Source organism: Citrobacter sp. RHBSTW-01013, from assembly GCF_013781985.1.
GTDB lineage: Bacteria > Pseudomonadota > Gammaproteobacteria > Enterobacterales > Enterobacteriaceae > Citrobacter > Citrobacter braakii.
In genome coordinates this window covers 3,626,508-3,684,178 of sequence record NZ_CP056185.1, presented here as the reverse complement: position 1 = coordinate 3,684,178, position 57,671 = coordinate 3,626,508, and the positions used below count along the sequence as shown (strand labels likewise).

At 50.8% G+C, this 57,671-nt stretch carries 45 protein-coding genes, 1 tRNA gene and 4 pseudogenes (2 of these 50 cut by a window edge); 26 read left to right on the top strand and 24 right to left on the bottom strand.

What is annotated here, in order from left to right:
• The 3 genes in view from HV350_RS17780 to sfmF are tightly spaced (at most 49 nt apart) and all read left to right on the top strand, a layout consistent with a single transcriptional unit that may run on beyond the window.
• Positions 1-2,060 carry the 3' portion of a fimbrial biogenesis usher protein gene (locus HV350_RS17780; RefSeq protein ID WP_131405683.1) on the top strand. It extends 562 nt beyond the left edge of the window, so 2,060 of the gene's 2,622 nt are visible here — the last part of the coding sequence; its start codon lies off the left edge, out of view; the stop codon is at positions 2,058-2,060.
• A 49-nt stretch (positions 2,061-2,109) separates the two neighbouring features.
• The gene (gene fimH, locus HV350_RS17775) at positions 2,110-3,072 is read left to right on the top strand and encodes a type 1 fimbria D-mannose specific adhesin FimH (protein ID WP_230330236.1); all 963 of its coding nucleotides are present in this window, start codon (positions 2,110-2,112) and stop codon (positions 3,070-3,072) included.
• Positions 3,065-3,601 (top strand): fimbria assembly protein, encoded by a 537-nt coding sequence (gene sfmF, locus HV350_RS17770; RefSeq protein WP_047358037.1) that lies wholly within the window; start codon positions 3,065-3,067, stop codon positions 3,599-3,601. Before fimH ends, sfmF begins: the two co-directional genes overlap by 8 nt.
• A 49-nt stretch (positions 3,602-3,650) precedes the next feature.
• Here the strand turns inward: sfmF and fimZ are convergent, their stop codons facing one another.
• The 3 genes from fimZ to fimW form a co-directional block, all read right to left on the bottom strand.
• The gene (gene fimZ, locus HV350_RS17765) at positions 3,651-4,283 is read right to left on the bottom strand and encodes a fimbria biosynthesis transcriptional regulator FimZ (RefSeq protein ID WP_016152131.1); all 633 of its coding nucleotides are present in this window, start codon (positions 4,281-4,283) and stop codon (positions 3,651-3,653) included.
• A 587-nt stretch (positions 4,284-4,870) separates the two neighbouring features.
• Complete coding sequence (locus HV350_RS17760) at positions 4,871-5,593, bottom strand: fimbriae Y protein (protein ID WP_181629045.1); 723 nt, start codon at positions 5,591-5,593, stop codon at positions 4,871-4,873.
• A gap of 385 nt (positions 5,594-5,978) precedes the next feature.
• Positions 5,979-6,572, bottom strand: coding sequence for a fimbria biosynthesis transcriptional regulator FimW (gene fimW, locus HV350_RS17755; protein ID WP_016155913.1), 594 nt, complete (start codon positions 6,570-6,572; stop codon positions 5,979-5,981).
• A 36-nt stretch (positions 6,573-6,608) separates the two neighbouring features.
• On the opposite strand from fimW, the gene HV350_RS17750 reads away from it, so the two are divergent.
• Complete coding sequence (locus HV350_RS17750) at positions 6,609-6,788, top strand: hypothetical protein (RefSeq protein WP_016152134.1); 180 nt, start codon at positions 6,609-6,611, stop codon at positions 6,786-6,788.
• Positions 6,789-6,827: 39 nt separating this feature from the next.
• Positions 6,828-6,904, top strand: a tRNA-Arg gene (locus tag HV350_RS17745).
• Positions 6,905-6,912: 8 nt separating this feature from the next.
• Here the strand turns inward: HV350_RS17745 and HV350_RS17740 are convergent.
• Positions 6,913-7,203, bottom strand: a complete 291-nt coding sequence (locus HV350_RS17740) for an Hpt domain-containing protein (RefSeq protein ID WP_225622956.1) — start codon at positions 7,201-7,203, stop codon at positions 6,913-6,915.
• Here HV350_RS17740 and HV350_RS17735 point away from each other — a divergent pair.
• A pseudogene (locus HV350_RS17735) lies at positions 7,181-7,462 on the top strand (molecular chaperone TorD family protein); the annotation flags it as partial. The gene HV350_RS17740 and the pseudogene HV350_RS17735 sit on opposite strands and share 23 nt — an antisense overlap.
• A gap of 240 nt (positions 7,463-7,702) precedes the next feature.
• On the opposite strand, the gene uspF reads toward HV350_RS17735, so the two are convergent.
• Positions 7,703-8,131 (bottom strand): universal stress protein UspF, encoded by a 429-nt coding sequence (gene uspF / locus HV350_RS17730; RefSeq protein WP_016152141.1) that lies wholly within the window; start codon positions 8,129-8,131, stop codon positions 7,703-7,705.
• Positions 8,132-8,659: 528 nt separating this feature from the next.
• On the opposite strand from uspF, the gene HV350_RS17725 reads away from it, so the two are divergent.
• Positions 8,660-9,754 carry a NapC/NirT family cytochrome c gene (locus HV350_RS17725; protein WP_181629043.1) on the top strand — a complete coding sequence of 365 codons (1,095 nt, stop codon included), beginning with the start codon at positions 8,660-8,662 and terminating at the stop codon, positions 9,752-9,754.
• A gap of 20 nt (positions 9,755-9,774) precedes the next feature.
• A complete protein-coding gene (locus tag HV350_RS17720) occupies positions 9,775-12,219 on the top strand; it encodes a trimethylamine-N-oxide reductase 2 (protein WP_181629041.1) in 2,445 nt (814 codons plus the stop codon).
• 69 nt (positions 12,220-12,288) lie between these two features.
• Here HV350_RS17720 and HV350_RS17715 read toward each other — a convergent pair.
• The 8 genes and pseudogenes from HV350_RS17715 to cusR all read right to left on the bottom strand — a co-directional run.
• Positions 12,289-12,558: pseudogene (locus HV350_RS17715) on the bottom strand (MBL fold metallo-hydrolase); the annotation flags it as partial.
• Positions 12,559-12,572: 14 nt separating this feature from the next.
• Positions 12,573-13,846, bottom strand: a pseudogene (locus tag HV350_RS17710) (IS4-like element ISApu2 family transposase).
• Positions 13,847-13,947: 101 nt separating this feature from the next.
• Positions 13,948-14,490, bottom strand: a pseudogene (locus tag HV350_RS17705) (MBL fold metallo-hydrolase); the annotation flags it as partial.
• 80 nt (positions 14,491-14,570) lie between these two features.
• Entirely contained in the window at positions 14,571-14,822 is a 252-nt protein-coding gene (locus tag HV350_RS17700) for a membrane lipoprotein lipid attachment site-containing protein (protein WP_019076216.1), read from the bottom strand.
• 14 nt (positions 14,823-14,836) lie between these two features.
• The gene (locus tag HV350_RS17695) at positions 14,837-15,343 is read right to left on the bottom strand and encodes a hypothetical protein (RefSeq protein ID WP_047358081.1); all 507 of its coding nucleotides are present in this window, start codon (positions 15,341-15,343) and stop codon (positions 14,837-14,839) included.
• A 369-nt stretch (positions 15,344-15,712) separates the two neighbouring features.
• Complete coding sequence (locus HV350_RS17690) at positions 15,713-16,039, bottom strand: copper-binding protein (RefSeq protein ID WP_181630670.1); 327 nt, start codon at positions 16,037-16,039, stop codon at positions 15,713-15,715.
• Positions 16,040-16,287: 248 nt separating this feature from the next.
• A complete protein-coding gene (locus tag HV350_RS17685) occupies positions 16,288-17,739 on the bottom strand; it encodes a Cu(+)/Ag(+) sensor histidine kinase (protein WP_181629039.1) in 1,452 nt (483 codons plus the stop codon).
• Positions 17,729-18,412, bottom strand: a complete 684-nt coding sequence (cusR, locus tag HV350_RS17680; RefSeq protein ID WP_016152149.1) for a copper response regulator transcription factor CusR — start codon at positions 18,410-18,412, stop codon at positions 17,729-17,731. Before cusR ends, HV350_RS17685 begins: the two co-directional genes overlap by 11 nt.
• 195 nt (positions 18,413-18,607) lie before the next feature.
• On the opposite strand from cusR, the gene HV350_RS17675 reads away from it, so the two are divergent.
• The 4 genes from HV350_RS17675 (at position 18,608) to HV350_RS17660 (ending at position 24,894) form a co-directional block, all read left to right on the top strand.
• Entirely contained in the window at positions 18,608-19,990 is a 1,383-nt protein-coding gene (locus HV350_RS17675; RefSeq protein WP_016155924.1) for an efflux transporter outer membrane subunit, read from the top strand.
• A 32-nt stretch (positions 19,991-20,022) separates the two neighbouring features.
• Complete coding sequence (cusF, locus tag HV350_RS17670; RefSeq protein ID WP_181629038.1) at positions 20,023-20,370, top strand: cation efflux system protein CusF; 348 nt, start codon at positions 20,023-20,025, stop codon at positions 20,368-20,370.
• Between the two features lie 76 nt (positions 20,371-20,446).
• Complete coding sequence (locus HV350_RS17665) at positions 20,447-21,739, top strand: efflux RND transporter periplasmic adaptor subunit (protein WP_181629036.1); 1,293 nt, start codon at positions 20,447-20,449, stop codon at positions 21,737-21,739.
• Between the two features lie 11 nt (positions 21,740-21,750).
• Positions 21,751-24,894, top strand: a complete 3,144-nt coding sequence (locus HV350_RS17660; RefSeq protein WP_047358048.1) for a CusA/CzcA family heavy metal efflux RND transporter — start codon at positions 21,751-21,753, stop codon at positions 24,892-24,894.
• Between the two features lie 51 nt (positions 24,895-24,945).
• On the opposite strand, the gene rclR is transcribed toward HV350_RS17660, so the two are convergent.
• Positions 24,946-25,800, bottom strand: a complete 855-nt coding sequence (rclR, locus tag HV350_RS17655; RefSeq protein WP_181629034.1) for a reactive chlorine-specific transcriptional regulator RclR — start codon at positions 25,798-25,800, stop codon at positions 24,946-24,948.
• A 235-nt stretch (positions 25,801-26,035) separates the two neighbouring features.
• On the opposite strand from rclR, the gene rclA reads away from it, so the two are divergent.
• The 6 genes from rclA to HV350_RS17625 all read left to right on the top strand — a co-directional run bounded on the left by rclA (position 26,036) and on the right by HV350_RS17625 (position 31,080).
• On the top strand, positions 26,036-27,361 hold the full coding sequence (rclA, locus tag HV350_RS17650; RefSeq protein ID WP_181629032.1) for a reactive chlorine resistance oxidoreductase RclA: 1,326 nt from the start codon (positions 26,036-26,038) through the stop codon (positions 27,359-27,361).
• Positions 27,362-27,525: 164 nt separating this feature from the next.
• Complete coding sequence (rclB, locus tag HV350_RS17645) at positions 27,526-27,762, top strand: reactive chlorine resistance periplasmic protein RclB (RefSeq protein WP_049282516.1); 237 nt, start codon at positions 27,526-27,528, stop codon at positions 27,760-27,762.
• An 11-nt stretch (positions 27,763-27,773) separates the two neighbouring features.
• Positions 27,774-28,334 (top strand): reactive chlorine resistance membrane protein RclC, encoded by a 561-nt coding sequence (gene rclC, locus HV350_RS17640; RefSeq protein WP_075846848.1) that lies wholly within the window; start codon positions 27,774-27,776, stop codon positions 28,332-28,334.
• Positions 28,335-28,912: 578 nt separating this feature from the next.
• Positions 28,913-29,599, top strand: a complete 687-nt coding sequence (locus tag HV350_RS17635) for a pilus assembly protein PilZ (protein ID WP_181629031.1) — start codon at positions 28,913-28,915, stop codon at positions 29,597-29,599.
• Between the two features lie 24 nt (positions 29,600-29,623).
• On the top strand, positions 29,624-30,211 hold the full coding sequence (locus HV350_RS17630) for a helix-turn-helix transcriptional regulator (protein ID WP_019076223.1): 588 nt from the start codon (positions 29,624-29,626) through the stop codon (positions 30,209-30,211).
• 101 nt (positions 30,212-30,312) lie between these two features.
• On the top strand, positions 30,313-31,080 hold the full coding sequence (locus HV350_RS17625; RefSeq protein WP_016152160.1) for an EAL domain-containing protein: 768 nt from the start codon (positions 30,313-30,315) through the stop codon (positions 31,078-31,080).
• A 188-nt stretch (positions 31,081-31,268) separates the two neighbouring features.
• Here HV350_RS17625 and HV350_RS17620 read toward each other — a convergent pair whose 3' ends face one another.
• The 3 genes from HV350_RS17620 to HV350_RS17610 form a co-directional block, all read right to left on the bottom strand.
• Complete coding sequence (locus HV350_RS17620; RefSeq protein ID WP_181629029.1) at positions 31,269-40,601, bottom strand: autotransporter outer membrane beta-barrel domain-containing protein; 9,333 nt, start codon at positions 40,599-40,601, stop codon at positions 31,269-31,271.
• A gap of 196 nt (positions 40,602-40,797) precedes the next feature.
• Entirely contained in the window at positions 40,798-41,319 is a 522-nt protein-coding gene (locus HV350_RS26695) for a LuxR C-terminal-related transcriptional regulator (protein WP_306459933.1), read from the bottom strand.
• 674 nt (positions 41,320-41,993) lie between these two features.
• A complete protein-coding gene (locus tag HV350_RS17610) occupies positions 41,994-43,169 on the bottom strand; it encodes a DnaJ family molecular chaperone (protein WP_016152164.1) in 1,176 nt (391 codons plus the stop codon).
• A gap of 246 nt (positions 43,170-43,415) precedes the next feature.
• On the opposite strand from HV350_RS17610, the gene pheP reads away from it, so the two are divergent.
• The 5 genes from pheP to HV350_RS17585 all read left to right on the top strand — a co-directional run bounded on the left by pheP (position 43,416) and on the right by HV350_RS17585 (position 49,467).
• Positions 43,416-44,810 (top strand): phenylalanine transporter, encoded by a 1,395-nt coding sequence (pheP, locus tag HV350_RS17605; protein WP_032931079.1) that lies wholly within the window; start codon positions 43,416-43,418, stop codon positions 44,808-44,810.
• Positions 44,811-44,975: 165 nt separating this feature from the next.
• A complete protein-coding gene (locus HV350_RS17600) occupies positions 44,976-46,217 on the top strand; it encodes an MFS transporter (protein WP_016155933.1) in 1,242 nt (413 codons plus the stop codon).
• A gap of 15 nt (positions 46,218-46,232) precedes the next feature.
• Positions 46,233-47,261 carry a sugar phosphate isomerase/epimerase family protein gene (locus HV350_RS17595; RefSeq protein ID WP_181629027.1) on the top strand — a complete coding sequence of 343 codons (1,029 nt, stop codon included), beginning with the start codon at positions 46,233-46,235 and terminating at the stop codon, positions 47,259-47,261.
• Positions 47,258-48,409, top strand: a complete 1,152-nt coding sequence (locus HV350_RS17590) for a Gfo/Idh/MocA family oxidoreductase (RefSeq protein WP_181629025.1) — start codon at positions 47,258-47,260, stop codon at positions 48,407-48,409. Before HV350_RS17595 ends, HV350_RS17590 begins: the two co-directional genes overlap by 4 nt.
• Before the next feature lie 77 nt (positions 48,410-48,486).
• Positions 48,487-49,467 (top strand): LacI family DNA-binding transcriptional regulator, encoded by a 981-nt coding sequence (locus tag HV350_RS17585; protein ID WP_016155936.1) that lies wholly within the window; start codon positions 48,487-48,489, stop codon positions 49,465-49,467.
• 3 nt (positions 49,468-49,470) lie between these two features.
• On the opposite strand, the gene HV350_RS17580 is transcribed toward HV350_RS17585, so the two are convergent.
• The 4 genes from HV350_RS17580 to HV350_RS17565 form a co-directional block, all read right to left on the bottom strand.
• Entirely contained in the window at positions 49,471-50,715 is a 1,245-nt protein-coding gene (locus tag HV350_RS17580; RefSeq protein ID WP_016152170.1) for a mechanosensitive ion channel family protein, read from the bottom strand.
• A gap of 64 nt (positions 50,716-50,779) precedes the next feature.
• Positions 50,780-51,433 carry an oxygen-insensitive NAD(P)H nitroreductase gene (gene nfsB / locus HV350_RS17575; protein WP_016152171.1) on the bottom strand — a complete coding sequence of 218 codons (654 nt, stop codon included), beginning with the start codon at positions 51,431-51,433 and terminating at the stop codon, positions 50,780-50,782.
• A gap of 119 nt (positions 51,434-51,552) precedes the next feature.
• Positions 51,553-51,921: an MmcQ/YjbR family DNA-binding protein gene (locus HV350_RS17570; RefSeq protein WP_016152172.1), complete on the bottom strand. Its 369-nt coding sequence runs from the start codon at positions 51,919-51,921 to the stop codon at positions 51,553-51,555.
• On the bottom strand, positions 51,921-52,502 hold the full coding sequence (locus HV350_RS17565) for a TetR/AcrR family transcriptional regulator (RefSeq protein WP_016152173.1): 582 nt from the start codon (positions 52,500-52,502) through the stop codon (positions 51,921-51,923). Before HV350_RS17565 ends, HV350_RS17570 begins: the two co-directional genes overlap by 1 nt.
• Before the next feature lie 189 nt (positions 52,503-52,691).
• Here HV350_RS17565 and HV350_RS17560 point away from each other — a divergent pair, with 189 nt between their 5' ends.
• Positions 52,692-53,804: an MBL fold metallo-hydrolase gene (locus HV350_RS17560; protein ID WP_016152174.1), complete on the top strand. Its 1,113-nt coding sequence runs from the start codon at positions 52,692-52,694 to the stop codon at positions 53,802-53,804.
• Between the two features lie 17 nt (positions 53,805-53,821).
• Positions 53,822-54,163: a RamA family antibiotic efflux transcriptional regulator gene (locus HV350_RS17555; RefSeq protein WP_003021996.1), complete on the top strand. Its 342-nt coding sequence runs from the start codon at positions 53,822-53,824 to the stop codon at positions 54,161-54,163.
• A 21-nt stretch (positions 54,164-54,184) separates the two neighbouring features.
• Here the strand turns inward: HV350_RS17555 and HV350_RS17550 are convergent, their stop codons facing one another.
• Both HV350_RS17550 and HV350_RS17545 read right to left on the bottom strand, forming a co-directional pair.
• On the bottom strand, positions 54,185-54,433 hold the full coding sequence (locus tag HV350_RS17550) for a DUF1158 domain-containing protein (protein WP_016152175.1): 249 nt from the start codon (positions 54,431-54,433) through the stop codon (positions 54,185-54,187).
• A gap of 66 nt (positions 54,434-54,499) precedes the next feature.
• The gene (locus HV350_RS17545; RefSeq protein WP_181629024.1) at positions 54,500-55,618 is read right to left on the bottom strand and encodes a YbdK family carboxylate-amine ligase; all 1,119 of its coding nucleotides are present in this window, start codon (positions 55,616-55,618) and stop codon (positions 54,500-54,502) included.
• A gap of 169 nt (positions 55,619-55,787) precedes the next feature.
• Between HV350_RS17545 and HV350_RS17540 the strand changes: the two genes are divergently transcribed.
• Complete coding sequence (locus HV350_RS17540) at positions 55,788-56,492, top strand: GNAT family protein (protein ID WP_115190848.1); 705 nt, start codon at positions 55,788-55,790, stop codon at positions 56,490-56,492.
• 75 nt (positions 56,493-56,567) lie between these two features.
• On the opposite strand, the gene HV350_RS17535 is transcribed toward HV350_RS17540, so the two are convergent.
• Positions 56,568-57,671 carry the 3' portion of an FGGY-family carbohydrate kinase gene (locus HV350_RS17535; protein WP_181629022.1) on the bottom strand. 405 nt of this gene lie beyond the right edge of the window, so the window shows 1,104 of its 1,509 coding nt (coding positions 406-1,509); its start codon lies off the right edge, out of view — the gene reads right to left on this strand; it ends in the stop codon at positions 56,568-56,570.

The following is a 57,671-nucleotide window of genomic DNA, read 5'->3' as shown; positions in this document are numbered from 1 at the left end:
CCGGCAGCCGCGGCAGTGATACTGACAGTTATTTCCTCAGTATGCTCAGTGGTCTGAACTATGGCCCCTGGCGGCTGAGAAACAACGGTGCGTGGAGCTACTCCAGGGGCGACGGATACCACTCACAAAGTTGGAAAAACATCGGTACATGGCTTCAGCGCGCAATTGTCCCGCTGAAGGGCGAACTGGTGATGGGCGACAGCAACACTGGCAATGACGTTTTTGACAGCGTCGGGTTTCGCGGTGCGCGGCTCTATTCCTCAGACAGTATGTATCCCGACAGCTTACAGGGCTACGCGCCTACCGTGCGCGGCATTGCGCGTACCGCAGCAAAACTGACCATTCGTCAGAATGGCTATGTGATTTATCAAAGCTATGTTTCACCCGGCGCTTTCTCGATAACCGATCTCAACCCAACGTCATCCAGCGGTGATCTTGAGGTCACGGTGGATGAGAAGGACGGCAGCCAGCAACGCTATACAGTGCCGTACTCCACCGTTCCCTTATTACAACGAGAAGGGCGTTTTAAATATGACGTTGTCGCCGGGGATTTTCGCAGCGGCAATAGCCAGCAATCTTCACCGTTCTTTTTTCAGGGAACATTAATTGCCGGGTTACCAGAGGGCTATACCGCATACGGTGGTACGCAGTTGGCCTCTCGTTACACCGCGGTGGTTTTAGGCACCGGTCGAAACCTGGGGGACTGGGGGGCGGTTTCTGTCGATCTCACCCATGCGCGCAGCCAACTGGCGGATGACAGTACGCACCAGGGGCAGTCGCTACGTTTCTTGTATGCGAAATCGCTGAACAATTTTGGCACTAACTTCCAGCTGTTGGGGTATCGCTACTCAACGCGTGGCTTCTATACCCTCGACGATGTGGCGTATCGCAGTATGGAAGGCTATGAGTACGAATACGACAGTGAGGGCAATCGCCACGACGTGCCCAATGTGACGAGTTACCACAACCTGAGCTACAGCAAAAAGGGCCGTTTCCAGATCAACATTTCGCAGAATCTGGGGGATTACGGATCGCTGTATATCTCGGGTAGTCAGCAGACGTACTGGAATACTTCAGACACCAATACCTGGTATCAACTGGGCTATGCCAGCGGCTGGCAGGGGATTAGCTATTCACTCTCCTGGTCGTGGAATGAATCGGTTGGCATCTCCGACACCGACCGTATTCTGGCGTTCAATATGTCTGTACCGTTCAGCCTGCTGAGCGGACGGCGTTACTCGCGTGATAACGCCCTCGATCGCACCTACGCCACGTTTAATGCCAACCGTAATAGCAACGGACAGAACAGCTGGCAGAGCGGGATCGGCGGTACGTTGCTGGATGGGCGCAACCTGAGCTACAGCGTGAATCAGGGGCACAGCAGCACCAATGGCTATAGCGGAAACGCCAGCGCCAACTGGCAGGCGGCCTATGGCACGCTGGGCGTGGGTTACAACTACGACCGTGACCAGCATGACTACAACTGGCAGCTCTCCGGCGGCGTGGTGGGGCATGCGGACGGCATTACGCTCAGTCAGCCTCTGGGCGATACCAACGTGCTGATTAAAGCGCCGGGCGCGCAGGGTGTACGGATAGAGAACCAGACCGGCGTTCAAACCGACTGGCGCGGATACGCGGTGATGCCATATGCCACCGTCTATCGCTATAACCGCGTCGCGTTAGACACCAATTCCATGAACAACAATACCGATGTGGAGAATAACGTCAGTAGCGTAGTGCCAACGCAAGGGGCGCTGGTGCGGGCGGCGTTTGATACACGAATCGGTGTGCGGGCGCTGATTACCGCCAAACATGCCGGTAAACCAGTGCCGTTTGGCTCCGTCGTGCGTGAAAACACCAGCGGCGTGACCAGCATGGTGGGTGAAGACGGGCAAATCTACCTGAGCGGCTTGCCGCTAAAAGGCGAGTTGTTGATCCAATGGGGGGAAGGCGCAAACGCGCGCTGCGTGGCGCGCTATGCCTTGCCAGAGGAGAGCCTGAAACAAGCGGTAACGCTCACGAACGTGACGTGCGAATCTCCGTCAGCACGACAGGAATAATACGATGAAACGACAAACGGGTTTGTTACTGGGAAGCGCTTTACTGCTGATGGCCCATTCGTCCTGGGCGACGGTCTGCCAAAACTCGAATGGCACGCCAACGGATGTTTTTTACGATCTGTCGAATGTCTTCAACAGTAGTAACAACCAGCCGGGACAGGTGGTGACGTTACCGGAAAAATCTGGCTGGGTTGGCGTGAATGCCACCTGTCCGGCCGGGACAACGGTAAATTACACCTATCGAAGCTATGTCACTGAACTTCCGGTTCAAAGTACCGAAGGCGGCTTCCAGTATCTGAAGCTCAATGACTACCTGCTGGGGGCCATGAGCATAACCGATAGTTATGCCGGGTTATTTTATCCCCCGCGTAATTACATTCGTATGGGGACTCACCCAAACGTACCTAAGCAGCAGCCTTTTGGCGTGATGGATTCAAAGCTGGTGTTTAAGCTCAAAGTGATCCGCCCGTTTATTAACATGGTGCCGATTCCGCGGCAGACGATGTTCAGCGTCTATGTCACGACCAGTACCGGAGATGCGCTAAGCGTACCGGTTTATACCATCAGCTACAGCGGCAAGGTGGAGGTTCCACAAAACTGCGAAGTAAACGCCGGGCAGATTGTCGAGTTTGATTTTGGTGATATTGGCGCATCGCTGTTTAGCAAGGCAGGAGCGGGAAACCGGCCTGAAGGCATCAATCCGCAGACCAAAACGGTAGCGATAAAATGCACCAACGTCGCTGCACAGGCCTACTTAACCATGCGTGTAGAGGCCGAGAAAGCCACCGGGCAAATGATGGTATCTGACAATCCCGATTTAGGTTTTATTGTCGCCGATAGCAGCGGTAAACCGCTGACGCCCAATAATCTGTCCAGCACTATCCCGTTTCAACTGGATGATAACGCCGCGGCGAGCGTGGGTATTCGAACATGGCCGGTTAGCGTAACGGGCAATAAGCCTACCGAAGGACCTTTTACAGCGCGTGGCTATCTGCGAGTGGATTATGACTAACAAACAAACGCCAGCCGCAGGGACACTTCTGGCAATGGTGTGCCTGCTGACATTCAGCTCGTTGTGCCATGCCGCTTCGTCGCTGGGGGAAATCAATATTGAACTGCGCGGTAACGTGGTGGACTTTACCTGCGCGGTAATTGCCAGCGACAGCAATAAGTCCGTGGAGCTAGGCACCTGGCCGACCAAGCAGCTTCAGACCAGCGGAGATACCACTCAACCGGTCGCGTTTACGCTGAAGCTAGAAGGCTGCCCGCCGGGTTCCGCTTCGATAACGTTTTCCGGAACTCCGGCCCCGGGCACGACGTTGCTGGCGCTTGATGACGCGGTGATGGCGCAAAAGGTGGCGATCGAACTGCACGACAGCGACCGTACGCGATTGCCGCTCGAGCAGGCCAGTCAGACGGTGGGGATTGATGAGAACGGCAATGCCACGCTGACCTTTTTCGCAAACTATATCGCGTTAGCTGCTGGGGTTCAGCCTGGCATTGCCAGGGCTGATGCCACGTTCATGATTAACTATAACTAATCCATGCGCTAACAAAACACTCCCGAACGAAATCTCGCCGGGAGTGTTATTACATTAATTCATGCATTTTTGCGTAATCGATCAGCTCAACGATGGTGTGCAACCCGAGCTTGGAGTAGATATTAGCCTTGTGAGCGCTAATCGTTTTATTGCTGAGTAACAACTGCTCAGCAATTTCCTTATTGGATAGCCCGTTTGCCAGATAACGCAAAACGGTAACTTCACGGTTAGAGAGCGGCATGTCATGTAAGACGCCTTTTTGTGCATTTATATTGTTAATGAAATTAAGGGTATCCGAAGGAAAAAAGGAATATCCCGATAAAATCATTTTTACCGCATTGTAGATATCATTGAGATCCTTTCGTTTACTGACAAACCCATTTGCACCGGCCCGGATAGCACGCCCGGCATAAAACGACTCGGATTTTGAGGACAGAAACAGTACCCGAGTTTTCTCCTGCAATGACTTTATTCTTTTGAGTAATGTAAACCCATCAGAACCAGGCAGTTCAATATCCAGGATGACAAGATCGACAGGGTACGTGCGCAGGTGTTCTATTGCCGTACGGCTGTCATCGGTTTTCAACACTACCTGAATATTACTGTTTTTCTCGAGTAGTACTTCTATCGACATTCTGACAATAGGGTGTTCGTCCATAATGATAACGGATGCTGGTTTCATTGTTGTATGCCTCAAACTGTTTGCGTATCTTGCGAATTTGATAAAACATCAGGCGTTATAATATTGTCAAATAGCCAAGAATTGTTCTGAGGGAGAGCCGAATAAATATTATTTCATCCTTGTTTATTCGGTTGTTCTTCTGCAGAACAATGAATTTGTGGAAAATCCATTTCACACCGGGAAAACTAACAATTAATCAGGAAACTGTGGGGATTATACCTGCTCTGCTCATTCGGAAAAGACTTACAACATCCTGGTTGTTAATGTCAGTTAGGATATTCTGAAAGATCCAGATGTGTTAATGACTATTGGTATTATTTATCTGTGGTTCGAATTATGGCAGATTGAAAATTTTTTTTAAACAGTAAAAACGACACAATAAACCAATTGTTTAGGTTTTGTTAAGACTGCAATAGGACTATTTTTTATTGAAATGCACAGGATCAGTAAGGTTAAGTGTGAGAGTGGCTCCAGGCATAATACCAGGAATAGTTGTAAATATTAAATATTTGTAAAAATTAGATCTTTTTTCTTATTCAAGAATAAGTAATTTCCTAAAAAATCTTATGACACAATGAGTTATGTTGTTAAATTAAATGGGGAGAGGTAACGTTGAGGCGGTGTATCAGATGCAAAAAACGCTGCCTGCTGGATAATCCAAGGCGCGTAATCAACTGGTTCAGGCGATAGATGATGCGGTGGTAGGGTTGTGCCTGTAACAATGCAATCTTTTTTAAGGAGTTACCCTGCAATAGTAAGGTAATCAGCTCCCAGTCGAGCTGATTTATACGCCTGGAATGAATATAGTTAAGAACCGGAGATAATAAGGCATGGCGCATCTCGGGGAGGCGCAAATTGCGTGGCAAGATATAAAATGGACCGGACAGTGAAATAAATGTAGTGAGGTCTTCATCGCGACTGGAAAGCATTATGAAGATTTGGATGTCATTATGCTTCTTAATTAGCTGGCGCAGGCTTTCAAGTATATCGAAATAAGGGATTGTTAAGCTTTCAATGTCAATCACTAACTGGCTAATTACCGGCTCTTGCATGCTGAGCAAAGTCGATTCAACGCTCTGGAAGATCGCCGTGCGAGTACCTGAGAATAAATGTCGACTCAGCGCATAGGCCAGATAGTAGTCTGTCGTAATTATCGCCTGAGATATAGTGCCGTCCGGTAAGGTGTATTCGAGTTTTTGCGCCAGATACTCGATCCGGTCAAATACCTGTGAGGTACAGTGGGGAAATTGCCAGCTACAGTTAGCGTTTCGTATACGGCGATAGCGGTCCCGGCGTTTTGCACTGTGCATCCTTTTCCATTCCATTTCTGTTGCGGCAGGTCTGGATAAATTGCTGACTACAGGCATCCCTGAACCAAACTTTTGTCAGCGCAAAGGTGAGTTGACTTGTGCCGTTGGGTTTCAGTGCTTCAACAATCATCAGACTGGCAATTGCGTACTCCATCAGAATAATCTGCCGGAAGTTTTCTGATGTCTTACTCAATGCCCAAAAGATCGTTTTATCCAGTTCAACCTCTCTCTGAGATTAGATAAAATATTACCGGGTGTGTCTTTCTGTTACCCCGGAAATAGTATGGCCGGATTATTCTCGCAGCCTGAAGCCAGGTACAGTAGGAGCCGATGCTTAATCCATGATGAGATATTTCTCAATAAAAATTAGGCAGAGATACCCCGTCTAATTTTGCAGAAAGTTCAGATGTGCGCGGATGTATCTTAAGAATTGCTGATCGTTTTTCACATGCAGCTTTTTCATAATGCTGCGGCGGGTCGCTTTGGCCTGGATATCACTGACTGAGAGCAGATGAGCCGTTTCGGCTAACGTATACCCGCTGGCGAGAAACATTAAGAACTGGCGTTCTTCGATAGAAAAGTTGCGGGTGGTGCAGTAATGGCAGATAGTCGCGGGCACGCTAGTGCGCAGTGCGCGTTTTTGCAGGATGAGGACCAGTTTTTTGGTTATCTCGTCGACGTCATCTTCCCGATAAATCAGTGGCAACATGTACAGGCAGGGGCGGAACATTAGCTTATCTTTGTCGTTTTTGCTACAGATGACCACCCGGTGTTGGCGCCTGGTGTGGACAGGAACCATGTAACAATCGGCGCTGAGCCAATCTTCATCCAGTGAGATAAACGCGATTTCAGCGCGATCGATATCTTCGACAGGTAAAAAGCTAATCTCCTGATGCCACTGATTTGCCAGATGGGAGATGATGATTTTCAGTCCATGTTCGAAGTGACTGTTTTCTTCCTTGATGGCGATACTTAACATTAAAGAGTTCCTGACCACTGGAGAGGGGATAAGGGAATGTTAAGCAAAATCATAAATATTCTAAATACATGTATCCCTAAATCTGACGTTTTGCGGGCTGAGTTGTTACCAGGTGATTTCCTGGATACCTTTGAACGAGCAGAAAAAATCAACATTCGTACACTTCGCCAGCAACCGAAACAAAAGGCATTGACTCAGCAAGCGCTGACCGTATAATTCACGCGTTTCGTCTGCATGAAGTAATCACTTCGCAATGCGCCCTTAGCTCAGTTGGATAGAGCAACGGCCTTCTAAGCCGTAGGTCGTAGGTTCGAATCCTACAGGGCGTACCATTTCAACGTCACTTCTGATGTTCAGCTTCTGCTAATCGCGACAAATTTTCTTTTGCCAACCACATTTCCACTTCTGTAAGACTTAGTTGTACTTCCTCTCTGAGTGAAAAATCAGCTAGCGGCTGCTGTTCAAGCGCTGCGCACATCCTGCTGGCAGAACGCATCCCCATGCTGGCGCAGCTGCTTTTTAGCTGATGTGCCAGACGTTTTATCTTCTCGTACTCATATGCTGCGCGCGCTGCGTCAATCTCATCTAATACAGGAAGGGTGTGTTGCAGATTGTTAGCCGATGCTGGCATGCAGGTAAGCGAAACGTTTAGCGAGTCAGCCGATCATCTGGCAATTTTTATCGAACTGCTGAGTCATCTGCATTTTTCTCTGGGAGAGTCCGGGCTTAGCCGCCAGCGTATTGATGCGCTGCGCAGAGAAACGCTGGCGGGGCTGTTACGCTGGTTACCGGAATTCACCGCCAAATGCCGCCGCTATGATGACTTTGGTTTCTATGGCGCGCTGAGTCAGCTGTTGCTGGCACTGGTCAGGCTGGATATTCAGAACTGAGTGATGGCCTAAGCCACAGAACACCGGGAATACATTCGCTCTAATGCTTGCCATTTTAACGAAAATGAAAGGGCGTAATGAGTAACTGAGAGTGGGACATCCGGAGGCAATGAATCTGTTGCCTCCGGTATATTGCTACATTTACCGCTGAGGTGAACGGAACCCTGAGCAAGAATCACATGTTCTCAAGAATGCTTAACTTATAAACGTTAGTGCAAATTCGCCCCCATTTTGACCCTATCACCGCACAACCAGCACGGGACATTTTGCATGGCGTACTACGGCAGCCGCCGTTGAACCCAGCAGATAAGTGCTAAAACCAGGCTTATGTGAGGCAATAACAATAAGCTCAGCGTCTACCGCCTCCGCCAGTTTGAGGATCTGATCCTTCGGCGGGCCGTAAACGACGTGAGTCTGACTCCTGCCTGCAGGAATATTGAACTGCTTAATAATCTCTTCGAGTTTTTCGCTGGCCTTGGCCTGCAGACCGCTTCTGTCCGGGAATTCTGTTGAGTAGGCCAGCCCCAGCGAGGCATAGAACGGAACGGTAGGAATAACGGCTAAAAAGTGGACCTTAGCGGTTTTGGCATGCGCCAGGACCTGTGGAACAACATGGCGGGTTAAATCGGTTTCAGAGATATCAATGGGCACCAGAATTGAGCGATACATATTCACTACCTCCTGTTTGTTTACCTCTACCCAGAGTGTAGCGAAAATCGAATCTGTATAATAAGTGACCAGATCAAGGTTGCATGCATAAATGCGCGTCAATGATAGGTGTGTGTCACAAGTCTTGTCGTGAATGTATATCTGAGCACAACCACAAGAGGGGTATCTTCATTAATACGTGTTATCTCGTAATAGAAAAGGGTTCGTTTTTATGTTTTTTCATTATATATTTTATTATATAGCGGCTATTGCCAAGGGCATAATTTTAATGCCATTCAGCACTCATCAAACTTTTATTCTGACGTTTCCATAATTAATGGTTAATTAAACCTTGGATTTGGTTTAATTATCTGAATTTAAAAAAGTATTTTATATTTAATTTCGTTCGTATTAATTATGCGAGCGCCTTCAAACTTACCCACATGCTGATTCTCATTTCCCTCTGCGTTTGATGAATATCAATAAGTAGCCGCGTTAGGGTAATTATTGTCTACCCATTAAAGGGTATTCATCTTGTGGGAATAAAAGATGAGAAAAATAAATAAAACCATCCTCGGGACGATGCTGCTGTGCATTGTTCTTGGTGCTGTTATCGTTTTGGCAGGGCAATGGACGTTGCACAAAACCTCAAGCACGGAATTCTGTTTATCGTGTCATACGATGCAGGCACCGTATGAGGAATATACCGGTTCGGTTCACTTTCAGAATCAGAAAGGTATTCGTGCAGAGTGTGCTGATTGTCATATCCCCCAGGGCGTCCTAGATTATCTGGTGGCTAAACTGCGGGCCTCAAAAGATGTTTATCATCAGTTCATAACCAAAAAAATCGATACCCCAGAAAAATTTGAAGAACACCGTCTGGAGATGGCGCAAACCGTTTGGGCACAGCTAAAAGCGAGCGATTCTGCGACCTGCCGTAGCTGTCACAGCATGGACGCGATGGATCTTGCCGCACAAAGCGCGGAGGCCCAGAAAATGCACAAAATGGGCATTGAGGAAAAGCAAACCTGTATTGATTGCCACAAAGGCGTCGCCCATTTCCCACCTGAAATAAAAATGGATGACAGCGCGCTCAAAGGGCTTGAAGCGCAGTCCGCCTCCACCCCTGCTTCGGCAACAGAGCTTTATGCCGTAAGCAACACCGCGCTGGGCGATTTGGGAACCGTTTACCCGGCAACAAAAATGCAGGTTCTGAAAACAACGGACAATACGCGACAGGTCGAGATTCGCGGTAGCCAGATGCAGGGAAATGAACAGGTCATTTACTACGCGGCAGGACAGCGTTTGATTCTTGCCAGCCTGAGTGAAAAAGGTCAGCAATCGCTGAAGATCCTCTCCGACTGGAAAAAAGATGATTACGGCAATGTGTGGCGAGATGTCGTGCTGCAGGGTGAATGGAGCGGTTCCGCTCTCGCCAGCCGTGAACCGATGTGGGATTACGCACGCAAACTCGACAATGTGTACTGCGCGGGCTGCCATGCGCCAATTCCGGCGAATCATTTCACGCTCAACGCCTGGCCTTCAGTAGCAAAAGGGATGGGCGCTCGCACCAATATCAGTGAAAACGAACTGGATATCCTGAGCCGTTACTTCCAGTACAACGCTAAAGACATGAACAAATAAGCGATAAATCAGGAGAAATCATGAAACTCACAAGACGTGACTTTATTAAGACGGCTGGCGCGGCAACCGGGACAATGGCGATTTCTTCGGTGATCCCAATGCCGGCCTGGGCCGAAGGCCAAAATGGCGGAGCGATTCTGACGGCAGCGCGTTGGGGCGCGGTATACGTGGAAGTAAAAGATGGCAAAGTGGTTTCCTCAAAAGGCGCGTTGCCTAAAACGGTGCCGAACTCGTTACAGCAAACCGCGCCGGATCAGGTCCATACCAATATCCGCGTAAAATATCCGATGGTGCGCAAAAGCTATCTGGAAAACCCAGGTAATGCGGATGGTAAACGTGGAAGCGATCCTTTCGTGCGGGTTAGCTGGGAGCAGGCCCTGAAACTGATACACGAGCAGCATAGCCGGATCCGTAGCAGCTATGGCCCAGCGTCGATATTTGCTGGTTCTTATGGCTGGCGCTCCAGCGGCGTTCTGCATAAAGCGCAAACCTTACTGCAACGCTATATGAGCATGGCCGGTGGTTACGCAGGTCATACCGGAGATTATTCAACCGGTGCCGCGCAGGTGATCATGCCTTACGTTGTGGGATCGGTTGAAGTCTATGAGCAGCAAACCACCTGGCCGATGGTGCTTGAGCACAGTCAGGTCGTGGTGCTGTGGGGTATGAACCCGCTCAATACCCTCAAGATTGCCTGGAGCAGCACGGATGAACAGGGGATTGAATACTTTAATCTGCTGAAGAAATCAGGGAAAAGCGTCATCGCCATCGATCCGATGCGTTCCGAAACCATTGAGTTCTTTGGTGATAATGCAACCTGGATTGCGCCACATATGGGGACCGATGTGGCGATGATGTTAGGGATCGCCCATACGCTGGTGAAGAAAAATCTCCATGACAAAGCCTTCCTGGAAAAATACACCACTGGATATCCGCAGTTTGAAGAGTATTTGCTCGGCAAGAGCGACAAAATAGAGAAAACCGCCGAGTGGGCTTCCGGCGTGTGCGGCGTGCCTGCTGAGCAACTGGAGAAGCTGGCGGAAATTTTCTCCAGCAATCAAACCATGCTCATGGCGGGTTGGGGGATTCAGCGCCAGCAATACGGTGAGCAAAAACACTGGATGCTGGTGACTCTGGCGGCGATGCTGGGGCAAATTGGTACCGAAGGCGGTGGTTTCGGGTTCTCTTATCACTATTCCAACGGCGGTAACCCAACGCGTACCGGGGGAGTATTGCCAGCCATCTCCGCCCAAATTGAGGGTGGGTCATCTGCGGGTAACGACTGGGCGGTTTCCGATGCGGTGATCAGCCTGCCGGTAGCGCGAATTGTCGAAGCGCTGGAAAATCCAGGCGGCAAATATCAGCATAACGGTAAAGAGCAAACCTTCCCGGATATCAAAATGATCTGGTGGGCGGGCGGCGCTAACTTTACCCATCATCAGGTTACTAACCGTTTAATCAAAGCCTGGCAGAAGCCTGAACTGGTTGTCATCTCAGAGTGCTACTGGACCGCAGCGGCCAAACATGCCGATATAGTCCTGCCGATCACCACGTCGTTTGAGCGCAACGATCTGACCATGACCGGTGATTACAGTAACCAACATCTGGTGCCGATGAAGCAGGTCATTGAGCCGCAGTTTGAAGCACGCAGTGATTTTGACGTATTTGCCGATCTGGCGGAGATGCTCAAGCCTGGCGGTAAGGCGGTCTACACCGAGGGCAAAGATGAAATGGCGTGGCTGAAGCAGTTCTATGATGCCGCACAAAAAGCCGCCCGCGCCCAGCGTATCGCCATGCCTCAGTTCAACGCGTTTTGGCAGCAAAACAAACTGATCGAAATGCGTGAGAATGAAAAGAATAACAAATATGTACGCTACGCGGATTTCCGCAGCGATCCGGTGATGAATGCGCTTGGAACGCCGAGCGGTAAGATAGAAATCTACTCAAAAACGATTGAAGGCTATCAATACAAAGATTGTCCGCCGCATGCGTCATGGATTGAACCCGATGAATGGAAAGGAACTGCGGATAAAGATCAACTGCAGCTACTGACGGCGCACCCGGCACATCGTCTGCATAGTCAGTTGAATTACGCTTCGCTGCGCAAAGAGTACGCGATTGCCAATCGTGAGCCGGTAACGATTCACCCGGATGATGCGAAAGCCAGAGGTATTGCCGAGGGCGATCTGGTACGCGTATGGAACGCGCGTGGACAGGTGCTGGTGGGGGCACACATCAGTGACGGTATCAAACCGGGAATCATCTGTATCCATGAAGGCGCATGGCCAGATATTGAGAACGGTATCTGCAAAAATGGCGGCGCGAACGTGCTGACGGCGGATATCCCAACCTCAAGGCTGGCGAATGGCTGCGTGGGGAATACCAGCCTGGTATACGCAGAAAAATTCACCGGCGAAGCGCCAAAACTCACCGTCTTTGATGAGCCAGCAATCGTCACTCTGTAATGATGGTTGAAAAGCGGGGGCCGTAAGGCTCCCGCTTTTTATTGCTGGTTTGGCAATGTCTTATCGCCGTTACTCTGCCAGCACAATCACATCTCCCGTTGCCGGGGCGTCAGTTCCCGGTAGCCACAATCGACCCCACGAACCGGTGCAATGACAGCCGAGTAGTTTTTCTGGTTGTTGTTGCTTAATAAATTGTCGGGTTCGCCATAGCTTAGCGGGGGAGGCAGTGCGTAAATGGAACCCACCGACGAGGGCGTAAATTTGGTTAACGCCGGTGATGTTTTGGCAATGGCGTACGATATTCTCTATTCCTCGGTGCCCGCATCCGGTAATGATGACTCATGTACAGAACCTTAAGCGGCAAGCGAATTAATAATACCGTCTAACGTGTTGTTTTGCTTGGATTTTCTCTGCCTACTCTTTTTGCCGTTTTTGGATAAATACACCATTGCCCACTCCAACTTCTCTGTTATTTCCTGCCACGCACCATGGATGATGCTCGCCAATATCGGCATTAACCAAAGCGCGCTGTTTTTGGCAATCTTCAGCATCGATAACTCCGCGCTGCCAATCAGCGTCAGCGCCAGCCGACGTTTGACCAGCAAGGCCAGCAAACTAGCCCAGATCAAGCCTTCCGCTATCGCTTTTTGTCGTGTCGCGAACGCCTTCAACCGGTTATGTGATTTCAGCTCTTTGAACAACAGTTCGATCTGCCAACGGCAACGATACAATGCCATCACCTTCTCGGCTGGCCATCGCTCACGCGGAAGATTGGTCATCCATATACAGAACCGTTTTTCCTCTGCAAACCAACGTCTTATGAGTCGATATTTATACTTTCCCGAACTCACATCCAGATCCAGAACCTCGGCTCTGCAGCTTCTCCGATCGATATCCTTGAGCTTTTTCCGAGTAACTTGGGCATTTCCCTGCCGTCCTGTCGGTAAGCTGCCTGTACTTTGGGATTGAGATTTTGACTCCCTCTGACCAGATAGCTTCCTTTGGCTTTGGTCACATCAGCAAAGTACTCGCGGCTGATGTAACCGGCATCCGCCAATAACAGTTTGTTATTTAACGAATTTGCGGCCGGAAGATGCTTGCGCTCCGATTCGGTATCCGCCGTGATACTCATCGATATCGGCGACTGGTCCAGCAAGGACATGGTCATATGACACTCTACCGCAGCGGGGCTGTGCTTATTGAATCGGCCCGGGAAATGTTCTGCCAATTGCGGATGTAACGCGAATGACGACCCGTCCTGCAGCAGTACCTGCTCAAAGCCTGCCAGTCCGTGGGCGTCCGGTAGACACTCCTTGAGGCGTAAGGCGATGGCTCGTTCAACCAGTGCGCGCATGAACAAGGGAAAACCCTGCTTGCGTAACTGGTTGTGAAAGGGTTTATACGCTATTTGGTCAGTATCATGGAGCTGCAACGCATTGAAATGGCGATGCAAACCAGCAATACCATCCACCTTGTCGCAACCAAGCCCTGAGAGCAGAGCCGGGAGTAGTCTCGCAGGCTGGATATCCCGGAGTCGCTGACAAAAACCGGTAAATTTACCGATCCGGTTGAGTTCAGAAGAGCTAAGAAGTTGCTTGAGGTACTGGGTTGCATTGATAATAGTCATGGCTTCGGGCGTGTCGGTTTTTTTTTGCGATTAAATCAGATCACAAACGAAGCCTTTTTTCTATCTATTTCAATTGGTTGTAGCTAAAGATCCTGTACATGAATGATGACTAACCCGCGATCAGATTTATAGATCAATACGCCTTCGTCGCTGATGTAATCCGGTTGAGGTGTTTTCTCGCTAATAACGCCATAGGCCTGTGGAGTGGCGACACTAATTTCCCCGGACCACAAAAATCGATCGCTGATCGCCAACGGTTCACGGGTGTATTCCATGATTAGTCGAGAGTAGTCGTTATCACGCGAGAGTTTTTTTATTTTTCTTGGCGTTCCCGCCAGGGTTATTGAGGCATACCGTTCGCAGGCTATTTGGGGATGGCAAATGATACGACTGTTATCCGCCAGCCACGGCACGCCGCCACAGTGATCGTAATGGCCGTGCGAAAGAACCACGGCGGTCAATTGCGTCAGGTCTACGCCCATTTGCGCGGCGTTAAGTATGAAGCTGTCGTCCGGGCCGGTATCAAATAGTATGGTGGTGGTTTCATCCTGAACTAACAGACTTAGTCCAGGCTTTGCCCGTAAGGATTTATCTGCGCTCGCAGCGCGCCTGTTTTCAAGCAATACCGTGAGGGTTAATGCCATGCCTGACTCCAGTATTAAAACGGCATACTGTAATACATGACCGTTGAGAGCGCTGTGATCGCAGCGCTCTTTGTGCTGACTTAGCGGTGATAGTAATGGCCGTCATCATCGGAGTGATGGTGACTATGCCGCCACGCATGCTGGTTCTCCCTTTGCTCACGCTCCTGGCGTTCATGCTCTTTATCACGGTTGGCTTCACGGTTTTTGTGATTAGCGATCGCCGTGGCAACTGCTGCGGCCCCAATACCAGCAGCGGCTGCAGAAAGGTAAGGATGTTCGGCACAGCCCGACAGACTAGCCATAATAACCAACGTGGAAATCAGTTTTTTCATTGTGGCGGTATCCGTTACTCGCGCACAATTTTGCCAGCATTCCCGGCATCGCTGTCATTCCAGCTACCGCGACCATTCGTTTTAATGGTGTAAGTGGCATAGCCGACACGGAAGGTCATCGTATCCTGATAGGTATTTACGTCACGCACTTCATTACCATTGACGTACACGCTGGAACCCTCGACGTGAATATCAACGCTGCGTTGACCATTGGCAAATTTGGCTACGTAATTTCCGCTGAATTTGCCGTAAATATCGGCATTATCGTGGTTATCCCGGTCAGCGGTATTTTGCTGCTCTTCACCATGACGATGATGACGGCTCTGCTGGCTGTTGCCGTTCTCAATAAAGCCATGATCGCGGTTCCACTGATAGGATTTATTGATATCGCAGCCATTGAGTTCACTCATTTGTGTACAACCTGAATGTTCATACTTTTTCTGCATTGCCGGGGTAATTGCGCATGCTGTTGTGGCCGTTGTCAGGCCGAGGACAAAGAGGGTCAGCAGACGTTTTTTCATTTTTTTGCTCACTATCATCATTAAGTTTATTTATAGGAATACGAACTGTTCGAATGTCATGTTTACGACGACGGCAGTCTCCCATTAAATATTAATGACGCATACCAGGGGGAATCCTAATTTATATTAATGGTGAGGGTGTGGGGGCTGTAATATGCAACATTACAGGCAGGTGAATTACGTATTTTACACAAGTAAGATAAAACGCTTAATTATATTTACTTTTTAATGAAGTGTTTAAAGAAATATTAATATTGACATTAACGGCAGGAACGCAGGCTTGTAAATGTACAGGCCTGCGTGGCACATTTTGTCCGCAATATTCATACATAGTGTATTGATGGACATTTTATTCAACACAGGACAACGTTACCCTTGCGCGGGGATCTGTGCACGGTGCTGCCTGGCCTGAACCTCATGGGCATATGAATGACCGTTATTCACTGACTGATGAACGACCATCGCTTTTTCATGTTTATTCATTTGTGAAAAGGGGCGTGCCTGGGATGGCGTTGGCGTTGAATTATTCGTCTGTGCGACGTGTTCTTGCGCCATTTGTTGATGTGCAGGGGCACTGCTGTTATTCATCATTTCATGGGCTGCTGCGGCCTGCTGATGCATTTTGGGTGTGTCGGCCGCATTAACGCCAGCTGAAATAAAAAACGCGATAGCGAAAAAAGAGGATATCTTATTCATCATATTTCTCCTGTTTGGGTTTACGGAAGAAATTATAATTGGTGAGGGCTGTCAGCGGCGTGACAGGACTATGACGGTTATGTCAGAGAATCGGTGATGATATATATACCGGTCATACTTCAAGCTGCATATGCACTGGCTGCACTCGTTCACCCCAGTCATTTACTTAAGTAAGTGACCGGGGATTCCCTCTCTTGCCGCCTTCCTGCAACTCGAATTGTTTAAGGTATCAACGCCATTATCATAAATTACATCGCATGCTTGGGCAGCGTCAGAATAAAACGGGTGGCAAGCTGATCGGATGTCACCGAGACTTTCCCCTGATGGGCGATAACAATCGATTTCACAATCGCCAGGCCAATACCGCTGCCTTCGCCTTTACGCTGTCGCGAAGGGTCAACTCGATAAAAACGATCAAATAGCCGCGATAGATGCTGTGGGGGAATGGGGGGGCCGGGATTTTCCACGACTATCTGGACCAGGCCATCCGCCTCTTTCACCCGCACGGTTACCGACTCGCCTTTTGGCGTGTAGCGCATGGCATTTGAAAGCAGATTACTCATTGCCCGGCGTAGCATTAACGGATCGCCTGAAACCCAGCATGCGCGTCCTTCAAAACGTAAGCCAACCTCGCGCTCTTCTGCCCAGGCTTCGAAAAAGTCGAACACTTTACCAACCTCATCGGCCAGATTAAGCGCTGTCTTTTCCGGGATAAGCTGATTGTTGTCTGCCTGCGCCAGAAACAGCATGTCGCTTACCATTTTCGACATACGACTAAACTCTTCAAGATTGGAATACAGCACGTCTTCCAGCTCTTTTTGGCTACGGGTTTGGCTGAGCGCAATTTCCGTTTGCGTGACCAGGTTGGTTATTGGCGTGCGGATCTCATGGGCAATATCCGCCGAGAAGTTCGACTGACGTTTAAATACATCCTCAATGCGTTCGATCATGTGATTAAACGAACTTACCAGCTGTTCCAGTTCAATAGGGACCGCTTGCGGATCGAGGCGCACATCAAGATCTTTTGAGGTGATATTTTGGATGCGCCGACTGACATTACGGATCGGTTCATGGCCTTTATACACAGCGAACAGCACGATAAATACAATCATCATGCTAATCAGCGATGCCGTCATAATCAGTTTTTTTTTCAGGTCGTTAATATAGTGCAGATGAAAATCGATCGATAACGCCAGATACAGCGTATACGCCGCTTTTCCATCAGTCAGCTTTCCTACCGGTAGGCGAATCATTCGCCAGTTAGACGACGTTTTTTGTCCGTGAATATGTTTGGCCGTTTGCAGTGTTGGGCCGGATATAATAAAAACATCGCTGGCATGGGCATTTTTATCCGGTCTTGCGCTAGCGATAAATTGCCGGAGATCCGGCGCATTTGGCGAATGAAAAATGGCTTTCTGCTTACTGTCTTCCAGAGAAATAATGACGTTCGAGTAGCCCTCTACCACGTTTTTCAGCGTTTCCAGGCGGCGTGATTCTGGCTCGTTGGGTTGGTTAATAATCCGCTCCAGCGTGGCGCTGATCTCTTGTAAATCATTGATGTCCTGCTCGGCGAAATGGACCTTCACGGAGTGGATCATTATCCATGCAAAGGCGAAAAATGAAGCGATCGTCGCCAGACTGATAAAAAAGGTCAGTCGTGTCGCCAGCGAAAAAGGGCGCCGCCATCGTTTACTGGGCATCAGGAACCTCAAGCATATATCCCACGCCGCGTACGGTCTGAATCAGTTTCGGCTCAAAATCGTTATCAATTTTGGCGCGCAGACGCTTAACGGCGACGTCGATGGCATTGGTATCGCTGTCAAAATTCATATCCCAGACCTGGGAAGCGATCAGCGAGCGGGGTAAAACTTCCCCTTGATGACGCAGGAAAAACTCAAGCAGGGTAAACTCTTTGCTGGTCAGGGTAATACGCGTCCCGCTGCGGGTGACTTTTCTGCTGACCAGATCGACCATTAAATCCGCGACCTGAAACTGGCTTTCGACAATCACCGCCGCACCCCGGCGCAGCAGCGTTCTGACCCGCGCCAGCAGTTCGGCGAAAGCGAACGGTTTGACCAGATAATCATCAGCGCCTAATTCCAGACCCTTAACCCGATGTTCAATGGTACCCAGCGCGGTGAGGAGAAGAATGGGCATCCCTTTGTTAGCGGAACGCAGCATCCGTACGATATCCCAGCCGTTTACATCCGGCAGCATGATGTCGAGTATGAGCAGGTCGTAATCGCCGGTCATCGCCAGGTGGTACCCGTTCAGGCCGTTATCCGCTAAATCCACGACAAAACCCGCTTCCGTCAGGCCTTTCGTCAGGTATTCACCGGTTTTTTTCTCATCTTCGACTATCAACACCTTCATCGCATTCTCCTTCTCACACGGGTTGTGCGGACTTTCAATTCTAGGGAAGCGGGATCGGATAGCAATCGGTTATTGGGAAAATGACAGTTTTGTCATTTTCCTGTCACCGCTTAAACAGAGTCACTTCGTTAAAGTACAACACTATAAATTCCTACATTTTTTAGGGCCATCAGTCCGGTCAGGACGAGAAGAACTATGAGCAAATTTAAGCTTCTTACCCTCAGCGCTGTATTCGTTCTCGCCGGTTGTTCATTGGCGCCGGACTATCAGCGTCCGACATTGCCTGTGCCGCAGCAATTCTCCTTAAGCCAGAATGCCCTGGTTTCTGCACCGGTGGGATATCAGGACACGGGCTGGCGGAGCTTCTTCGTTGACTCCCAGGTAAAGGCGCTGATTGGCGAGGCGCTGGTCAATAACCGCGATTTACGTATGGCAGTGCTAAAAGTTCAGGAAGCGAGAGCGCAATATGGCGTCACGGATGCTGACCGCTATCCGCAAATCACGGCAGGTTCCAGCGGTACTTACAGCGGCAAATTAAAAGGCGATAGCAGCACCGATCGTGAATTCGAAGCTGGACTCAATCTCAGTTTCGATCTGGACTTCTTTGGTCGGCTGAAAAATATGAGTGAAGCTGAGCGACAGAACTTCTTTGCCAGCGAAGAGGCGCGTCGGGCGGTACACATCTCATTAATCTCCAACGTATCGCAAAGTTATTTCAATCAGCGTCTGGCTTATGCACAACTGCAAATTGCCGAAGAAACGCTGCAAAACTATCAGCGTTCTTACGCTTTTGTTGAGAAGCAGTTGCTGACCGGAAGCACCAACGTACTGGCGCTGGAACAGGCGCGGGGCGTGATTGAAAGCACGCGCAGCGAAATCGCGAAGCGTAAAGGTGAACTGGCGCAGGCCAACAACGCGCTGCAACTGTTGCTGGGTACGTACGGGAAATTACCCAACGACCAGATGCGCAGCAGCGGGGATATTAAACCAGTAACGCTGCCGCCATCGCTCTCGTCGCAAATCCTGTTGCAGCGCCCGGATATTTTGGAAGCTGAACACGGATTAATGGCGGCGAATGCCAATATCGGCGCCGCACGAGCAGCGTTTTTCCCGTCGATTACCTTGACCAGTTCAGTTTCCAGCAGCAGCAGCGATCTCTCCAGCTTATTTAATGCGACCAGCGGCATGTGGAATTTTGTCCCCAAAATAGATATTCCCATTTTTAACGCCGGACGTAATCAGTCCAATCTCGACCTCGCTGAAATTCGCCAACAGCAGTCGGTGGTGAATTACGAACAAAAAATTCAGAACGCGTTTAAAGAGGTGGCGGATGCGCTGGTGTTGCGCCAAAGCATTGCCGATCAAATTAGTGGTCAGCAGCGCTACCTGACGTCATTGCAAATCACCTTACAACGCGCCAGAGCGCTTTATCAAAATGGTGCGGTTAGCTACATCGAAGTACTGGACGCCGAACGTTCTTTATTCGCTACGCAGCAATCGCTGCTCGATCTTAATTACGCCCAACAGGTTAATGAAATTAAGCTGTTTGCTGCCTTAGGCGGCGGTTGGGTGGAGTAATCCTTAATATTAACTTTTCAGGAGCATCAAGTATGAATACTACCGCCAAAGCCGTGTTGTTTAGCTTTTTCTCTGTGGTCATGTTTAACGCTCAGGCCAATGAGCATCAGCATGGCGAGATGATGAACATGCCGCCAGCGGCCCAACAGGAAGACGTCATTAGCGCCACCGGGGTGATTGAAGCTATTGATAAAGAAAGTAAAAAAATCACGATCAAGCATGATCCCATTCCCGCGGTGAACTGGCCTGCCATGACGATGCGTTTTACGCGGGTTGCCGACACCAAGGCTGACGATATTAAACCCGGCGATAAGGTTGCGTTTACGTTTGTTCAGCAGGGAAATATCTCTGTGTTACGCGATATTCACATCAGTAAATAACGTTCTCGCTGGTCTCTTTTATTCTTGCCCGGATTCTTCGAAATGCGGGTGAGACTATCGCGCAATGGAAATCACTATGGCGTCTTTAAATATTAAAAATACCGCGCTTATTCTCGCTGGCATGCTTGCCGGTGGGGTTATTTCTGTCGGTATTTATACTTATTATTCATCAGCAAACGTAACGGCTGAAACCGGGCAGGCTTCGCAAAAAGAAGCCAGAAAAGTGTTGTTCTGGTATGACCCCATGTACCCGAACACGCGCTTTGATAAGCCGGGTAAATCACCGTTTATGGATATGGATCTGATCCCCAAATATGCCGATGAAGAGACCGCGAGCGCGTCAGCGCCTGGCGTGCGTATCGATCCTACTCAGACCCAAAATTTGGGTCTGAAAACAGAACCTGTGCGCCGTGGCCCGCTGCACTATGCGCAAACTTTCCCGGCTAACGTTAGCTATAACGAATACCAGTTTGTTATTGTCCAGGCTCGCTCCGCAGGCTTTATCGAGAAGGTTTACCCGCTAACCGTGGGCGACAAAATTAAGCAAGGTGCGCCGCTTATCGATCTGACGATTCCCGACTGGGTTGAGGCGCAGAGCGAATATTTGTTACTGCGGGAGACCGGCGGCAGCGCGACACAGGTGGAAGGGATTCTGGAGAGATTACGTCTGGCCGGTATGCCGGAAGCGGATATTCAGCGCTTAAAATCGACGCGTAAAATTCAGACCCGCTTTACCCTGAAAGCCCCTATTGATGGGGTGATTACCGCATTCGATTTGCGTACCGGCATGAACATTTCCAAAGACAATGTGGTCGCGAAAATTCAGGGGATGGACCCGGTATGGGTCAGCGCGTCGGTCCCGGAATCTATCGCCTGGCTGATCAAAGACGCCTCGCAATTTACCATCACCGTGCCCGCCTGGCCGGATAAGCCTTTCACCATTAGCAAGTGGAATATCTTGCCAAGTGTCGATGCCACCACGCGTACGCTGCAGATCCGTTTGCAGGTCAATAACCCTGATGAGGCGCTCAAGCCGGGGATGAATGCTTACCTGCAACTGAAAACGCAAAGTGAACCGATGCTGCTGATCCCCTCAAAGGCGTTGATTGATACAGGCACCGAGCAACGGGTGATCACCGTCGATAACGAAGGTCGATTTGTACCGAAGCAGGTTGCGGTATTCCATGAATCTCAAGGGCTGACGGCTATCCGCTCAGGCCTGACTGAAGGTGAAAAAGTGGTGTCCAGTGGTCTGTTCCTGATTGATTCCGAGGCGAATATCTCTGGCGCACTGGACCGTATGCGCGCGCAGAACAGTGGTGCGCAAGACGCATCCGCAAAGCCAGCCCAGGCGACCCATTCACACTGAGGACATGATAAATGATTGAATGGATTATCCGCCGTTCGGTGGCAAACCGTTTTCTGGTGATGATGGGGGCGCTGTTTCTCAGTATCTGGGGAACCTGGACCATCATCAATACCCCGGTTGATGCGTTGCCCGATCTCTCTGATGTTCAGGTGATCGTCAAAACCAGCTATCCAGGGCAGGCACCGCAAATCGTCGAAAATCAGGTGACTTACCCGCTGACCACCACCATGCTGTCGGTACCGGGCGCGAAGACCGTGCGTGGTTTCTCGCAGTTTGGTGATTCCTATGTGTACGTCATTTTCGAAGATGGCACCGATCCTTACTGGGCGCGCTCGCGCGTACTGGAGTATCTCAACCAGGTTCAGGGGAAATTACCGGCAGGGGTCAGCGCGGAGATGGGACCGGACGCCACGGGCGTCGGCTGGATCTTTGAATATGCGCTGGTCGATCGCAGCGGTAAACACGATCTGGCAGAGTTACGTACTCTTCAGGACTGGTTTTTAAAGTATGAGTTAAAAACGATTCCGAACGTGGCAGAGGTGGCCTCGGTAGGCGGCGTGGTTAAACAGTACCAGGTTGTTATCGACCCGATGAAGCTGACGCAATATGGCATCAGCCTGGCGGAGGTGAAATCTGCACTGGATACGTCGAATCAGGAGGCGGGCGGCTCGTCTGTAGAGATGGCTGAAGCGGAATATATGGTCCGTGCCAGTGGGTATCTACAAACGCTTGATGACTTTAATAATATCGTCCTGAAAACAGGGGCCGACGGTGTACCTGTTTACCTGCGCGATGTCGCGCGTGTGCAAATTGGGCCGGAAATGCGCCGTGGGATCGCCGAACTGAATGGTGAAGGCGAAGTGGCGGGCGGGGTGGTAATTCTGCGTTCCGGTAAAAATGCGCGTGAAGTGATCTCCGCCGTTAAAGCCAAACTCGACACGCTGAAAAGCAGCCTGCCGGAAGGCGTTGAGATAGTTACAACATACGATCGCAGTCAGCTCATCGATCGCGCTATTGATAACCTGAGCTATAAGCTGCTGGAAGAGTTTATCGTTGTTGCGCTGGTATGCGCGCTGTTCCTGTGGCATCTGCGTTCGGCGCTGGTGGCGATTATTTCCCTGCCGCTGGGACTGTGTATCGCGTTTATCGTGATGCATTTCCAGGGGCTGAACGCCAATATCATGTCGCTTGGGGGCATTGCCATTGCCGTCGGGGCGATGGTCGATGCCGCGATCGTGATGATTGAAAACGCCCATAAGCGGCTCGAAGAGTGGGGACATCAGCATCCGGATGAAAAACTGGATAACGCAACGCGCTGGAAGGTCATTACCGATGCCTCGGTAGAGGTCGGCCCGGCATTGTTCATCAGCTTGCTGATTATCACCCTGTCGTTTATTCCTATTTTCACGCTCGAGGGGCAAGAGGGGCGACTGTTCGGCCCGCTGGCGTTCACCAAAACGTATGCCATGGCAGGCGCGGCGTTTCTGGCTATTGTCGTCATTCCGATCCTGATGGGGTTCTGGATCCGTGGCAAAATACCGGCGGAAAGCAGTAACCCGCTTAACCGTTTCCTGATCCGTATTTATCATCCGCTGTTGTTGAAGGTGCTGCATTGGCCTAAAACCACCCTGCTGGTGGCGGTTCTTTCCATACTGACGGTTATCTACCCGCTGAATAAAGTCGGTGGTGAATTCCTGCCGCAGATTAACGAAGGCGATCTACTGTATATGCCGTCAACCCTGCCGGGGATTTCGGCGGCGCAGGCGGCGGATATGCTGCAAAAAACCGACAAGCTGATCATGACCGTTCCGGAAGTGGCGCGTGTGTTTGGTAAAACCGGTAAGGCGGAAACCGCAACGGATTCCGCGCCGCTGGAAATGGTCGAAACAACGATCCAACTGAAGCCGCAGGATCAGTGGCGTCCGGGGATGACGATGGACAAAATCATCGCCGAACTCGACAAAACCGTGCGCTTGCCAGGGCTGGCGAATCTGTGGGTTCCGCCTATTCGTAACCGTATCGACATGCTTTCTACCGGTATCAAAAGCCCGATTGGGATAAAGGTGTCAGGTAATGTTCTGGCTGATATCGACGCCACGGCGGAACAAATCGAAGAGGTAGCCAGAACCGTGCCGGGCGTCGCTTCGGCGCTGGCTGAGCGGCTGGTGGGCGGGCGCTATATTAATGTGGACATTAATCGGGAGAAAGCAGCCCGCTACGGTATGACCGTTGGCGCGGTACAGTTGTTTGTCACCTCCGCGGTCGGAGGCGCGATGGTGGGCGAAACGGTGGAAGGGATTGCACGTTATCCGATTAACCTTCGCTATGCGCAGAGCTATCGTGATAGCCCGGAAGCGCTGCGTAATCTGCCCATTCTGACGCCCATGAAGCAGCAAATCACGCTGGCTGATGTTGCAGATGTGACAGTGGTTTCTGGTCCGTCGATGTTGAAAACCGAAGATGCGCGACCCACCAGTTGGATTTATATCGACGCCCGCGACCGTGACATGGTTTCGGTGGTGAACGATCTGAAAAAAGCGATCGCTGAAAACGTACAGTTAAAGCCGGGGACCAGCGTGGCGTTTTCCGGGCAGTTCGAGCTGCTTGAACGCGCCAGCCATAAGCTCAAACTGATGGTGCCGATGACGCTGATGATTATCTTCGTCCTGCTTTATCTGGCTTTCCGTCGTTTTGGTGAAGCGCTGCTGATTATCACCAGCGTGCCCTTTGCGCTGGTAGGGGGGATCTGGTTCCTCTACTGGATGGGGTTCCATATGTCGGTTGCGACCGGAACCGGGTTTATCGCCCTGGCCGGCGTTGCCGCGGAGTTTGGCGTAGTGATGCTGATGTACTTGCGCCATGCTATTGAAGCCGAGCCTGCACTGGAAAATCCGCAAACCTTTACGGCGGATAAGCTGGATGAAGCGTTGTATCACGGCGCGGTGCTGCGCGTGCGTCCGAAAGCGATGACCGTGGCGGTGATTATCGCGGGCCTGTTGCCAATCTTGTGGGGGACAGGGGCGGGCTCAGAAGTGATGAGCCGCATTGCCGCGCCGATGATTGGCGGCATGATTACCGCGCCATTGCTGTCGCTGTTTATTATTCCGGCAGCTTATAAGCTGATGTGGCTGCACAGGCATCGCAGCCAAAAGTAATGCCTTGAAGCGCTCGCCTGCGTCGGTTTTGTTGCCGAAGCAGGCGGTGCGTTATGCCGCCAACGCTTTCACGCGTTTGCGGTACTCGCCCGGCGTGCAGCCAAATCCCCGTAAAAAGACTTTGTGAAACGATGATTCGCTGGCGTAACCCACCGACTCGGCAATAACGATCAACGGCTGCGATCCGCGTGACAGCATCTGGGCGGCGAATTGCAGGCGTAGCTCGGTTAACACCGCCAGCGGCGTGGAGTTTGATACTTCACGGAATAGCTGCGCAAAGCTGGCCCGCGACATATGGGCACGCTTTGCCAGTTCTTCGACAGTCCAGGGAAAAGCCGGTGACTCCAGCATCGTGAAGACAACGGCCCCAAGCCTTGGGTGCAGCAGTAAATTCAGCACATTTTTAGCGGGTGTCGGCTGGGCTAGCCACTCGCGAACGGCTAACGCGAACAGCGTAGCGCATTGCTGGCTGCAAACGATGTTGGAGCCAGGCAGATCGTTGATGTATTCCTGCTGCATCAGCGCAATCATGGCCTTCAGCCAGTGGCTAATGGGACTGTTATCTTCTGGTGCCAGTATTAATATTTCCGGAAGGGCGGTTAAAAAATAGCGTGAAGATGCCTGCAATCGCAGGCTTCCGCAGACAATATGCGTTTGTTCTTCCCCTGTCTGGCACAGCCGATGCGCGGAGTTTTGAGGCAGAATGACTATTGTTCCTGGGCGTAACGTAGAAGACGTTCCGTCTGGCATATCCAGTTGAGCAAATCCCTGGGTTACCGTATGCCAGCGGATAACGGACAGCTCACCCGCCGCGTGCGGCAGTTGCCAGTCCCTGCTCAGCAGGCAGTTTTGATCAATCGAGCCCTGCGGGTCGTTAAGCATAAGTAATCGGCTAAGTGCATCCATAAAGACTCCTGAGCAGTTCTTGTTGATGCTTGTCGAGATGAAGTAACGCTGTTACTCATTATTTATTAAATAAATTTATGGTCTTAGTTTGTTTCCTCGATGGATTGAGTGGAAGAGAAATAGTAGTGATTTAGACGATTTGACAGTAATTTGCGCGATATGGATACATTGTTCATGCATCGTTAAACCTATACTTCAGTTCAACAAACGAACAGTGACATGGCGGAGAGACAGCATGAATCAGTATCAGGCGATTATTATCGGATTTGGCAAAGCGGGTAAAACGCTGGCGGCTACCCTGGCGAAAACGGGCTGGCGAGTGGCGATTATTGAACAGTCAAACACCATGTATGGCGGGACATGTATCAATATCGGCTGCATTCCCACCAAAACCCTGGTACACGATGCTGAACTTCATCATGACTTTGCTGCGGCGATGCAGCGCAAGGCCTCCGTTGTCAGCTTTCTGCGTGATAAAAACTTCCATAATCTTGCCGATCTGGAAAATGTAGATGTGATTGAGGGTCGTGCTGAATTCATTGATAACCATACGGTGCGGGTCGTGCTGCCAACAGGCGCGATTGAACTAAGCGGCGAAAAGATCTTTATTAATACCGGCGCACAGGCAACGATGCCAAACGTGGCAGGGTTAATGACTACACCGGGCGTGTTTGACAGTACCGGGTTGTTAAATTTGACGCAACGTCCGGAACGTTTGGGGATTTTGGGCGGCGGTTATATTGGTGTTGAATTCGCATCAATGTTTGCCAACTTTGGCAGTAAGGTCACCATTTATGAAGCCGCCCCACTGTTTTTAGCCCGCGAAGATCGGGATATTGCCGACGCTTTCGCCAACATTTTACGCGACAAAGGGGTTGAGATTATCCTTAATGCCAGGGTGCAGGCGGTTTCGTCCCATGACGGCGCGGTGCAGGTGCAAATGCCGGAAGGCGTCCAGACTGTGGATGCGCTACTGGTGGCATCGGGTCGCAAACCGGCAACTGAAAATCTGCAGTTGCAGAATGCGGGTGTGGATGTCAACGAGCGCGGTGCCATTGTGGTGAATAAATATCTGCGTACTTCGGCAGACAATATCTGGGCCATGGGCGATGTGACGGGGGGGTTACAATTTACCTATATCTCGCTGGATGACTTCCGTATTGTGCGCGACAACCTGTTAGGCGAGGGATTACGTAACACCGGTGATCGCCAAAACGTACCGTATTCTGTCTTTATGACGCCGCCGCTTTCCCGTGTGGGGATGACAGAAGAACAAGCTCGCGCCAGCGGCGCGGCGGTCCAGGTTGTCACCCTGCCTGTCGCGGCTATCCCGCGTGCACGGGTGATGAATGACACGCGTGGCGTACTTAAAGCGGTGGTAAATCGCGAAACGAAACAGATATTAGGCGTATCGCTGCTGTGCGTGGATTCTCATGAGATGATTAATATCATTAAAACCGTTATGGATGCTGGTTTACCTTACACGACATTGCGCGATCAAATATTTACTCATCCGAGCATGAGCGAATCACTGAACGATCTCTTCTCTCTAATAAAATAATAATATAGTTTGCATGATTGCCCCACCTGTGTGGGGCTTTTTTTTATCATATATAAAGAAATACTCATGAACAGTTATTCTGGCGTTATGGAGGAAATAAGATAAGCAATAATGTTTTATTCTATTACGAGTGAAATCACTTGTTAATGGAAATAGAAATGAACATGCTTAAAACTTCATTATTGTTGACTGCTTTACTGACCGCGCCGGTGACATTTTCTGCACTGGCACAGCAGCCAGTCGAAGTAGCCCGCGTCAGCGTGTCGGCAATTGCCGCCGCACCTTCTGTTGTTGAACATGCAATCGCCAGACTGGCGCAGGAAAATAAGGCAACTTCCTGGAAAATCACCTCAATGCGCATTGATAGCAGCACTCACGCAACCGCAATTTTGTACAAGTGAGGAGAGTCTGAATGGAAAAGTATCTGCGTTTACTCAGCAAGGGCGATAGAATTGGATTAACATTGATTCGCCTGAGTATTGCCATTATTTTTATCTGGATTGGCTTATTGAAATTTGTACCTTACGAAGCCGATAGTATTACGCCATTTGTTGCCAATAGTCCGGTAATGTCATTTTTTTATGAACATCCAGAAGAATATAAGCAGCATTTAACCCACGAAGGTGAGTTTAAACCGCAGGAGCGGGAATGGCAGAAGGCGAATAACACCTATACGTTCTCCAATGGTCTGGGCGTAGTCGAAGTGCTGATCGCATTGCTGGTGCTGGCTAATCCTGTTAGCCGTTGGTTGGGATTAATTGGTGGCGTACTGGCATTTGCTACTCCGATTGTGACGTTATCATTTTTAATTACCACACCGGAAGCATGGGTGATGCCACTGGGCGATTTGCACCACGGTTTTCCGTACTTGTCCGGAGCCGGGCGTCTGGTGTTGAAAGACACATTAATGCTGGCGGGAGCGGTGATGATCATCGCAGATTCATCGCGATCAATTATTAAGCAAAAGTATTGAATTTTTAACGTTGTACCCTCTGTAAGACAGTAAGCCTCTATAGTTCGATTCGGTAATTACCGGGCCAGCAGGATGCTGGCCTTTTTTCTGCCCTAAGGTAAATTTATTTTACAGGTGAAATATAATTATTCACTTTTTCACAATAACTAGTCGGAGCTATATTCCTGGTTAATGATATAGTGCAGTAAGCATTTTCTCTTCTTCTTGCGATAGCACGCCAGTCCGCATACTGCGTGGTCCTTCCATCAAAACCCATTCATTTCCCTCTATTTTTTTCTGTGTAGTTCTTGCTATTTGTTATCTCAAAATGACATCTCAAAAAAATTTATTATTCTCTTTTGTTATAGTTAGCCAACAACTTCATGTGGTTTTAGGCATGGCTTCAGCTAGAATTAACTTTGATTAAATGTTTTTACGTATCAATAAATGGCTAAAGATAGTTAAAAACTTAATTTTTAACCAACTGTTCGACATGGAATCCACTATGGTAATTAAGCACCAGGGGTGGATGCTGATCTCGCGTTTTGTGAGCAACCAAAAGCGAGACATATCTTAAATATGGAAATAAGGGTTTTAGAATGAGCTTTGGATTAGCAAAGGACAACAAGTTTGAAATCATCGCTACCCTTCGTGAAGAGTTGCACAAGAAAACGAAACTTGAAGTTTTATGTGAAAACCATAGTGTTATCACGCAGTTAGAGAATATTGATTTCGAGCGGTTTGTCATCTCCGGACACGAAGACATTGTTCCTGAAAAGGTCCAGTACTTTATCCTGCACAGTGAGAGTGGGATTGTAAAATTTAGTGCCAGATTCGAACAAACCTTATCAGCAGGTGCACAAGCAGGATTATCCTACTTCATCCCGGATATGATTTTCTTTGCCCAGCAGCGACAAAATCAGCGTTTTTCCTTCCTGAAGGGTTACGACTTTTTCTGTTTTGGTCGTTACAAAAACGGAGAAAACTACTCTCTGAAGATTAAAAACATCTCGCAGGGCGGTTGTGCATTAATTGTTAAAGATGTGAACTCCCGTTTTCTCTATAAAGATGCGGTGATTAAAAATGCCGCGCTGGATTTTGATACGTTTGGCAGTTTACAGCTGGATTTGAAAGTGATCGATGTCGTCATGATCAATGAATTTGATGAGGATAATCAATTGTATGCCTGTCATCAGATCTCATGTGAGTTCGATTTTAAAAATCGTCGTGAAGAGGCTGAGGTCGAAAAGATTATTATTAAATTTTTAATGAGTAACAAGATTTGATGCTGATAAGGAGCGATGAACAGGATGTTGATGTGTGGCAGTGATAATTTTGTGGGCAACGGTTTGTTCGCCTACCTGACAAGCAAACATGTACCGATACAAACATTCCAGTTTGAGGATATGTTGCATCAGTCATCATTATGCCAGCATCAAACCATGGTTTTTAATATCATTGATAACGAACAACCATGTTCAACTATCGTGCAGTTTTTGAATAAAAACCGCTTCAAGTTTTATAATAATGTCGTGGTAATTATTGCTGATAGTTTGGTGGCGAAATTATGTGTAGAGTTATTATATGTTGAAAAAACGATAGTTTTGACGGAGAAATCTTCACTGCGCGATTTCGGTCAACTGGCGTCGTTAACGGCCGGGAAATGGAATCCCCGGCTGTATCGTTCACAGAAAAGATTAACCGAGAGAGAGCAGCAGATTCTGAATTTATTGGTAAACGGATATACCGCCAGAGAAATTTCAGAGTTAGTCAGCCTGAATTATAAAACTATCCAGGCGCATAAAATGAGGGTCGTCACCAAGCTGGGACTGACCAATACCTCGGAATTAAATAAATTAATTGTCAGATTTACCCATCGTATGTCTTTTTTACCCTAACCTGGCCATTCTATTCTGATGTAACACACTTAATAGTAGATACAATTCGGGAGTGATATTGACTGGTTTTTAATTTTTATGATTTGTTGAGGGAGAGAGGAATGTTTAATTCTAGTGAGGTGTTAACCGCGCTTGAAAAGGCATTGAATACCAGTCAGCTTTATATGGTTTATCAACCAATTTTTAATTTGCGTAATCAGCGTATTAGCGGGTTTGAAGCATTAATGCGTTGGAATAGCCCCCAGATGGGGATGATCTCTCCCGATGTTTTTATTACCTTGCTGGAAGACAGCGGCAATATCATGTCAATTGAAGATATGGTTACCCACACTCCCTGGGATGTGGCAACCCGTTGGCCAGAGCCCCTTGTATTGTCCGTCAATATTTCCGCGCTTGAGTTCTGCGATCCGCTGTTACCCCAACGCGTCAGAAAAAATCTTACTGTATGTGGTCTCCCGCCCCATCGATGCCAGATAGAGGTCACGGAAACGTCGCCGCTGTGCGACAGTCAGGTCGCGGCTAAAAATATGACGGAGCTGAAGGCGATAGGGGTCAAAATTGCCCTTGATGATTTTGGAACTGGCCACGCCAATCTTAACTATCTGTTGAAATATCCTTTTGATACCTTAAAAATTGATAAGGAATTTATCGCCGGCATTGAACCCGATACCCGCTCAACAAAGATTGTCGAGGGTATCATTTCACTGGCGCACAATTTTGGTATTGAAGTTCTTGCTGAAGGGGTGGAAACCCAGTCCGAACTGGACCGGCTGATGCAGATTGGTTGTGACAAAATTCAAGGCTTTTTCATTTCTCCCCCGGTGTTGGCAGAAGAGATCCCGTTACTCCTGACGCAGTATAATCCTTAATCTTCTCCCTCTCTGTTGTTCCCCTGAACCTCGATTGTTTCGCGTTGCCAGAGGGCTGCTCCCGCGCTTTTCCTGCCTATAAAATAAGTCCGTAGGCCTGATACGTTAAGCGCATCAGGTTGCTTTGTATCCGTGACAGGCAAAAAAAAGCCCCCTGTTAAACAGAGGGCTAGCGAGTTTATGTCAGCTTAGAACGATTTCTTAAAGCCAATTGATGCATTAACCGGCGCTTCAACCTGCGACTTACTGCCACCGTTGCTAAATTGCGTACCCAGTTCTCCGTAAACCTGCAGGTTTCTGTCGATAGACCATGACAGACCGGCAGCAACTTCAGTGCTGGAGTACTGTTGTGAAGACTCAAGCGTGGTGGTGGCTACCGCATTGCTAAAGTGCGTTTTGTCTTTTGAGCCCAGACCCTGCCAGACGTTGACCCTGCCGTAAGGCTGGAATTTGCCATGGTTGGTGTCATAGTCAGCGACCAGACGCACGCCCAGACGGGCGGTAAAGGAATCCGCGGTATCCATTTTCACTTTCGTTTGGGTTACACCATCAAGCCGCCCGTTATCAAAGTCGCTGTATTGATAGATCAACTGAGCCTGAGGTTCCAGACTCCATGCGCTGGCGCCTAAACGGAACGATTTACCCACTTCTGTTGACGCCGTCAGCGTGTTGCCTCTGACGGTATACGAGCCGTTGTTACCGGTCGCCGCCAGGCGGGATTTATGGTTACCGTATTGCAGGACGTTATCAACATACATCCCGTCGCCCGAGAACCAGGTGGCGTAGCCGCCGACATAAAACGCGTTGTCGTCGATGTTGCCGCCTTTGCCGTCGCTGCCTGTCTTCGTGCCTTTCACGTTGCTGTCGATATCAAGAATGCTGGTATACATCCCGGCTTTCCAGCTTTCGTTGGCATACATATCGACGCCAACCTGAATCCCCATGGTATGGGAACTGGTTTGCGTTCCAGCCGCATCATCCAGTTTGGTTTTACCGGAGTAGCCAATCATTCTTGCCCAGGCGCGATTGTCTTCATCAATACCCGGTTTAACCTCGTCCCCCATACGCTGGTGCATGTTGCCTAACAGGCTGATGTCGCCCTGACGAACGACGCTGGCGAGACCAGAATACAGCATGGTTTCTGGACGATATTCGCTTCTCAGATACCAGTTTTCACCCTGACCCTGAGCGTTACCCGCATGCAGTTGATACTCAAATGCGCCTGCTGCCATACGATCGGCGGCAAGATGGAAGGCGTCTCGTGACGTTTGTGCTGTAGTGGTTGCGCCATTGAGCGCGGTTACCACTTCGATACCATCACCAATAGTTGGTGCGCCGAGACCAGAACCATCGACATCCAATAGCGTACTACCGCTGGCTTTACCGCCATCGATAATCAGACGGTCGGCAATGCCTGCGCCGCTGCCATTTTGTGTGGCCGCCATGTTGATAGTCCCTTTTTCGCCGGTGTAATCCCCTTTGACGGTTAACGTTGTGCCAGTTTGCTGGCCGATGAGTGAAACATCGCCGCCGTTGCTCAGTCCCGCTACCGTCTGGTTGTAACCTTGCGTGTTGAGGGTGGTGTCAGCGACAACGTAGTGGTGTGATGCGCTACTCAGAGTGTTGGTATTACCCGCCTGCAGTACACCGTTGGCAATCAGCGTTGCGCCGCTGTAGCTGTTTTCACCATGCAACTCCGTAACACCGCTGCCGGTTTGATGCAGTTGGCCTTCACCGCTGATATTACCGGTCAGCGCCAGGGTATCGCCACGATTGACGTTGAGTACGCCGTTATCAACGATATCCCCCTGAATGCTGCCGATATCACCGCCGTTACCCAGCTGTAAAACGCCTTGCTCGATGGTGGTGCCACCGGTGTAGGTGTTATCCAGCGTCAGGGTGAGGGAGCCTTTACCAGTTTTGGTCAACTGACCGTTACCTTCGACTTCCGTCAGCAGAGAAACGTTATGTCCGTTGGTGTCGAATGTCCCGCCGCCGGATTCCAGAGTCACCTGACGAGCGGTATCAAACGCTTCACCATATTTCAGCGTACCACCATTAAAGGTAATTCCCGTCTCTGGTGCGCCAAGGTTGGTATCACCCGCCACCTGCAGCGTACCTGAGGTGATGGTGGTTCCACCGCTGTAGGTGTTGTCACCAGTGAGGATGAGCGTACCGAGGTCGCCTTTATTCAGGCCGCCGGTACCGCGGATCACGCTGTCGATAGTCGCGGTGTAGTTAGCGCCGTCTACTGTGCCATCGCCGACGCGAATCAGCGTATTAGCCGTATCGGTGGTAATGGCTTCACCGCCCACGCGATAACCATCGGTGGCGAACTGTGCGCCACTGATGATGACGTCGCCTTTGCTGTTATCGACGGTTACGTTGCCCGCTTCACCCTGGAAGACGGCGAACGCAGCATCGGTAAACGGTGCATTCAGCGCGCCTTCTGGCGTTGATTCATCCGTTGTCCAGTTGTCATTACCCTGGCTGGATTGCCAGATACCGTCGCCGCCGTTGATGACGCCGTTGTTTTTCAGCTCGCCATTCTCACCGCCGGTGCCGTCCCAGAAACGTAGCGTCAGCCCGGCATGGTTGACCAGGTTAACCTGGTTTTTAACCGAGGTTTGTACGTACAGGCTGTCCGCAGCTTCCGGCGCGTCGGCAATGTCCATCACATTGTTGGTTAATGTGCCGGTGTAGTTGATGACGCGGTAAACACCAACGTCAAAGCTTCCGCCTGGAGAGGTCTGGATATTGAGCTTACCATCGAGCGTCAGATCGCCATTCACATCTATCAGGTCATTGAAGGCTCCGCCTGGGGTATAGGCCTGACCAAACTGGTAATCAAGCTGTGCGTTATCGCTGAGCGTCAGTGAACCGGTAGTCAGTTTACCCACGCTATTGATGGCCGCACCCGCGGTAATATGGCCGTCATCCAGTACATCAACCGCGCCGCCGATAATACCGTTCCCGCCGAGCGTTGCCCCAGATTTCACCGTCACCTGACCGGTCGCGGCAGACTGATTACCGTTGACCAGCAGTACGCCTTCATTGACGTCCGTGGTGCCGGTCCAGGTGTTATCGCCGGTGAGCGTTAACGTGCCGTCACCGATTTTCACCAGGCTGCCGTCGTTGCCGCTGATAATGCCGCTGATGGTGTCATCAAGGTGCAGATTACCCAGCGACAATTCTTTATTGCCCAGTTCGACATTCCCCGCGCCTGACAACGAGCCGATAGATGTTGCGCTGTCGACTGCGCTGATATCGACCTTGCCGCCCGCCAGGTTTTTAACGACGGTATTCTCTGCTAACGCCTGGTCCGCAAAGGTCATCAGTCCGCTGTTATTCACGCTAGCAGTACCACCGCTGGCATTTTCTTCCAGCGCCAACGTACTGTCTTTTGACACGTTAACCGTCGCCTCGCCCGCGGTGGCGTTATCGGTTAACAGCGCTTTCGCTGTGCCCGTCAGGTTCAGTTTTGCGCTCGCGGCGGTGACGTTATCCGCCAGCGTTAACAGGCTGTCGGCGATGTTCATGGTCAGGGATTTCAGGCTGGTCTCTGTTCCGCTGACATTGAGCGTCGCCCCGTTATTGACGTTCACGGTGCTGCTTTCATTGCTACCAAAGGCCCCGGTTTTGCTGACGTTGACCGTCACATTGTTGGCATTTCCGGTACCGGCAATTTCTGTGTCGCCTTTATAGCTGTTCGCGCGATTGAGCGACAGGGTACTGCCCGCATCGCTTGAGCTGCTGGTGACTTTCAGTTTACCGTCGCCGGTAATCTCACCGGTTGGCGTGAAATCATGTGAATTGAGGTCAAACACCGCCGCGTTATCATTCGCGCCCAGCGCAATGGTGCGATTGCTGGTCAGGTCCGCGCCCATCTGCAACGTGGAGCCGTTGTTGATAGCCAGGTCGGTTCCGCTCTGACCGAGGTTGCTGTCGGCGGAAATCTGCAACGTACCGCCATCAATGCGTGTGCCGCCGCGATACGCGTTATCACCGCTGAGGATCAGACGACCAAGGTCGGTTTTCACCAGCGTCAGCTTGTCAGTCGTGCTGGCTTCGCGGATGACGGACTCAATGGTCGCGGTATAGTTTTGCCCCGCGCCACCCGCGCCAACGCGCAGCAGCAGTTCACCGGTTCCCGGCGTCTGGCCGGCGTGGGTCGCGTTTTCCGTGGTGGCATAAGCGTTAAGTGCGTCGCCTTTAACGACATAGCCATCGGCGTCAAACTGTGCCCCGGAGAAGTTAACTTCTCCCGCGGCGTTATCCACGGTAACGGTGCCACCTTTGGTGGTGAAGACGGCAAAGGACTTCTGCGCCCAAGGTGCGTTACCTTCGCCCGTTGCCGTGGTCCAGTTGTTATCACCCTGACTGCCGATCGCCATCCATTTGCCATCGCCACCGTCAATTTTGCTGTCGCCCTCAATGCCCGACGCGCCGTGGCTTTGACTTACCGTCGCTCCGTCCCAGAATTGCAGGGTAACGCTGTTGGCGTTCACCAGGTTGACCTGTTTGTCGATAGAGGTCTGGACAAAAATATTGCTCTTATCCTGACTGTCCGGTATTGCGCCCAGCTCCAGCGTCTGGTTATCCAGCGTACCGCCGTAATTATAGATACGGTACACGCCCGGTCCGAAGTTACCGCCTTGCGACGTGGTAACATCCAGGGTCCCGTCCAGTTGCAGATCGCCTGCCACGTTCACCAGATCGTTTAGCGCACCGCCTGGCGTAAAGGCCTGGCCCAGTTCGAAAGCGGAGGTCGTTTTGCTGCCAAGCTGCAGATTACCGTTAACAGATAGCGTACCCGCACCGCCGTCACCGGCGCTGATGGTTGTGGCATCGTTCATCAGCACGTTACCGCCGATAATGCCCTTACCGCCAAGTGTGGACGTACCGCTGACGGTGGTGACGCCGCGCGCCGCGCTTTGATCGCCATTCACCAGCAGCGTGCCGTTAGTAACGGTGGTGTTACCGGTATAGGTATTGTTGCCGTTCAGACGGGTAATGCCGCCGCCGATTTGCTGTAGCGCACCGATACCGGAGATCACACCGTTGAGCAGCACGGTGTTGGCGCGATTAATCGCCAACACGCCGTTGTCGATGATGTCAGAGACGGCGCTCACTTCGCCTTCATTTCCACCGTCACCTAACTGCAGCGTACCGGTTTGATCAATGGTGGTAGATCCGGTGTAGCTATTGTTGGCGGTAAACACCGTGGTGCCGCCCGCCGCACGTTCAAATTTCCCGTCGCCGCTGATGATCCCGCGATAGATCTGTGCTGCTGAGGTATCCCCCTGAGTATCGAAGATAACCTTGCTGTCTGCGCCCTGGGTGGTGACATTGTAATCGCCAATGCTTGCGGCAGTGCTGGTTGGCTCGACGTGGTCGCCGGTACGCAGCGTGGCGCCATTGTTAACAGCAAGGGTTTCGCTCGCCAGATTCAGGTTTTCAACGATGCGTACATCTGCATTTGACCCGCTGATGGTCAGTGAATCCCAGCCGGTGCCAATGTTGGTACCAGTATTCAGGTTGTCGCTAGCCAGCGTACCAATCTTCGCATCTTTTGTATCAGTGAAGGTGAGAGCGTTGCCCGTTCCCGCTGCGGTAAGGATGTGGCGCGTTTTATCCAGCGTCACATTGCCGATGTTGGCTTTATTGTTACCGCCAGTACCCGCGAAATTCACTTCGCCAGCATAAGAGCCGCTACGCCAGTTGAAGGTATCCGTACCTTCACCGGTGTTGATTACGCCGCTGGTCACACCGCCGCTGATATCGATGGTGTCATTGCCTTTACCAGACTGAACTGCCACGGCCGAGTCGTTGATGGCCTGCAGGGTTCCCGTGTTGGTGATGGCTTTACTGCTGTCGCCGCTGGCGTCTATTACCGGTGAGGTGGTACTGGCAGAGATAATCTTGCCGCTGTTGGTCAATGCGCTAACGTTTTTCGCGATGATTGCAGAACCACCTGCGCTGTCATGCACGTTGATGTCGGCATTGGTGGTGATACGACCGTCCGTATTGGCGCGGATACCGCTGCCTTCGCTGTTGAGTACCTCAATGGTATAGCCTTTGCCGATGGTTAGATTACCCGTCACCGCGTCGCCATTACGTTGTTCAAAGGCGAAGCCGGTACCTTTACCGTTGACGTTGAGGATATTGTCCAGCCCATCGTTCATGGTCAGCGCCACGCTGGTGCGGATCCCTGGGCCATCGTTGGAGTCGATGGTGACATCACGCAGCGTGATATTGGTGTTGTTGGCATCGTTTTGAATACCGGCACCGGTACCCTCAGCGCGGATCATCACGCTTTGCGCGGCCAGAGCGCCAGCGCCTTCGGCCAGGCGAATGCCGTCAGCGGAGCCATCCGTGGTAATGCTGTCGCCAGTCATACCGTTAATCAGCAGGCTTGCCCCTTGGGTCAACAGAACGCCAGCGGTGCCATCATCAACCTGAATTTTGCCCAGCTTATTAATCTGCGCGCTGGAGCCTGAGGCGCGTACGCCGATGCCGTTGCTAACATGCAGGGCGAGGGAGGAGTTATTGGTTAAGCTACCGCCTTTTTGAACATCGACACCGATGCTGTCGACGCTGGCCAGATCGATAATCGATTTGGTATCGAGGATCAGGTTGCCCAGATTCCTCGCCACATAGGCGATTACCTTGTTGCCGCTGGCTTCAGAGGTGATCTTCGCGTTTGAGGTCAGGGTCGTGCTCGTGGCATTGCCCTGCGTATTACCATTCAACTGATGCGCCTGACCATCCACAACCCCGGCAACGGTTCTTTCACCGGTTAAATTGATGGTGGTTTTATCGCTGATGGTCCCTTTCGCGCCGCCTTCGATAACCAGCGCCGCAGAGTCAGTACCCTTAACGGTAAACGTTGCTTCACCGGTATCTACGTTACTGCCTGCGCCGGTGGCGAGTACGCCCACGGAATTGTTACCGCTGAGAGTCAAATCCAGGTTGGAAGTGGACTGATCTTTCGGGTTAGTGGTATTACCGGCCAGCAATGCGCCATTGGCGATACGGAAAATGGTGGTGCGATCCTGACCGTTGTCATTCATCACCGCCTGACCAATATTGGCGGTAGCGCCCTTACCATACAGGTAATAACCAATCTGATCGGTGCTGTTAAATGAGGGGCTACTTAAGCTGTCAACGTTAGCGATGGCGTTATCACGCACGTGGACGCCGATGTTACCGGCTTTATCCAGCGTAATATTAGAGTAGACGTTGACCACTGCCTGACCTTTGTCGCCTCCTTCCGCCCAGATGGCGTAGTTACGGTTACCGACGCCGCCTTCACCGTCCACCACGATAGAGCCTGCAGCGCTGGTGGTGACTTCGGCATTTTTGTTATTGGCGCTAACGTGGATCCCTACGTTGTTGGTGCCATTCACGTTAATCTTGCCGTCGTTACGGATTTCCTGATTATTTTCTGCGCCGCTGTCGTGTACGGAGATGCCGTAGTTCTTACTGCTGCCCCCTTTAGAACCGCCATTGATCACGATATTGCCGGTATTGAGGACGTTGCCCGTGGCATTTCCGACCAAAATCCCCGCGGCGTTACGGACGCCGGTTCCCAGCGTGATAAGGCCGTTGTTAATCACCTCTTTGGCGCTCTTGAACATAATACCGGCGCTCAGGCTGGAACCGCCTGCCATGGTGACATCTTTAGCCGGATCGCTTGCGTCGCGACCAAGATAAATAGAGGCATTCTGAGCATTGGTAAAGGTGGCATTCCCGGCGACTTCTACGCCATAAGCGGTGCCGCTGGCAAAGGATGTACCGCTTTTACGTCCGTCTACGACGTTAATCTCGCCATTGTTGACCCCTTGCGCATCGTCAGACAATTGCATACCAATCGCCAGCGTCAGCGAAGAAGCGGGGACGTCTTTGCTCCAGGGATCGGCTGCCGAAGCGGTACCAAAGTTATCGGTGGTGATCGCCTGGTTGATGATGCCGTTGTTAGCGATCTGGCTGGTGCCTTGACCTTGCATACCAAATGCGCCATAGCTGTTGACGTTTTGGTTGCCGTCTTTGTCGATAAACAGCCCGGAGTTGATCATCCCGTTGTTGGTTGCCGTCGCGTCTTTTGCCAGCATGCCAATCGCCAGGCTCTGCCCGGTAGACGTTCGTAATGCGTTCAGTTCGCCAAAGTTTGTGATAACCCCGCTATCAACGGCTTTCATGACGCCATTAATACTGCCGTCAACGGCAAGAATCGCATCTTTGTTCAGGGTGCCGGAGGTGCCTGCGCCGTTGGCGTAAATAGCATGCAGCTCACCGCGGTCAGCGGTCGCGTTATTGGCATGTGATAAGCCGTCTGTCCAGACGTCGTAATCCCAACTGAGCACGTCAGAGGGCTTGCTGGAATTGATCAGACCATCAATCAGCTCGGCATACTTCGTTTGTGCTGCGGTGACGGTTGTGACTTCATTCGCTTCCAGCCACAGCTGGATTTGGCTGACTTTTTCGCCTTCCGGGTTTTCCGCCGCGTCGCTGCTATTGCCCAACAGCCAGTCGTTAAATTCGGCCAACTCCTGCGTGTTGGTGATGTTAAATGTGCGCTTACCCGTTTCGACGACTTTGCCGTCCGTATCATAGCCGTAGGTCATGAGCGTGACAGCATCGCCAAACACGGAGGTTTGCGCTGAGCCGGCGAAGGTTTTTTCAGGAATAACCGGGGCGGCGTTAAATTTGATAAAGTTATCGGATTGCCAGTAAACCTGGCTACCCGCGTCCTGAGCCTCCAGTAAGGAGGAGTCTTTGGCCAGTAATTCGATGGTATTGGCTTTGGCGCGTACATTGAGCGTGTCGTCGCCCAAATTCAGATCGGCCGTGGAGCCGTTTGTCGCCAGCGCGATGCCAAATTGTTTGTAGATTTTAGACTGCGTCGGATCGTAAGTGTTTAATGCCGAATCGCCAATCTGTGATTCGGTAAGAAAGTTACTTAACGCGTTGGTATCAAAGACTTTAATGGTTGTTTTTTCGCCGGGGAACGCCGGGTCGTTAATCTCAAATTCTGTGCTCTGCGAAGGCGTTGATGATTGGTTATAAGTCAGGTATTCCGCCAGCTCCTCGGCAGTAGTAATCGTTTTTACGCCCTGGTCAGGGCTGGTGGCCTGCAGGGTGATTTTGCCGGTTTGCAGTAGCTCTCTGATGGTCGTTGATTCAACAACGCCACTTTGACCCGGGCTGATGGTTGGGATCGCGCCGCTGATATTGAGCGCCTGACCAGCAGTGATATCTTCATATAAGAATCCGTAGTCGTGGACACCCTCATAATCCCCAACAGAAATACCTGTCTGGTAGTCGGCGAAAATATTATGTTCACCGATGTCGATGATCGGAGTTGCTGAAGCTTGCATTGAAGCAGCGCTTAATGCGCCGGCCGCCAGTACGGCGACAGTTTTACGTGAGCTGTTTTTTTTCTTTCCTTTGGTTAATTCGGAAACGACCACCCAGATACCGAGCACCGCGTTCCAAATAATGCTGTAAACTTTGTTCATATATAACCCTCGTCTACATTCCTGTTATGTGTATTGTTAATACATTGAGTTGTTGGCTATGGTTGGCACGCGGATGTGCTACCCGGTAATAGATTTTTGGAAATAGGATTCCCTTCCGTGCGATGCGGAATTAAAAAGTGAGCCGAAAGGAAATCTTTTAAATAATAACCGTGATAATTGTCCTTAAATAAGTCAGTTACGGCTGGCTATAGTGAGAAATGGTGTACTTGAGTCGGGAGTTATTTTTCCCGAGTTTTCTGGCAATGTTGCTTTTGTACGCCCCGATGGTTTTTTCACTTTTTTGTGATGCCCCAGCGATTTGAGTCAATGACCAACCCCGGGCAAGCATCATCATTACGTTAAATTCGTTTGCTGTGATTTTGTTATTTATTTCTTTGATATTACGTGGTTTTTTGTTTTGTGATATGCACGTCACGGCATGCAGTAACCGATCAAGGCTGGCGTCTTGATCGAGGAACAGCATGTTCCTCCCGCAAACGGTTTGAAAAATAGAAAAAGTAGCTTCATCTGCCAAAACAATAATTTTTGTGGCAGGGCGTAAAGCCATGTTGCGGATAATCCTGGCATATTTTAAAAAATCTGAGTTGTCAGGATTAATAATGATGCAATCCATTTCATAAGGGATTATGTTGACGGCAGAAAGCGTCTGAGAGGAGTAGTACGCGATATCAATATATAATGATGAACCACGTAGGATTTATCGCATGCCTAGCCAGGGATAAATTGATTCACCCAAAAAAATAGCCTTAGACATAACGATCTCCTTGAAATTTTGGTGCAGGCGGTCGCCTCTTTTTTTAGGCTAAAAAAAGAGTTTCTTGCGACGCATGAAATGTTAATTAAATCTCGTATGACGTTCTTTGGTGTGAACGCATCCTTATTTATTGCAGATTCAACAGATATTTCTGTATTAATTTGAATCATTAACTATTCTTAAAGTAGATATTACACTTTGTTAAAATTTAAGATAAATCGTTTATTTCAGCTCTGAGTAAATGATTGATAGATTTCGCTTATGGATCACGCGAATAATGTTTCAGCCATTTCTATAAAGACAGGGTATTCCTATTTAGACTGGAGGGGATTTATATTAAAAACCTTATATTTCAAACAGATAACCATTCTTCTTAATGGGACTATTGGCAGGTAGGAGAATTCTTAATCAAGGCCAGGATAAAGAGAGAGGGAGAGCGGTGGGAGAGAGAAATATTGTCTTATTTGCAGTTATCGACCTAAAACTCGAGTATTTAAGTTGATAACTCTGACTTACCTTAATAACTCAGCATCTTATGCTATTTTTATCATTTGGTGCTTAATCTTCAAATCTCGCTTGAAGATGTTGTATTTTCTGCTTTCTATCGCTGATAGCGCTTAGCCCGCCAACAGCTCCTGCTCAACCTGTTGCACCTGTTGTTCCAGCGTATTGCGGATTTCCGTAAGCGCCCGTTGTTGATCGGAGAAGTAAGCCTCTTTATCCGTCACGGAGGTGGCAAGGCGCCAGGCGTTCTCAGCTTCCAGTTCGGTAATCTCTTTGAGCAGTGCGTTAATTTGTTCTCTGAGCTGCTGTATTTTGCTGCGTAAATGCTGCAGATCGTTCAATCGGTCGCTCGCCATCATCGGTTCGAGGCCGCTTTGCAATTGAGTCAGTAGCGCCCGAACGGCAGCAAGGTCGGCATTCTGGCGCGCCTGGTTAAGCTGCACCATCATCTGATGCGCTTTCTCTTTCAGATCGTCTGCCACCACGTCCGGATGACAAAGACGGCTGGCCTGACGCCACAGGCGTTTTAACTCATTACGCTCTTCAGAAGAAAGTCGTTGGTCCCGGCTAAAACGATGTTGCGCATCCTGCTGTTGCTCCTGATATTCATCATATTCATGGCTGGCTTCTTCCTGTGCCTGACGGGCTGCGCTGTCGTCCTGGCGAGAAAAGTCGTTTTCCAGCTCACGAATCTCCGCCAGCAGGGCGGTAATAAGTTCCGTTTGTTGCTGAATTCGTTGACGTGTTTCCACCGATTCGCGCGAATCTGAATTCTGGTTCATCCAGAGCTGCTTAAGTCTGGCCAGTTGATCAACGGCCTGGGAAATATAGTGCTGGCAGGATTGATAGTCTTGTTCCCGGCGTTTTCGCTCCGCTTCCTGTTTGCGCTGGGCGCTGGCGGCGAGCTGTTTACGCAACTCGAGGATCCGGCTCATCAGAGGCCCAAGGCGAAGATGATACAGATCGTTGAAATCATCGAGGATTTGAATGCGCGTGTTGCGCTTATCGATCAGGTCACGCAGCTGTGTTTCGAGCGCTTTTAGTTCCAGTTTACTGGCGGCAATGGCAGGATCCTGCCACGTTGAGACTGCCCGTTGAGATTGCAGCCAGGCCGTGATTTCACGTAGGGCATCACTAAAGCGCCGTGCTTCGAGCGCCTGAACGATGGCGCCAGGCAAGACTGACATAGGCTCATTTTTCAGATGATCTACCTGCTGGAAAATAATCTCCTCATCTTCCAGTTCAATAGCGCTTTTGACGATTTCCAGTCGTTTGATGATCTTATTCATGACAGTCGTTGCCTGGCCTGGCTCAAAAACGAGTGGCTGAAACACAGCGGGTTCACCCGTTTGATAATGTTAGAAAAACAGTAAAGCGCATTCTGTGGCCTGCAATGCCTTTTCGTCCAGAATAATTCACTGTAATTATGAACAAACGCAATGCCACGGGCACAGCGGGTCCTTATTGTGCCTTGCGACAACCAGGTTGAAATGTTAAAAGAAGCCCCTTCAATAAAAACGACACAGGGGAAGGGCGTGAAAAACGCGTCAACTGCATCTGACACCAGCGTGTCTGATGCCGCGTCAACGAATGAGCCGACGCTTCAGAGGGGGTTGCAAAACCGCCATATTCAATTAATTGCGCTGGGCGGCGCAATTGGTACCGGCCTGTTTTTGGGCATTGGCCCGGCTATTCAGATGGCAGGACCTGCGGTGTTACTGGGTTACGGCGTTGCCGGGATCATCGCTTTTTTGATTATGCGTCAACTGGGCGAAATGGTGGTGGAAGAACCCGTTTCGGGATCGTTTGCCCATTTTGCCTATAAATACTGGGGACCGTTCGCGGGATTTCTGTCCGGCTGGAACTACTGGGTTATGTTTGTGCTGGTTGGCATGGCGGAACTGACCGCGGCTGGGATCTACATGCAGTACTGGCTGCCCGATGTCCCGACCTGGATTTGGGCCGCGGCATTCTTCGTGATCATCAACGCGGTTAACCTGGTCAACGTACGTCTGTATGGCGAAACGGAATTCTGGTTTGCGCTGATTAAAGTGCTGGCCATTATCGGCATGATTGGTTTTGGCGTGTGGATGCTGTTTTCCGGTCACGGCGGGGAACATGCCAGCATTGATAACCTGTGGCGTTACAACGGCTTTTTTGCCACCGGCTGGAACGGGTTGATCCTGTCGCTGGCGGTAATTATGTTCTCCTTTGGCGGACTTGAGCTTATCGGGATTACTGCCGCAGAAGCGCAGGATCCGCAGAAAAGCATTCCAAAGGCGGTAAACCAGGTGGTGTACCGTATTCTGCTGTTTTACATCGGTTCTCTGGTGGTGCTGCTGGCGCTGTACCCGTGGGTGGAAGTGAAATCCAACAGCAGCCCGTTTGTGATGATCTTCCATAATCTTGATAGCAACGTGGTGGCTTCTGCGCTGAACTTTGTCATTCTGGTGGCTTCGCTGTCGGTATATAACAGTGGCGTCTACTCTAACAGCCGTATGCTGTTTGGTCTCTCTGTCCAGGGGAACGCGCCGAAGTTCTTAACCCGCGTCAGCCGTCGCGGCGTACCGGTGAATTCACTGATCCTCTCCGGTGCTATTACGTCTCTGGTCGTACTGATCAACTATGTCCTGCCACAAAAGGCCTTTAGTCTGCTGATGGCGCTGGTTGTGGCGACGCTGCTGTTGAACTGGATTATGATCTGCCTGGCCCATCTGCGATTCAGGGCGGCGATGCGTCGTAAGGGACGTGACACGCAGTTCAAAGCGCTGCTGTACCCGGCAGGGAACTATCTGTGTATTGCTTTCCTTGGCATGATTCTGGTGCTGATGTGTACGATGGACGATATGCGCCTGTCAGCTATCCTCCTGCCGGTGTGGATCCTGTTCCTGTTCGTTGCCTTCAAACTGCTGTGTCGTAAGTCCCGCTAAGTTTCTACCGATCCCATCGTCAGGATGGGATCGGATCTTCTCTCAATGTTTATCGTGACCGCTCTCGCAATTTTGCCTTTGCTGGCAGGAACTTTGTTTTGTAATCGATTACTTTTCTATTGAATCTATTTTGTAATCGATTACTTTTTAAAGGTGAGGCAAAAAATGGTGTCAACAACCGAAAGTAGTGGAAAACAGAACGTACAGTACCGGCTGCTGGTACCCCGGCTGTCGCTAATGATGTTCTTACAGTTCTTTATCTGGGGAAGTTGGTCCGTCACGCTGGGGCTGGTGATGAGCCAGCACAACATGTCGCTGCTGATTGGCGATGCCTTTTCAGCCGGGCCCATTGCCTCTATTCTGTCGCCGTTCGTCTTAGGGATGCTGGTAGACCGCTTCTTTGCCTCGCAAAAGGTGATGGCGGTGATGCACCTTGCAGGCGCGGCGATCCTCTGGTTTGTTCCGCAGGCATTGGTGGCGCAAAACGGTGCGCTGTTGATTGGTCTGCTGTTTGGCTACACATTGTGCTACATGCCAACGCTGGCGCTTACCAACAACATTGCTTTTCATAGCCTGTCGGATAAAGACAAAACTTTCCCGGTGGTGCGGGTGTTTGGCACCATTGGCTGGATTGTCGCGGGGATTTTTATCGGCGTAACCGGAATCTCGGATACTACCGGCATCTTTACGCTGGCGGCGGTTATTTCTGTGATTCTGGCGCTCTACAGCCTGACGTTGCCCAACACGCCCGCACCGGCGAAAGGACTGCCGGTAAAAGTGCGCGATCTGTTTTGTGCGGATGCTTTCGCCTTACTCAAGGTTCGTCACTTTTTTGTCTTCTCGCTCTGCGCGACGCTTATTTCTGTACCGTTGGGAACCTATTACGCATATACCGCGTCGTTTCTGGCTGATGCGGGCGTTGGCGATGTCAGTACGGCGATGTCGTTTGGTCAGATGTCTGAAATTTTCTTCATGCTGGTGATCCCGTTCCTGTTCAGGCGTCTGGGCGTGAAATACATGTTGTTAATCGGGATGTGCGCCTGGTTTGTGCGCTACGCATTCTTTGCCCTCGGCATCAGCGAAGAGGGCCGATTCCTGCTGTATCTCGGCATTCTGCTGCACGGCGTGTGCTACGACTTCTTCTTCGTGGTCGGCTTTATTTACACCGATCGTATTGCCGGGGAGAAAGTAAAAGGCCAGGCGCAAAGCATGATCGTTATGTTTACCTATGGGATCGGTATGCTGCTTGGTTCGCAAATTTCAGGCGCACTTTACAACCGTCTGGTGGCGGGGCAAACGGTGCCTCAGGCATGGACCACATTCTGGTGGATCCCGGCAGTGGCTGCCGCAGTGATTGCCGTGATTTTCCTTTTCTCTTTCAAGTATGACGACAAAGAGCAGGCGTAATTTTCAGGAGGGGTTATGAAAACCATCAAGGGGCCTGGCATTTTTCTGGCGCAATTTATCGGGGATCGTCCCCCATTTAACACCCTGGAAGGCGTGGCAAAATGGGCGGCGGAGCTGGGCTATAAGGCATTACAAATCCCGTGTAATCACAAGTCGTTGTTTGATGTCGAACAAGCAGCCAGAAGTCAGGCCTATTGTGATGATATTAGTGGGATGCTGGCCGGGCATGGGCTGGTGATTAGCGAACTATCTACCCATCTTGAAGGCCAACTGGTTGCCGTCCATCCGGCTTACGATGACGCTTTTGACGGATTTGCTCCGCCATCTGTACGCGCTAATCCGCAGGCCAGGCAGGCGTGGGCCATCGAAATCCTCCACCAGGCCGCTGTGGCTTCGCAAAGGCTGGGGCTGACGGCGCATGCTACGTTTTCTGGTTCGCTCGCTTGGCCCTTCTTTTATCCGTGGCCACCGCATAACCGTCAGCGCTTTGAAGAGGCTTTTCTGGAGCTGGCGCGCCGCTGGAGACCCATTCTCGATCGCTTTGATCATCATGGGGTGGATGTTTGCTTTGAGATCCATCCCGGTGAAGACCTGCACGATGGCGTAACGTTCGAGCGCTTTCTGGCGCTGGTTAATCATCATCCTCGCTGCAACATTCTCTATGACCCGAGCCATCTGTTATTGCAGCAGATGGATTACCTTGGGTTTATCGATGTTTACCACTCGCGCATTAAAGCGTTTCACGTCAAGGACGCTGAGTACCACGCCAGTAGCCGCAGTGGTGTCTATGGCGGTTATCAGCCGTGGCTCGATCGCGCTGGGCGTTTCCGTTCCCTGGGGGACGGTCAGGTCGATTTCAAAACCATCTTCAGCAAGTTCACACAATATGATTTCCCTGGCTGGGCGGTACTGGAATGGGAGTGTTGCCTGAAAGACGCGCAAACCGGGGCGCGTGAGGGGAGCGATTTTATACGCCGCCACATTATTCCGGTTTCTTCACGCGCATTTGATGATTTCGCCGCTGGCGATGAGGTACACAAATGATACAGGTTGGCATTATTGGCAGCGGTTTTATTGGGCCTGCACATATCGAGGCGTTGCGTCGACTCGGCGGTGTGAACGTGGTGGCGCTCTGTGATAGCTCGCTGGCGGTTGCCCAGGAACGTGCAGATGCTCTTCATATTCCTCAGGCGTACGGCAGCGTTGAGGCGCTGCTGGCGCATCCCGGACTGCAGGTGGTGCATAACTGTACGCCGAATCATCTGCATGCCGACATCAATCGGCAGATTCTACGCGCGGGTCTGCATGTGTTTTCAGAAAAGCCGCTGTGTATGACGCCTGATGAGGCTCGTGAACTGGAAACGCTGGCGGAGCAGGGAGGAGTGGTGCACGGCGTGAGCTTTGTCTATCGTCAGTTTGCGATGGTACAACAGGCTGCCAGCATGGTCAGGCGCGGTAGCGTAGGGCGTCTGTTTGCCGTCCAGGGGAGCTATTTGCAGGACTGGATGCTGCTGGAAACTGACTACAACTGGCGGGTTGATGCCAAACAGGGCGGCAACTCACGGGCGGTTGCGGATATCGGTTCCCACTGGTGTGACACGGTGCAATTCGTCACTGGAAAACGTATTGTCGAGGTGATGGCCGATCTGGCTATCGTCTGGCCGGTACGAAAAGCCAGCATCGCCGGTAACGCTACGTTTGGCCAGCAAATGACTGACCTGCAATTTGAGGATAAAGCGGTGACGACGGAAGATTGTGGATCGGTGCTGGTACGTTTTGACGATGGTAGCAAAGGCTGCTTTAGCGTTTCACAGGTGAGTGCCGGGCGCAAGAATCACCTGAGCTTTGAAATTAACGGTAGCCAGAGTTCACTGCACTGGGATCAGGAAACGCCGCAACAGCTTTGGGTCGGGCACCGTCAGCAGGCGAACCAGATCCTGACGGATGACCCAGGATTGATGAATGCGGATGTTGCTGCCAGTGCGCACTTTCCGGGTGGGCATATTGAGGGCTGGCCGGATGCGTTCAAGAATATGATGCAACAGTTCTATCAGGCGGTGCAGGCAGGCAAAATGCCCGCGACGGCTGAGCGTCGATTTGCGTCATTTTCTGATGGTGCGGATGTGATGTATATCATTGATGCGATTATAAAAAGCCATCAGCAGCAGCGCTGGGTATCAGTGCAGCGCTAAACACGCACCCGGTTCGCCGGGCAGTGATTTTATGGTAGCCTCAACGTAAAGCCTAAACCGCAGGACTTGTCGTCGTTATGTCTATTCAAAAAATCGCCCAGCTTGCCGGTGTGTCGGTGGCGACGGTATCGCGTGTGCTGAATCACAGTGATACCGTCAAAGCCAAAAATCGCGAGCGCGTGCTACAGGCTATTAAAGAAAGCAATTATCAGCCCAACCTGCTGGCTCGTCAGCTGCGTACGGCACGCAGTTCGATGATTCTGGTGATGGTTTCCAACATTGCCAACCCTTTTTGTGCAGAGGTTGTTAAAGGCATTGAAGAAGAGGCTGAAAAGAATGGCTATCGCATTTTGCTGTGTAATTCCGGCTCGGATACCGCTCGCTCAAAATCGGCGCTAAAGCTGCTGTCGGGGAAAATCGTTGATGGCATTATCACCATGGATGCATTCTCAAAATTACCGGAACTAACCACGCTGATTGGCGACGCTCCCTGGGTTCAGTGTGCGGAATATGCTGATAAAGGCGCGGTTTCCTGCGTAGGGATTAACGATGTTGACGCTGCGCAGTCGGTAATATCTCACCTGGTGGAAAAGGGCTATCGACGCATTGCGCTAATCAATCATGATCTGAGTTATAAATACGCCCGGTTGCGCGAACGTGGGTATAAAGCGGCGCTGCATGCGCTGTCGCTTGAGTATCAGGCCGTAGAATACGCCAGCGAGTTAAGTTCCAGTGCAGGAATTGCGGCGATGAAAACATTGCTTGCCGCAGAGGTGAAACCCGACGCGGTGTTTGCCGTATCGGACACGCTGGCCGCTGGGGCGATGCGTGCTATTTTCAATGCCGGATTACAGATCCCGCAGGATATCGCCGTCGTGGGCTTCGACGGTACGGAACTGGCAGAAATGGTTTCCCCACAGCTTTCGACCATTGAGCAGCCCTCGCGGGATATAGGCCGCAAAGCGGTAGGATTGCTGCTGAATAAAATAGAAAATCCTGACGCGCAGACGGAAAGGGTGATGATGGACTGGCGCTATATTTCACGCGCCAGTACCTGAGCGTTAGCGTTGAAACGCGCCTGACAGCGCGCGAATATCATTTCCGGTGGGCGACTGATGAATGCGCAAGCCAAATTCTTCGATCACGGCGAATATATGGTCGAAAATATCAGCCTGAATACTTTCATATTCCAGCCAGACCACCGTATTGGTAAAAGCATAAATTTCGATCGGTAAACCGTGATCGTCTGGCGCAAGCTGGCGCACCATTAACGTCATATCTTTGCGAATCCGCGGATGATGACGCAAATATTCGTTCAGATAGGCGCGGAAGGTGCCAATATTCGTCATCCGACGGTGGTTTAATACCGATTCAGGCGCATCTAACTGCTGATTCCACTCGTCAATTTCCTGATGGCGCGTGGTCAAATACGGTTTCAGCAGGTGCGCTTTATGCAGCCGCTGACGCTCATCCTCATCAAGAAAATGAATGCTGGTAGCATCAATGCTGATGCTGCGTTTAATGCGTCGCCCACCGGAAGCCGACATCCCACTCCAGTTTTTAAAAGAGTCCGATACCAGTGACCAGGTTGGGATAGTGGTGATGGTGTTATCCCAGTTGCGCACTTTTACGGTGGTTAAGCCAATATCAATCACCGCGCCATCTGCGCCGTATTTAGGCATTTCCAGCCAGTCACCCAACTTCAACATATCGTTGGCTGAAAGCTGTATTCCGGCCACCAGCCCGAGGATCGGATCTTTAAACACCAGCATTAACACGGCGGCCATGGCACCCAGACCGCTTATCAATATTGCCGGTGACTGACCAATCAGCAGGGAAATCATTAATATTCCGACGACAATAGCGCTGATGAGCTTGATGCCCTGAAATATGCCTTTTAGCGGTAATTGCGATGCGGCAGGGAATTTTTGCGACAGATTGAGAATGACGTCCAGCAGGGAAAACAAGGACAACAGGGCGTACATCATGATCCACAGCTGTGCGCAGGTTACTAATATTTCTGCTGCTTCACTGCCTTTCTGTAACCAGAGTGCGGCCTGTATATTGACAATGATACCCTGCAGGGTGAATGCCAGCCGATGAAATAACTTGTTCTGCGTGATGATTTGTAGCCACAGGCGGGAGCTGGCGTTGGCGCGCTTTTCAAATGCGCGTAATACCACCCAATGCAAAATAACGTGAACAATAATGGCGGTGATAAAAATAATGCCAAAAATCATCACCAGTGAGGTGGTGTGATTTATTTCAATGCCGAGTTCTTCTACCTGAGATATCAATTCCTGCATAACGTCTCCTTAATAAACAGCGGTCTATGATGACCGCTGTGTAGAGCTTATGCAAATGCGGGGATTAAACTTCCGTCAGTGTTGTTTCCAGCGGCAGACGAGATTTTGGCAGCGCGGCGTTGAAATCTTCTACGCTGTGATGACCCACCGGGACCACAACTACGCTGGTGAACCCTTTTTCTTTCAGGCCAAATTCTGCATCCATCACCGCCGCATCGAAACCTTCGATCGGCACCGCATCCAGACCCATCGCCGCCACGCCCAGCAGGAAGTTACCGACGTTCAGGTACACCTGTTTTGCCATCCAGTGGTTGTCATCTTTCAGCTCTTTGCGATGCATGTCGGCAAAGAAGGTACGGCCTTTGTGGTTTGCAGCTTTGGCTTCAGGGGTGGCGAAACGGCCATCGCGCTCTTCTTGATCCACCACGCGCTCCAGCCAGGCATCGTCCATCGCCGTTTTGGCGCAGAACACCACGACGTGGGAAGCATCCAGCATTTTACGTTCGTTGAATACAAAACCGCCGGCTGCGGATTTCGCCACGCGCGCTTTACCTTCGTCAGTGCTGGCAACGATAAAGTGCCACGGCTGAGAGTTGGTGCTGGACGGACTAAACTGCAGCAGCGTTTTTAATTTTTCGGCCTGCTCAGCGGTCAGTTTTTTATTCGGATCGAATGCCTTAGTGGAGTAACGTTTTAAGGCGACAGAAACAATATCCATAACTACTCCTGGTGATTTTTCATACCCTGCGGGTGCGTTTTGTTTCAGCAGGGTACAGGGTTAGCAAGAAAAAGATAAGACAGGAAAATGCAAAAACACTTATCGGAGTTAACGATAAATCAACCTGGACGCAGGCGTTTTTGATCCCGCTTCGCCAGGCCGTCTACGACGCGATGCCATGAATCATTTACCAACTCCGTCAGTAATGACTCGGTAATGTCGTCGCCTGGGTAGACCGATATCCAGTGCTTTTTATTCATGTGATAGCCGGGTTCAATGCTGGGGTAGATCTGCTGATTTAACAGTGACTTTTGCGGATCGGCTTTCAGGTTAACCAGCGGGCGTCCGCGAAGCTCTGAGACCAGCATAAAAATTTTGCCGCCGACTTTGAAGACATCGTATTCCGGGCCGAATGGCCAGCAGTGCTCGGTAAAAGGCAGTTCGAGCGCAAGGCGCTTTGCACAGGCATGTAAGGTCTGGCCGTCCATTATTTTTCCTCACGGGTGAGTGCGCGCCACATCGCCTCAAATCCCATCGAAATATATTCTTTTGCGCGAGCCGCGTCGCGGGCGGCGAACTCCATGGTGGTCTCTGCCAGAGAAAGAAACAGCGCGTCGCCAAAGGCGCGATACTCGTCAGACATAAACTCAGGTCGTACGGATCGATGACAAAGATCGCGCAGTTCCGGGAACATATCGTCAGCCTGCTGTTCCGTTTCTTTGCTGATTTTCTCGCTGACGGCCAACTGGCGAATCGTGCGATGCCCGCAGGTATGGTTCAGGCCCCAGCTAATGTAGCTGTTCCAGATGTAGTGGGTCATGGTTTTGGCATCGGTCACCGATCGATCCAAATTTGCCATCATCGACTGACAAAGGTCTTGCTTCAAAAAGAGGTAAAGCTCGTTGATCAAATCATCTTTGGTTGCGAAATAGCGAAACAACGTCCCCTCCGCAACCCCTGCATTGCGGGCTATCACGGCGGTAGATGCCGCAATGCCTGATTGTGCAAATGCTGTGGTTGCAGCTTCCAGTAATGCCAGTTTTTTGTCTTCACTCTTCGGACGAGCCACTACACTTTACCCTTAAGTCTGTAAAAAACATGATTGAATCACGGCCTTTGCAGCACCGCAACGGCGAATGTCAAAGATTGAAAATCATCTTGACGGCGAACTTTCGATTTCTATAATGAGTGCTTACTCACTCATAATCAAGAGTCAGTCGCGCAAACCAGCGGAAAGGGGCGCGTTTAAGGTCAGGATATGAAGCGTCTCACAGTTTGTGTGGTTGTTATTATGCTTATTGCCGCAGCTGCAAGTTTACCGTTTGTACTCAATGCCGGGTTTGGTCAGGCCCCGCAAGGGGCACAACTGAGTTTGGTTGAACAGTCACCTCACTATCGTGATGGACAGTTTCATAACCAGGTGCCGACACCGGGCTATACCGGCAACAAAGGCATGCTGGCGGCCTGGTGGGAATTTCTGGTCGCTAAGCGTGATAATGCGCGCCCGGCGCAGCCGTTACCGCTGGTGGCAACCGATCTCGCCGGACTTTCGCCACAACAGGATACTCTGGTCTGGCTCGGCCACTCCTCATGGTATTTGCAGCTGGCGGGTCAACGTATCCTGATTGATCCGGTATTTAGCAATTATGCCGCACCGTTTTCATTCCTGAACAAAGCCTTTGCCGGGGATTATCCGTGGACTGCGCAGACGATGCCGGAGATCGATCTGCTCATTATCTCGCACGATCACTATGACCATCTGGATCTCGCCACTATCAAGGCGTTAATGCCGAAAATTAAGCGAGTGATTACGCCGCTCGGCGTAGGGTCGCATCTGCGTTACTGGGGGATGCGCAGCGAGATAATCGAAGAGCGGGACTGGAATCAGTCCGTCAGAGTGACGGATTCGCTGATCGTTCATGTGCTGCCTGCTCGTCATTTTTCGGGGCGCGGTATCAAGCGCAACCAGACGCTATGGGCGAGCTTCATGTTCGAAACGCCGGAGCAGAACGTTTATTACAGCGGGGATTCCGGCTATGGACCGCATTTTAAAGCCATCGGCGAGCAGTTTGGCTCGGTTGATTTGGCGATTATGGAGAACGGTCAATATGACCAGGACTGGAAGTTTATTCACATGATGCCAGAAGAGACGGCGCAGGCTGCGGCCGATCTGCATGCGAAAGCCGTGTTGCCAGGGCATGCCGGCCGTTTCGTTCTGGCGAAACATACCTGGGATGATCCTTACAAACGACTGGCGCTTGCCAGCCGTCGTCAGGATTACCGACTACTGACGCCAATGCTGGGTGAACCGGTAATACTGTCCGAACCGGACCAACCGTTTACGGCCTGGTGGCAACAGGCGACTCAATGAATACAGGGGAGAGCATGATGACGATTTCTGCTCAGGTCATTGATACGATTGTTGAATGGATTGATGATAATTTGAATCAGCCATTGCGCATTGATGATATTGCACGCCATGCGGGATATTCCAAATGGCACCTGCAGCGTCTTTTTATGCAGTACAAAGGCGAAAGCCTCGGGCGCTACATCCGCGAGCGTAAGCTGCTATTGGCGGCGCGCGATCTACGCGATACCGACCAGAAAGTGTATGACATCTGTTTGAAATACGGATTCGATTCGCAGCAGACCTTTACGCGAATTTTCACCCGTACGTTCAGCCAGCCGCCGGGCGCGTATCGCAAAGAAAATCATAGCCGAACGCATTAACGGCAAAGGGTTCTCGCGGGTCTAATCCGCCAGCGAGAACCAGCGCCGCCAGATAAAACGCAGTACAAAATATTCAATCACCCCCAGCAGTAAAAACCACAGACAAAACAGCAAAGTATAAAATTGGTTGAGATCCATCAGATGAAAGGTGGCGACGAGTTTTTGCGCCAGCACAATGCCCAGTGAGGGGGCGGGCAGCAGCAGGCAAGACAAAAAAGCCAGCAGCAGGATCCCTGCGGCGGTCATCAGTGATTCAAGCGGGTGTTTCATGGCATTGTTAAACTTGAGTTAAAAAGCCATTGTCCGGGATCTCTGTGGGCAACGCAAACGCCACGCTTACAGCCCGGCCCAAATCTCACAATGTTTTTTCACCAGACCACTCAGAGATCCGCCGTCGGCGACGAAATCACGCATGCTCTGCGCTTCATCATGACCATTTTTAACCTGCAGGCGTAAGGATTCAATCGCGCTGGTCGCGCCCACTTTGTCCGCAGAAGCGGCGACATTCTCCAGTAGCCGTAGCGTGTCATCTGACAGGCGGTGCCCATCGCCGGTATTGACGTCGGTGATGATTCCCGCCATGCCAAAGCGGCAGGCCTGAAAACGGTTAAATTTATACAACAGGTAATCACGCTCCTGGTGCCTGAATGGCCGTTTAGTGAGCAACCAGTGGGCGGTAGCCTGAATAAGTCCCGCCATATTGACTGCGTGTTCAAGGGTTAGCGGAGTGTCCATGACGCGAACCTCTACCGTACCAAAGTGCGGGCTGGGGCGGATATCCCAGTGTAAATCTTTAATGCTATCAATCATGCTGGTGTAGGCCAGTCGACGAAATAACCCCTCGAATTCCTGCCAGTTATTCACCCACGGCATCGGGCCATTATCGGGAAATCCGGAGAAAATATTCAGCCGCGCACAGGCAAACCGCGTGTCGGACGTTTGCATATAAGGTGAGGCGGCAGAGAGCGCAATAAAATGGGGAACAAATCGCGACAGGCCGTGCAGGAGGTAAATAGCATCATCGCCGTTTGCGCAGCCGATATGCACATGTTGGCCGAATACCGTCGCCTGCTGAATAAGATAGCCAAAATTTTCCAGGTTGCGCCGATAGCGTTCGTCATCGCAGACTTCCTGACGTTGCCATTTTTGAAACGGATGCGTACCGCCGCCACAGATGGCGAGGTGCTGCTCGGCAGCAACCCGCGAGATTATCTGCTGCATGGCGGATAATTCAGCACTCGCCTGGTCGATATTGCGACAAACCCCGGTCGCCATCTCCAGCATACTTTCAGTGATATCGTGCTTTACTTCTCCGGCGGTGAGCTGCGGCTTTACGGCGTCAATCAGTCGGGAAGAGTCCTGGCTCAGGTCGTAGCCCGGAGGATTGACCACCTGCATTTCCAGTTCAATGCCTAACGTAAAAGGGTCAGAAACATGAAAATCGGGTAGGGACATAGTGTTCTCTTCAGCGTTGATTTTTAATCAGTATAGACGCGTCATCTTGCAAGCTGCATATAGAAGGGCCGCTGATTTTCTGTTCGATGTCAGAAATCCCCCCGCGATGCTTTGAAGGCGAAATGGCCGGTGTTATAACTATTTTTTACTTCGCAACAGGGGTTGAATCGTGCCGGAAATTAATCTTTATGGACAGACCGTCGGCGATATTGTGCCTGACTGGAATGGTGCCGCCGTACTGCCGCGGGAAGAACTTGCAGGGCAATATTGTCGACTGGTTCCCCTGGATGCCGACAGCCATGCCGCCGATCTGTTTGATGCTTACGCGCAGGCGCCAGACGATCGCGACTGGACCTGGCTTGCAAGTTCTCGCCCCACGAGCGTTGAGGCCACAGCTTGCTGGGTAGAGGGCAAATCCACGGATGCCTCTCTGGTTCCCTATGCTGTCATTGAACAGGGTTCCGGTCGTGCGGTGGGACTGGTGTGCTTTATGGCGATCGAACGGGAGCATGGTTCGGTTGAAATTGGTCATGTAACCTGGTCACCGCGCATGAAAAATACGGTACTCGGCACCGAAAGCATCTGGCTGTTGCTGCGCCAGGCGTTTGCGTTGGGTTATCGTCGCGTGGAGTGGAAATGTGACTCTCTGAACACGGCTTCCCGTCGGGCGGCGGAGCGCCTTGGGTTTATCTTCGAAGGACGTTTTCGCCAGAAGATTGTGCGCAAGGGGCGTAATCGCGACAGCGACTGGTTATCGATGATTGATAGCGAATGGCCCCAGTGCGACGCTGTTTTGCAGCACTGGCTGGCTGCCGACAACTTCGATGAAAAAGGACAGCAACGCCGATCGCTGGCGGCGTGTCAGCCGCAGTAGCTCGCTTTTGAAGAATTAACAGTGCACCCACAGTCAGTTATGGCTGCGGGCGCATTTATCATTAGCGTTGATTTATTAACGGGTTTGCCAACGGGTGCGTTCGACGGCTCCTTGCCATTCATGCCAGCGTTTTTGCAATCTCCCATGGCGCGCCATGTTTGGCTGGAACGATACGTGATCGGGCAGATAATCTCGCAACTGGCTGGTAGGTGCACCTTGCAGCTTCTTGCGTGCCAGCAATCCGGCACCGATAGCGGAAAGTTCAGGGATATCGCTGCGCATCACCGGACAGCCCAATAAATCGGCTTGATACTGCATTAACCAGTCATTTTTTGTTGGCCCGCCATCAACCATTAACGCGTTGAGTCGAAAACCGTTGTGCTGGCGCATCGCTAAAACAACATCGGCAATCTGATAGGTAATCGACTCCAGTGCCGCACGTACCAGATGTGCGCGTTTCACTCCGCGGCTGAGACCGTGAATCAACCCCCGGGCATCTTCATCCCACCAGGGCGCGCCCAGCCCGGTAAGGGCCGGAACAAAATAGACGCCCAGCGTGGAGTCAACCGTGGCGGGCAGCGTATTGAGCTCATGAAGCAGTTGCTCTTCCGGTAATTCGCTAAGACCTGTGCTATCGGCCATCCATGCGACGGCATCTCCCGTATGCGGAATATTACCTTCCAGCCCGTAGACCAGGGTGTCACCGTCATGCCAGGCAATGGTCGTTGCCAGCGCGCTCACCTCGGACTGCGCCGAGAATACGGGTGCCATAACGGAAGATCCGGTGCCATAGGTCGCTTTGACGCAGCCTTCCATACCCAGCCCATGGGCAAAAAGCGCAGCATGAGAGTCGCCAATCATCGCCAGAATAGGGATTCCATCAGGTATCCTCTCCAGACCTTTTGTTACGCCAAAATGGTGGCTGGAAGGGCAAACTTCGGGTAACGCCTGCTGCGGAATACCGAATAGAGCCAACATCTCGCTATCCCATTGTCCGCTGTTGAGATTGAGCAACTGCGTGCGTGAAGCGTTGGAGATGTCGCAACGAAATTCCTCGCCGTGCGTTAAGTTCCACAGTAACCAGCTATCGATGGTCCCGAGACATATTTCCCCTTGCTGTGCGAGCGTCATACTGTTGGGAACTGACTCCAGCAGCCAGCGCATTTTAGAGGCGGAAAA

Excerpts from the sequence above, each read along its gene's own strand:
- cusR (WP_016152149.1), bottom strand. The coding sequence starts at position 18,412 with ATGAAGGTGTTGATAGTCGAAGATGAGAAAAAAACCGGTGAATACCTG.
- HV350_RS17660 (WP_047358048.1), top strand. The coding sequence starts at position 21,751 with ATGATTGAATGGATTATCCGCCGTTCGGTGGCAAACCGTTTTCTGGTG.
- fimW (WP_016155913.1), bottom strand. The coding sequence starts at position 6,572 with ATGTTAAGTATCGCCATCAAGGAAGAAAACAGTCACTTCGAACATGGA.
- fimH (WP_230330236.1), top strand. The coding sequence starts at position 2,110 with ATGGCCCATTCGTCCTGGGCGACGGTCTGCCAAAACTCGAATGGCACG.
- HV350_RS17590 (WP_181629025.1), top strand. The coding sequence starts at position 47,258 with ATGATACAGGTTGGCATTATTGGCAGCGGTTTTATTGGGCCTGCACAT.
- rclB (WP_049282516.1), top strand. The coding sequence starts at position 27,526 with ATGCTTAAAACTTCATTATTGTTGACTGCTTTACTGACCGCGCCGGTG.
- rclA (WP_181629032.1), top strand. The coding sequence starts at position 26,036 with ATGAATCAGTATCAGGCGATTATTATCGGATTTGGCAAAGCGGGTAAA.
- HV350_RS17560 (WP_016152174.1), top strand. The coding sequence starts at position 52,692 with ATGAAGCGTCTCACAGTTTGTGTGGTTGTTATTATGCTTATTGCCGCA.
- HV350_RS17550 (WP_016152175.1), bottom strand. The coding sequence starts at position 54,433 with ATGAAACACCCGCTTGAATCACTGATGACCGCCGCAGGGATCCTGCTG.
- HV350_RS17760 (WP_181629045.1), bottom strand. The coding sequence starts at position 5,593 with ATGCACAGTGCAAAACGCCGGGACCGCTATCGCCGTATACGAAACGCT.
- HV350_RS17545 (WP_181629024.1), bottom strand. The coding sequence starts at position 55,618 with ATGTCCCTACCCGATTTTCATGTTTCTGACCCTTTTACGTTAGGCATT.
- HV350_RS17690 (WP_181630670.1), bottom strand. The coding sequence starts at position 16,039 with ATGAATAAGATATCCTCTTTTTTCGCTATCGCGTTTTTTATTTCAGCT.
- HV350_RS17720 (WP_181629041.1), top strand. The coding sequence starts at position 9,775 with ATGAAACTCACAAGACGTGACTTTATTAAGACGGCTGGCGCGGCAACC.
- HV350_RS17740 (WP_225622956.1), bottom strand. The coding sequence starts at position 7,203 with ATGCCAGCATCGGCTAACAATCTGCAACACACCCTTCCTGTATTAGAT.
- HV350_RS17700 (WP_019076216.1), bottom strand. The coding sequence starts at position 14,822 with ATGAAAAAACTGATTTCCACGTTGGTTATTATGGCTAGTCTGTCGGGC.
- cusF (WP_181629038.1), top strand. The coding sequence starts at position 20,023 with ATGAATACTACCGCCAAAGCCGTGTTGTTTAGCTTTTTCTCTGTGGTC.
- HV350_RS17685 (WP_181629039.1), bottom strand. The coding sequence starts at position 17,739 with ATGCCCAGTAAACGATGGCGGCGCCCTTTTTCGCTGGCGACACGACTG.
- HV350_RS17725 (WP_181629043.1), top strand. The coding sequence starts at position 8,660 with ATGAGAAAAATAAATAAAACCATCCTCGGGACGATGCTGCTGTGCATT.
- HV350_RS17585 (WP_016155936.1), top strand. The coding sequence starts at position 48,487 with ATGTCTATTCAAAAAATCGCCCAGCTTGCCGGTGTGTCGGTGGCGACG.
- HV350_RS17580 (WP_016152170.1), bottom strand. The coding sequence starts at position 50,715 with ATGCAGGAATTGATATCTCAGGTAGAAGAACTCGGCATTGAAATAAAT.
- HV350_RS17665 (WP_181629036.1), top strand. The coding sequence starts at position 20,447 with ATGGCGTCTTTAAATATTAAAAATACCGCGCTTATTCTCGCTGGCATG.
- nfsB (WP_016152171.1), bottom strand. The coding sequence starts at position 51,433 with ATGGATATTGTTTCTGTCGCCTTAAAACGTTACTCCACTAAGGCATTC.
- HV350_RS17555 (WP_003021996.1), top strand. The coding sequence starts at position 53,822 with ATGACGATTTCTGCTCAGGTCATTGATACGATTGTTGAATGGATTGAT.
- HV350_RS17570 (WP_016152172.1), bottom strand. The coding sequence starts at position 51,921 with ATGGACGGCCAGACCTTACATGCCTGTGCAAAGCGCCTTGCGCTCGAA.
- uspF (WP_016152141.1), bottom strand. The coding sequence starts at position 8,131 with ATGTATCGCTCAATTCTGGTGCCCATTGATATCTCTGAAACCGATTTA.
- HV350_RS17600 (WP_016155933.1), top strand. The coding sequence starts at position 44,976 with ATGGTGTCAACAACCGAAAGTAGTGGAAAACAGAACGTACAGTACCGG.
- HV350_RS17675 (WP_016155924.1), top strand. The coding sequence starts at position 18,608 with ATGAGCAAATTTAAGCTTCTTACCCTCAGCGCTGTATTCGTTCTCGCC.
- rclC (WP_075846848.1), top strand. The coding sequence starts at position 27,774 with ATGGAAAAGTATCTGCGTTTACTCAGCAAGGGCGATAGAATTGGATTA.
- HV350_RS17610 (WP_016152164.1), bottom strand. The coding sequence starts at position 43,169 with ATGAATAAGATCATCAAACGACTGGAAATCGTCAAAAGCGCTATTGAA.
- rclR (WP_181629034.1), bottom strand. The coding sequence starts at position 25,800 with ATGGATGCACTTAGCCGATTACTTATGCTTAACGACCCGCAGGGCTCG.
- HV350_RS17630 (WP_019076223.1), top strand. The coding sequence starts at position 29,624 with ATGTTGATGTGTGGCAGTGATAATTTTGTGGGCAACGGTTTGTTCGCC.
- HV350_RS17625 (WP_016152160.1), top strand. The coding sequence starts at position 30,313 with ATGTTTAATTCTAGTGAGGTGTTAACCGCGCTTGAAAAGGCATTGAAT.
- sfmF (WP_047358037.1), top strand. The coding sequence starts at position 3,065 with ATGACTAACAAACAAACGCCAGCCGCAGGGACACTTCTGGCAATGGTG.
- HV350_RS17750 (WP_016152134.1), top strand. The coding sequence starts at position 6,609 with ATGTTAAGCAAAATCATAAATATTCTAAATACATGTATCCCTAAATCT.
- HV350_RS17695 (WP_047358081.1), bottom strand. The coding sequence starts at position 15,343 with ATGAAAAAACGTCTGCTGACCCTCTTTGTCCTCGGCCTGACAACGGCC.
- fimZ (WP_016152131.1), bottom strand. The coding sequence starts at position 4,283 with ATGAAACCAGCATCCGTTATCATTATGGACGAACACCCTATTGTCAGA.
- HV350_RS17620 (WP_181629029.1), bottom strand. The coding sequence starts at position 40,601 with ATGAACAAAGTTTACAGCATTATTTGGAACGCGGTGCTCGGTATCTGG.
- HV350_RS17635 (WP_181629031.1), top strand. The coding sequence starts at position 28,913 with ATGAGCTTTGGATTAGCAAAGGACAACAAGTTTGAAATCATCGCTACC.
- HV350_RS17595 (WP_181629027.1), top strand. The coding sequence starts at position 46,233 with ATGAAAACCATCAAGGGGCCTGGCATTTTTCTGGCGCAATTTATCGGG.